Annotated in this window: 50 protein-coding genes (2 of these 50 cut by a window edge); 28 read left to right on the plus strand and 22 right to left on the minus strand. The window is 71.1% G+C overall.

Annotation, left to right across the window (positions count from 1 at the left end; translation table 11 throughout):
- Positions 1-192, minus strand: partial view of a phospholipase D family protein gene (locus tag G4D85_RS31515; RefSeq protein ID WP_164017761.1) — the 5' portion only. It extends 435 nt beyond the left edge of the window; 192 of the gene's 627 nt are visible here — the first part of the coding sequence; the start codon lies at positions 190-192; its stop codon lies beyond the left edge, outside the window.
- Between the two features lie 118 nt (positions 193-310).
- Between G4D85_RS31515 and G4D85_RS31520 the strand changes: the two genes are divergently transcribed.
- The 5 genes from G4D85_RS31520 (at position 311) to G4D85_RS31540 (ending at position 5,444) form a co-directional block, all read left to right on the plus strand.
- A complete protein-coding gene (locus tag G4D85_RS31520) occupies positions 311-991 on the plus strand; it encodes a TetR/AcrR family transcriptional regulator (RefSeq protein WP_164017762.1) in 681 nt (226 codons plus the stop codon).
- Between the two features lie 56 nt (positions 992-1,047).
- A complete protein-coding gene (locus tag G4D85_RS31525; protein ID WP_164017763.1) occupies positions 1,048-2,502 on the plus strand; it encodes an aldehyde dehydrogenase family protein in 1,455 nt (484 codons plus the stop codon).
- A gap of 59 nt (positions 2,503-2,561) precedes the next feature.
- Positions 2,562-4,001 (plus strand): aldehyde dehydrogenase family protein, encoded by a 1,440-nt coding sequence (locus G4D85_RS31530; protein ID WP_164017764.1) that lies wholly within the window; start codon positions 2,562-2,564, stop codon positions 3,999-4,001.
- A 107-nt stretch (positions 4,002-4,108) separates the two neighbouring features.
- Complete coding sequence (locus G4D85_RS31535) at positions 4,109-4,690, plus strand: PH domain-containing protein (protein ID WP_164017765.1); 582 nt, start codon at positions 4,109-4,111, stop codon at positions 4,688-4,690.
- Positions 4,683-5,444 (plus strand): PH domain-containing protein, encoded by a 762-nt coding sequence (locus tag G4D85_RS31540; RefSeq protein WP_164017766.1) that lies wholly within the window; start codon positions 4,683-4,685, stop codon positions 5,442-5,444. Before G4D85_RS31535 ends, G4D85_RS31540 begins: the two co-directional genes overlap by 8 nt.
- Before the next feature lie 123 nt (positions 5,445-5,567).
- On the opposite strand, the gene G4D85_RS31545 is transcribed toward G4D85_RS31540, so the two are convergent.
- Entirely contained in the window at positions 5,568-7,190 is a 1,623-nt protein-coding gene (locus G4D85_RS31545; RefSeq protein ID WP_164017767.1) for an ABC-F family ATP-binding cassette domain-containing protein, read from the minus strand.
- A 319-nt stretch (positions 7,191-7,509) separates the two neighbouring features.
- Between G4D85_RS31545 and G4D85_RS31550 the strand changes: the two genes are divergently transcribed.
- The 5 genes from G4D85_RS31550 to G4D85_RS31570 all read left to right on the plus strand — a co-directional run bounded on the left by G4D85_RS31550 (position 7,510) and on the right by G4D85_RS31570 (position 11,299).
- Positions 7,510-8,136, plus strand: a complete 627-nt coding sequence (locus G4D85_RS31550; RefSeq protein ID WP_164017768.1) for a phenylalanine--tRNA ligase beta subunit-related protein — start codon at positions 7,510-7,512, stop codon at positions 8,134-8,136.
- A 68-nt stretch (positions 8,137-8,204) separates the two neighbouring features.
- Positions 8,205-9,239, plus strand: coding sequence for a phosphotransferase (locus tag G4D85_RS31555; protein ID WP_164017769.1), 1,035 nt, complete (start codon positions 8,205-8,207; stop codon positions 9,237-9,239).
- Between the two features lie 4 nt (positions 9,240-9,243).
- Entirely contained in the window at positions 9,244-9,642 is a 399-nt protein-coding gene (locus G4D85_RS31560; RefSeq protein WP_164017770.1) for a hypothetical protein, read from the plus strand.
- Positions 9,643-9,659: 17 nt separating this feature from the next.
- Positions 9,660-10,184 carry a DinB family protein gene (locus G4D85_RS31565; protein ID WP_164017771.1) on the plus strand — a complete coding sequence of 175 codons (525 nt, stop codon included), beginning with the start codon at positions 9,660-9,662 and terminating at the stop codon, positions 10,182-10,184.
- Between the two features lie 341 nt (positions 10,185-10,525).
- Positions 10,526-11,299, plus strand: coding sequence for an SGNH/GDSL hydrolase family protein (locus tag G4D85_RS31570; RefSeq protein WP_164017772.1), 774 nt, complete (start codon positions 10,526-10,528; stop codon positions 11,297-11,299).
- Between the two features lie 47 nt (positions 11,300-11,346).
- On the opposite strand, the gene G4D85_RS31575 is transcribed toward G4D85_RS31570, so the two are convergent.
- Positions 11,347-14,319: an Ig-like domain-containing protein gene (locus G4D85_RS31575; protein WP_164017773.1), complete on the minus strand. Its 2,973-nt coding sequence runs from the start codon at positions 14,317-14,319 to the stop codon at positions 11,347-11,349.
- Positions 14,320-14,528: 209 nt separating this feature from the next.
- On the opposite strand from G4D85_RS31575, the gene G4D85_RS31580 reads away from it, so the two are divergent.
- Complete coding sequence (locus G4D85_RS31580; protein WP_164017774.1) at positions 14,529-15,152, plus strand: hypothetical protein; 624 nt, start codon at positions 14,529-14,531, stop codon at positions 15,150-15,152.
- 18 nt (positions 15,153-15,170) lie between these two features.
- On the opposite strand, the gene G4D85_RS31585 is transcribed toward G4D85_RS31580, so the two are convergent.
- Positions 15,171-15,650, minus strand: coding sequence for a hypothetical protein (locus G4D85_RS31585; RefSeq protein WP_205525798.1), 480 nt, complete (start codon positions 15,648-15,650; stop codon positions 15,171-15,173).
- Positions 15,651-15,948: 298 nt separating this feature from the next.
- Complete coding sequence (gene dhaK / locus G4D85_RS31590; RefSeq protein WP_164017776.1) at positions 15,949-17,646, minus strand: dihydroxyacetone kinase subunit DhaK; 1,698 nt, start codon at positions 17,644-17,646, stop codon at positions 15,949-15,951.
- A gap of 56 nt (positions 17,647-17,702) precedes the next feature.
- Between dhaK and G4D85_RS31595 the strand changes: the two genes are divergently transcribed.
- From G4D85_RS31595 to G4D85_RS31605, 3 genes are all read left to right on the plus strand, one after another.
- A complete protein-coding gene (locus tag G4D85_RS31595) occupies positions 17,703-17,963 on the plus strand; it encodes a hypothetical protein (protein WP_164017777.1) in 261 nt (86 codons plus the stop codon).
- Between the two features lie 95 nt (positions 17,964-18,058).
- Complete coding sequence (locus G4D85_RS31600; protein WP_164017778.1) at positions 18,059-18,949, plus strand: cyclic nucleotide-binding domain-containing protein; 891 nt, start codon at positions 18,059-18,061, stop codon at positions 18,947-18,949.
- Between the two features lie 111 nt (positions 18,950-19,060).
- On the plus strand, positions 19,061-19,348 hold the full coding sequence (locus tag G4D85_RS31605) for a CBS domain-containing protein (protein ID WP_240359605.1): 288 nt from the start codon (positions 19,061-19,063) through the stop codon (positions 19,346-19,348).
- A gap of 1 nt (position 19,349) precedes the next feature.
- On the opposite strand, the gene G4D85_RS31610 is transcribed toward G4D85_RS31605, so the two are convergent.
- On the minus strand, positions 19,350-19,694 hold the full coding sequence (locus G4D85_RS31610; RefSeq protein ID WP_164017780.1) for a winged helix-turn-helix transcriptional regulator: 345 nt from the start codon (positions 19,692-19,694) through the stop codon (positions 19,350-19,352).
- A 94-nt stretch (positions 19,695-19,788) separates the two neighbouring features.
- On the opposite strand from G4D85_RS31610, the gene G4D85_RS31615 reads away from it, so the two are divergent.
- The 6 genes from G4D85_RS31615 (at position 19,789) to G4D85_RS31640 (ending at position 27,786) form a co-directional block, all read left to right on the plus strand.
- Positions 19,789-20,889: an NAD(P)H-dependent flavin oxidoreductase gene (locus G4D85_RS31615; RefSeq protein WP_164017781.1), complete on the plus strand. Its 1,101-nt coding sequence runs from the start codon at positions 19,789-19,791 to the stop codon at positions 20,887-20,889.
- A 142-nt stretch (positions 20,890-21,031) separates the two neighbouring features.
- Entirely contained in the window at positions 21,032-23,782 is a 2,751-nt protein-coding gene (locus G4D85_RS31620; RefSeq protein WP_164017782.1) for a CARDB domain-containing protein, read from the plus strand.
- A gap of 131 nt (positions 23,783-23,913) precedes the next feature.
- The gene (locus G4D85_RS31625; protein ID WP_164017783.1) at positions 23,914-25,644 is read left to right on the plus strand and encodes a hypothetical protein; all 1,731 of its coding nucleotides are present in this window, start codon (positions 23,914-23,916) and stop codon (positions 25,642-25,644) included.
- Between the two features lie 290 nt (positions 25,645-25,934).
- Positions 25,935-26,606 carry a SitA6 family polymorphic toxin lipoprotein gene (gene sitA6 / locus G4D85_RS31630; protein ID WP_164017784.1) on the plus strand — a complete coding sequence of 224 codons (672 nt, stop codon included), beginning with the start codon at positions 25,935-25,937 and terminating at the stop codon, positions 26,604-26,606.
- A 13-nt stretch (positions 26,607-26,619) separates the two neighbouring features.
- On the plus strand, positions 26,620-27,330 hold the full coding sequence (sitI6, locus tag G4D85_RS31635; protein WP_164017785.1) for a SitI6 family double-CXXCG motif immunity protein: 711 nt from the start codon (positions 26,620-26,622) through the stop codon (positions 27,328-27,330).
- A gap of 243 nt (positions 27,331-27,573) precedes the next feature.
- Positions 27,574-27,786 (plus strand): protein kinase family protein, encoded by a 213-nt coding sequence (locus G4D85_RS31640; protein WP_164017715.1) that lies wholly within the window; start codon positions 27,574-27,576, stop codon positions 27,784-27,786.
- A gap of 41 nt (positions 27,787-27,827) precedes the next feature.
- Here the strand turns inward: G4D85_RS31640 and G4D85_RS31645 are convergent, their stop codons facing one another.
- Positions 27,828-28,313, minus strand: a complete 486-nt coding sequence (locus G4D85_RS31645) for a gluconokinase (protein ID WP_164017786.1) — start codon at positions 28,311-28,313, stop codon at positions 27,828-27,830.
- Between the two features lie 173 nt (positions 28,314-28,486).
- Here G4D85_RS31645 and G4D85_RS31650 point away from each other — a divergent pair, with 173 nt between their 5' ends.
- The 3 genes from G4D85_RS31650 (at position 28,487) to G4D85_RS31660 (ending at position 32,380) form a co-directional block, all read left to right on the plus strand.
- Positions 28,487-29,587 carry a DNA ligase gene (locus tag G4D85_RS31650; protein ID WP_164017787.1) on the plus strand — a complete coding sequence of 367 codons (1,101 nt, stop codon included), beginning with the start codon at positions 28,487-28,489 and terminating at the stop codon, positions 29,585-29,587.
- A gap of 361 nt (positions 29,588-29,948) precedes the next feature.
- The gene (locus G4D85_RS31655; protein ID WP_164017788.1) at positions 29,949-31,352 is read left to right on the plus strand and encodes a protein kinase domain-containing protein; all 1,404 of its coding nucleotides are present in this window, start codon (positions 29,949-29,951) and stop codon (positions 31,350-31,352) included.
- A gap of 197 nt (positions 31,353-31,549) precedes the next feature.
- On the plus strand, positions 31,550-32,380 hold the full coding sequence (locus G4D85_RS31660) for a hypothetical protein (protein ID WP_240359606.1): 831 nt from the start codon (positions 31,550-31,552) through the stop codon (positions 32,378-32,380).
- 28 nt (positions 32,381-32,408) lie between these two features.
- Here the strand turns inward: G4D85_RS31660 and G4D85_RS31665 are convergent, their stop codons facing one another.
- The 3 genes from G4D85_RS31665 to G4D85_RS31675 form a co-directional block, all read right to left on the minus strand.
- Positions 32,409-34,475: a neutral/alkaline ceramidase gene (locus tag G4D85_RS31665; RefSeq protein ID WP_164017789.1), complete on the minus strand. Its 2,067-nt coding sequence runs from the start codon at positions 34,473-34,475 to the stop codon at positions 32,409-32,411.
- A gap of 151 nt (positions 34,476-34,626) precedes the next feature.
- Positions 34,627-36,798, minus strand: a complete 2,172-nt coding sequence (locus G4D85_RS31670) for a PAS domain S-box protein (protein WP_240359607.1) — start codon at positions 36,796-36,798, stop codon at positions 34,627-34,629.
- A 156-nt stretch (positions 36,799-36,954) separates the two neighbouring features.
- Positions 36,955-37,614 carry an acyltransferase gene (locus G4D85_RS31675; protein WP_164017790.1) on the minus strand — a complete coding sequence of 220 codons (660 nt, stop codon included), beginning with the start codon at positions 37,612-37,614 and terminating at the stop codon, positions 36,955-36,957.
- A gap of 196 nt (positions 37,615-37,810) precedes the next feature.
- On the opposite strand from G4D85_RS31675, the gene G4D85_RS31680 reads away from it, so the two are divergent.
- Complete coding sequence (locus tag G4D85_RS31680; RefSeq protein ID WP_164017791.1) at positions 37,811-38,068, plus strand: hypothetical protein; 258 nt, start codon at positions 37,811-37,813, stop codon at positions 38,066-38,068.
- Between the two features lie 29 nt (positions 38,069-38,097).
- Here the strand turns inward: G4D85_RS31680 and G4D85_RS31685 are convergent, their stop codons facing one another.
- Positions 38,098-39,846 (minus strand): arginase family protein, encoded by a 1,749-nt coding sequence (locus G4D85_RS31685; protein ID WP_164017792.1) that lies wholly within the window; start codon positions 39,844-39,846, stop codon positions 38,098-38,100.
- Between the two features lie 207 nt (positions 39,847-40,053).
- On the opposite strand from G4D85_RS31685, the gene G4D85_RS31690 reads away from it, so the two are divergent.
- Complete coding sequence (locus G4D85_RS31690; protein WP_164017793.1) at positions 40,054-40,452, plus strand: hypothetical protein; 399 nt, start codon at positions 40,054-40,056, stop codon at positions 40,450-40,452.
- A gap of 857 nt (positions 40,453-41,309) precedes the next feature.
- On the opposite strand, the gene G4D85_RS31695 is transcribed toward G4D85_RS31690, so the two are convergent.
- From G4D85_RS31695 to G4D85_RS31710, 4 genes are all read right to left on the minus strand, one after another.
- Positions 41,310-42,014 (minus strand): phosphatase PAP2 family protein, encoded by a 705-nt coding sequence (locus G4D85_RS31695; RefSeq protein ID WP_164017794.1) that lies wholly within the window; start codon positions 42,012-42,014, stop codon positions 41,310-41,312.
- Between the two features lie 99 nt (positions 42,015-42,113).
- Positions 42,114-42,539, minus strand: a complete 426-nt coding sequence (locus G4D85_RS31700; protein ID WP_164017795.1) for an ExbD/TolR family protein — start codon at positions 42,537-42,539, stop codon at positions 42,114-42,116.
- An 11-nt stretch (positions 42,540-42,550) separates the two neighbouring features.
- Positions 42,551-42,970, minus strand: coding sequence for a biopolymer transporter ExbD (locus tag G4D85_RS31705; RefSeq protein WP_164017796.1), 420 nt, complete (start codon positions 42,968-42,970; stop codon positions 42,551-42,553).
- A gap of 150 nt (positions 42,971-43,120) precedes the next feature.
- On the minus strand, positions 43,121-43,357 hold the full coding sequence (locus G4D85_RS31710) for a hypothetical protein (RefSeq protein WP_164017797.1): 237 nt from the start codon (positions 43,355-43,357) through the stop codon (positions 43,121-43,123).
- A 139-nt stretch (positions 43,358-43,496) separates the two neighbouring features.
- Between G4D85_RS31710 and G4D85_RS31715 the strand changes: the two genes are divergently transcribed.
- Positions 43,497-44,912: an NAD-dependent succinate-semialdehyde dehydrogenase gene (locus G4D85_RS31715; protein ID WP_164017798.1), complete on the plus strand. Its 1,416-nt coding sequence runs from the start codon at positions 43,497-43,499 to the stop codon at positions 44,910-44,912.
- A gap of 48 nt (positions 44,913-44,960) precedes the next feature.
- Here the strand turns inward: G4D85_RS31715 and G4D85_RS31720 are convergent, their stop codons facing one another.
- Positions 44,961-46,046, minus strand: a complete 1,086-nt coding sequence (locus tag G4D85_RS31720; protein ID WP_240359608.1) for a hypothetical protein — start codon at positions 46,044-46,046, stop codon at positions 44,961-44,963.
- Positions 46,047-46,242: 196 nt separating this feature from the next.
- Between G4D85_RS31720 and G4D85_RS31725 the strand changes: the two genes are divergently transcribed.
- Together G4D85_RS31725 and G4D85_RS31730 are read left to right on the plus strand one after the other, a co-directional pair.
- Positions 46,243-49,158: a sigma-54-dependent transcriptional regulator gene (locus G4D85_RS31725; protein ID WP_240359627.1), complete on the plus strand. Its 2,916-nt coding sequence runs from the start codon at positions 46,243-46,245 to the stop codon at positions 49,156-49,158.
- Between the two features lie 506 nt (positions 49,159-49,664).
- Positions 49,665-50,636, plus strand: coding sequence for a COX15/CtaA family protein (locus G4D85_RS31730; RefSeq protein ID WP_164017800.1), 972 nt, complete (start codon positions 49,665-49,667; stop codon positions 50,634-50,636).
- 82 nt (positions 50,637-50,718) lie between these two features.
- Here the strand turns inward: G4D85_RS31730 and G4D85_RS31735 are convergent, their stop codons facing one another.
- From G4D85_RS31735 to G4D85_RS31760, 6 genes are all read right to left on the minus strand, one after another.
- Positions 50,719-52,245, minus strand: coding sequence for an ABC transporter permease/substrate-binding protein (locus G4D85_RS31735; RefSeq protein ID WP_420821733.1), 1,527 nt, complete (start codon positions 52,243-52,245; stop codon positions 50,719-50,721).
- Positions 52,242-52,994: an ATP-binding cassette domain-containing protein gene (locus G4D85_RS31740; protein ID WP_164017801.1), complete on the minus strand. Its 753-nt coding sequence runs from the start codon at positions 52,992-52,994 to the stop codon at positions 52,242-52,244. Before G4D85_RS31740 ends, G4D85_RS31735 begins: the two co-directional genes overlap by 4 nt.
- A gap of 22 nt (positions 52,995-53,016) precedes the next feature.
- Complete coding sequence (locus G4D85_RS31745; RefSeq protein ID WP_205525800.1) at positions 53,017-53,988, minus strand: hypothetical protein; 972 nt, start codon at positions 53,986-53,988, stop codon at positions 53,017-53,019.
- Between the two features lie 74 nt (positions 53,989-54,062).
- Positions 54,063-55,073 carry a methyltransferase gene (locus G4D85_RS31750; protein WP_164017802.1) on the minus strand — a complete coding sequence of 337 codons (1,011 nt, stop codon included), beginning with the start codon at positions 55,071-55,073 and terminating at the stop codon, positions 54,063-54,065.
- A gap of 118 nt (positions 55,074-55,191) precedes the next feature.
- Positions 55,192-55,761 (minus strand): LPS assembly lipoprotein LptE, encoded by a 570-nt coding sequence (locus G4D85_RS31755; protein ID WP_164017803.1) that lies wholly within the window; start codon positions 55,759-55,761, stop codon positions 55,192-55,194.
- A gap of 130 nt (positions 55,762-55,891) precedes the next feature.
- On the minus strand, positions 55,892-56,538 hold the 3' portion of the coding sequence (locus G4D85_RS31760; protein WP_164017804.1) for a DUF4142 domain-containing protein. The gene runs 25 nt beyond the window's last position; 647 of the gene's 672 nt are visible here — the last part of the coding sequence; its start codon lies beyond the right edge, outside the window; it ends in the stop codon at positions 55,892-55,894.

Raw genomic sequence — 56,538 nt, forward strand, 5'->3', positions numbered from 1 at the left:
CGCCACGCCTTTCGCGGCCAGCTTGTCGAGCACCTCCACCAGCGGGACGAAGCGGCCCCCGTGCTCCACGAACATCGCCTTCACGTTGGCCGTGGCAATGCACACCGACTCGCGCGCGTGGAGCAGCTTCTCCAGCACCACCTCCCGGTACAGCTCGCTGCCCGACAGGAGCTCCGCTTCGATGGGACGCATGCCTCACAGCCTCGCACACCCACCCACACCCAGCCAGTCGCCGGCCAGCCCTCCCCCATGGCGCGCAAATGACCGCAAGTCACTTGACGACTGACCAGGGGTCACCTACATATGACTCATGGTCAGCAACACGGCGGCGAAGGTGAAGCGGGCCCTGCCCCAGCGAGCGAGGAAGGACGAGGACAAGGAGGCGCGGCGCCGGCTCATCCTGGAAGAGGCGCTGACGCTGTACCAGGCCACCTCGTACGCGGACGTGAAGATGGCGGACGTGGCGGAGCGGGCGCAGCTCGCGAAGGGGACGGTGTTCCTCTACTTCCCCACGAAGGAGGCGCTGTTCCTGGCGCTGCTGGAGGACCTGCTCTTCGCGTGGTTCGCCCGGCTGGACGGGCTGCTGGAGCATGGCGAGGGCCGGTGGACGGGCCCCCGGCTGGCGCGCACGGTGGCCGAGTCGCTGGAGGGCGAGGAGTCGCTGACGCGGCTGCTGGCGATGCTGCAGACGGTGCTGGAGCAGAACGTGACGGCGGAGCAGCTGCGGCCGTTCAAGGAGCGGCTCCTGGGGGCGCTGCTGAGCACCGGAGCGCGGGTGGAGCAGCGGCTGTCCTTCCTGAAGGACGGAGACGGCCCGCGCTTCCTCGTCCACCTGCACGCGCTGGTGACGGGCCTGCGGCAGATGGCGGACCTGGCGCCCGTGACGCGCGAGGTGCTCGCGCTGCCCCACATGGCCCCGCTGAAGGTGGACTTCACCGCCGAGCTGACGACCGCCCTCGCCACCCTGCTGCGCGGGCTGGAGTCCCGCTGAGCCCCCTTCCCTTTCGTGGTTCCCACACGTCTTCTGTCCCGAATCCGGAGCAACCCATGCTTGAAGCCGTTGCCTCTCCCGTCGACACGAAGCCCTCCGCCGAAATCCAGCGCCTGCGCTCGGCCTTCGAGGCCCAGCGCGCGCACCGGTGGACGATGTCGCGCACCACCGCCGCCGAGCGGATTGCCCGCCTGAAGCGGCTGCGCGAGGCGATTCTGGCCCGGCGCGCGGAGCTGGCGGACGCCATCCACCGCGACTTCCGCAAGCCCGCCATGGAGGTGGAGCTGACGGAGGTGCACCCCACGCTGGAGGAGCTGAACCACACGGTGAAGCACCTCAAGTCGTGGATGAAGCCCACGCGCGTGGGCACGCCGCTCTTGCTGGCGGGCTCGTCCAGCCACGTGCGCTACGAGGCGCGCGGCGTGGTGCTCGTCCTGGCGCCGTGGAACTACCCCTTCCAGCTGATGCTGGCGCCGCTGATTGCCGCCATCGCCGCGGGCAACACCGTCATCTGCAAGCCGAGCGAGAAGACGCCGAACACCTCGCGCTTCCTGGCGCGGCTGGTGAAGGACGTCTTCCCCGAGAATGAAGTGGCCCTCTTCGAGGGCGGCGCGGAGGTCGCGGAGGCGATGCTGGAGCTACCCTTCGACCACATCTTCTTCACCGGCAACCCGCGCATCGGCCGGAAGGTGATGGAGGCCGCGGCGAAGCACCTGGCCAGCGTGACGCTGGAGCTGGGCGGCAAGTCGCCCGTCATCATCGACGAGACGGCGGACCTCACCGCGACGGCCGAGCGGATTGCCTGGGGCAAGTTCATCAACGGCGGCCAGACGTGCGTGGCGCCGGACTACATCTTCGTCCACGCGTCGCGCGAGCGCGCGTTCCTGGACGCGCTGAAGGCGGTCATCACCCGCTTCTACGGCGAGACGGAGACGGAGCGGCAGGCGAGCCCGGACTTCTCGCGCATGGTGGACCCCGTGGCGTGGCGGCGGGTGAAGGACCTGGTCGACCGCTCGGTGGCCGTGGGAGCGAAGGTGGAGGTGGGCGGGGCGGCGGACGGGCCCTCGCGCTACGTGTCCCCCACGGTGCTGTCGGGCGTGAGGGCGGACATGCCCATCATGGAGGGCGAAATCTTCGGCCCCGTGCTGCCGGTGATGACCTACGAGAAGCGCGAGGACGTCTACACCCACATCCAGGCAGGCGGGAAGCCGCTGGCGCTCTACGTGTTCAGCCAGGACAAGCGGAACGTGGAGGACGTGTTCCGGAACACCACGTCCGGCGGGGCGGTGGTGAACAACGTCCTCATCCACGTGGCCAACCCCAACCTGCCGTTTGGCGGGGTGGGAATGAGTGGCCTGGGGAACTACCACGGCGTCTACGGCTTCAAGACTTTCAGCCATGAGCGGGCCGTGACGGTTCAGTGGATGAAGTCGCTCGCTTCGGTGTTCTTCCCGCCGTATCGCGGAAAGGCGCAGGAAATGGCCTCCCGCGCGACCCGGCTGATGGAGTAGGCAAGAAGGCCGGTTCGGGCGGTGTTCTCACCAGGGACACCGCCAGGAGGAGCCGGTCCATGCACGTGGTGAAGCTGGCGGAAGAGCGGATGCCCGAAGGCGTGCGGGAGGCGTTCGACCGCCTCCAGGCGCGCCGCTGGGAGGTGGCGAGGCGCGGGGCGAAGGAACGGCTGGCCCGGCTGGAGAAGCTCAAGGAGCTCATCGTCGCGCGGCGGGAAGCGCTGGCGGACGCCCTCTACGCGGACTTCCGCAAGCCCCGCGCCGAGGTGGAGGCCACGGAAGTCATGCCGGTGCTCCAGGAACTGGTGCACGTGCAGAAGCACCTGAAGGGGTGGATGAAGCCCCGGAAGGTGACGACGCCGCTGATGCTCACCGGCACCTCCAGCCACGTGCAGTCCGAAGCGCGGGGCGTGGTGCTGGTGATGGCGCCGTGGAACTACCCCTTCAACCTGCTGGTGTCGCCGCTGGTGGCGGCGGTGGCGGCGGGCAACACCGTGCTGTGCAAGCCGAGTGAGAAGACGCCGAACACGGCGCGCTTCCTGGCGGAGCTGCTGCGCGACGCGTTCCCCTCCGACGAGGTGGCGGTGGTGGAGGGCGGCCCCGAGGTGGGCGAGGCGCTCTTGCGGCTGCCGTTCGACCACTTCTTCTTCACGGGCGGGCCGCGCGTGGGCCGGCGGGTGATGGAGGCGGCGGCGAAGCACCTGGCCGGGGTGACGCTGGAGCTGGGCGGCAAGTCGCCGGTGGTGGTGGACGCGACGGCGGACGTGGAGACGACGGCGGAGCGCGTGGTGTGGGGGAAGTTCCTCAACGCGGGGCAGACGTGCATCGCCCCGGACCACGTGTGGGTGCACGCGTCGAAGGAGGAGGCGCTGCTGGCGGCGATGAAGTCCGCGCTGGAGCGCTTCTACGGCAAGTCCGAGGAGGCCCGGCGGGCGTGCCAGGACTTCTGCCGGCTGGTGGATGACGGGGCCTTCAAGCGGGTGCGCGGGTTGATGGACCGCACGGTGACGGCGGGGGCTCGGGTGGTGATGGGCGGAGGGGTGGACGCGGAGACGCGCTACATCGCGCCCACGGTGCTCGCGGACGTGATGCCGGATGCGCCCATCATGGAGGAGGAGATTTTCGGGCCGGTGCTGCCGGTGCTCCGGTACGAGTCGCTGGACGACGTGGTGGCCCACGTGCGCGCGGGTGGCAAGCCGCTGGCGCTCTACGTGTTCAGCCAGGACGAGGCGACGGTGGAGCGGCTCCTGCGCGAGACGAGCGCGGGCGGCACGTGCATCAACACCGTGGTGCTGCACAACGCGAACCCGAACCTGCCCTTCGGCGGAGTCGGGCAGAGCGGCGTGGGCGCGTACCACGGGGAGACGGGCTTCCGGACGTTCAGCCACGAGCGCGCGGTGCTGCGACAGGGCCGCACGTCCCTGGCGCACCTGTTCTTCCCGCCGTACACGGGCAAGGCGCAGAAGCTGGCGCGGCTGGCGAGCCGGCTGTTCGAGTAGCGGGGCACGCGAAGCGAGGCGGCCGGGGCGGAGTATGAAATGGTCTCCCCCCGGGCCCGTACAGCCTGGGCGGACCCTTTCGCGGGAGTCTTGCTGGTGAGCAGCACATGACCGACACGCCCTCGCCCTCGCCCTCCGCCGACGCGGCGCTGCTGTCGCGGCTGCCCGCGGTGCTGCACCCGCACCGGAACCTGCTCACCTACTACGCGCTCACGTCGCTCCTCGCGGGCCCGGGCTTCCCCATCCTCCTGCTGTACCAATTCTTCCGGTTCAAGACCCTGCGCTACGAGCTGGACGCGGAGGGCATCACCGTCCGGTGGGGCATCCTCTTCCGCCGCGAGGTCTCCCTCACCTACGCCCGCATCCAGGACATCCACTTGTCCAGCAACGTCGTGGAGCGCTGGCTCGGACTCGCCAAGATTCAGGTGCAGACGGCCAGCGGCAACTCGCAGGCGGAAATCACCATCGAAGGGTTCCAGGCCTTCGAGGCCATGCGGGACTTCCTCTATTCGAAGATGCAGGGGGCTCGCGACCGCACGCTGCCCGCCACTCGCGACGCCGCGCAGGCGCTTGCCCCGGGCTCGGAGGACGCGCTCACCTCCACGCTCCGCGAGGTCGCCGCCGAGGTGCGTGCGCTCCGGCTCGGCCTGGGCGGCACGTCGACGCCTCCGGAGAAGACGGATGGCTGACCAGCCGCATGCGTGGCTCCTCCGACTGCTGAAGGTCCCTCCCCCGCCGGAGATTCCGCAGGGCGAGGTGCGCGTCTTCCGCTCCGCTCCCGCGCATCGGCACTATCAGCTGATCCGCTGGGGACTGCGGCAGGTGGGGCTGGTGGCGGGTCTGATTTTCGGTGCGCTGTTCATCGCCTCCGTCGTCCCGCGCATCGGACATCCACTCTCGGAGAAGATTGGCTGGGGCCTGGAGGCGCTCGCGTGGCTGGGCTTCATCGCCCAGTTCCCCATCGGCTTCCTCGTCGCTCGGATTGATTACGAGTTCCGCTGGTACATCCTCTCCGACCGCAGCCTGCGCATGCGCGAGGGCCTCGTCTCCTTCCAGGAGAAGACGATGACCTTCGCCAACATCCAGCAGGTCTCCATCCACCAGGACCCCCTCCAGCGCCTGCTCGGCATCTCCGACGTGAAGGTGGAGACCGCTGGCGGCGGTGGCTCACGAGGCTCCGGCAGCTCGGACTCCGGGCACGGTGAGCACCTGCACGAGGCGCGCTTCCGCGGCGTCAGCAACCCCGGGGAGATTCGCGACGTCATCCTTGCCCGCGTGCGCATGCACCGTGACACCGGACTGGGAGAGGCTCACACGGTGGAGCCCGTGACAACTGTCACCGCGTCCACGGCCGCGCTCGACGCCGCGCGAGAGCTGCTCACGGAGATGCGCGCCCTGCGGCAGGCGCTCCCGCCACGCCAGGGCCCGGCACCTACCGAGTAGCTCCCGCTGCGGCAGGCGCTTCCATCTCGGCAGGACTCGGCACCTGCCGAGTAACGCCCCGATGCGATACGTGCGCCCAGGGCGCGGCGTGGCTCGGGGCCTCGCCGCGCCGGTGGCGCTTGCTCAGCTGCGCAGGCCGGGGGCTTCGTGGCCCGTGCGCGCCACGTACTCGGTGTAGCCGCCGCCGTACTGGTGGATGCCCTCGGGCGTCAGCTCCAGCACGCGGTTGGACAGCGCGCCCAGGAAGTGCCGGTCGTGCGAGACGAACAGCATGGTGCCCTCGTACCGCGACAGCGCGGTGATGAGCATCTCCTTGGTCGCCATGTCCAGGTGGTTGGTCGGCTCGTCGAGCACCAGGAAGTTCGGCGGGTCGAAGAGCATCTTCGCCATGACCAGTCGCGCCTTCTCACCGCCCGACAGCACGCGGCACTTCTTCTCCACCTCGTCGCCGGAGAAGCCGAAGCAGCCGGCCAGCGCCCGCAGCGAGCCCTGCCCCGCGCGGGGGAACGCATCCTCCAGCGACTGGAACACCGTGCGCTCGCCGTCCAGCAGGTCCATGGCGTGCTGGGCGAAGTAGCCCATCTTCACGCTGCCACCCAGGGCCACCGTGCCCTCGTCCGGCTGCGTGGAGCCCGTCACCAGCTTCAGCAGCGTGGACTTGCCCGCGCCGTTGACGCCCATGACACACCAGCGCTCCGTGCGCCGCACGAGGAAGTCCAGGCCCTCGTAGATGCTCCGGTTGCCGTAGCCCTTATGAACGCTCTTCAGGCTCACCACGTCCTCACCGGAGCGCGGCGCCGGCAGGAACTCGAACAGCACCGTGGTGCGGCGCTTGGGCGGCTCCACGCGCTCAATCTTCTCCAGCTTCTTCACGCGGCTCTGCACCTGCGCGGCGTGCGAGGCGCGTGCCTTGAAGCGCTCGATGAACTTGATTTCCTTCGCGAGCATCGCCTGCTGGCGATCGAACTGCGCCTGCTGCTGCTTCTCGTTCTGCGCCCGCTGCTGCTCGTAGAACTCGTAGTTGCCCGTGTACGTCGTCAGCGAGCCACCGTCGATTTCGATGACCTTGTTGACGATGCGGTTCATGAACTCGCGGTCGTGCGAGGTCATCAGCAGCGCGCCCTCGTAGCCCTTGAGGAACTCCTCCAGCCAGATGAGGCTCTCCAGGTCCAGGTGGTTGCTGGGCTCGTCGAGGAGCATGGCGTCCGGACGCATCAGGAGGATGCGGGCCAGGGCCACGCGCATCTTCCAACCGCCCGACAGCGCGCCCACGTCGCCGTCCATCATCTCCTGGCTGAAGCCCAGGCCCGCGAGGATTTCCCGCGCCCGGCCCTCCAGGGCGTAGCCACCCAGCTCCTCGAAGCGCCCCTGGACCACGCCGTAGCGCTCGACGAGCTTGTCCATGTTGTCCGCCTGGTCCGGGTCCCCCATGGCGGCTTCCAGCGCCTTCATCTCGGCGGCCACGGAGCTGACCGGGCCGGCGCCGTCCATGACCTCGGAGGCCGCGCTGCGGCCCTGCATCTCACCGACGTCCTGGCTGAAGTAGCCGATGGTGACACCCCGGTCGACGGCCACCTGGCCCTCGTCGGGGTGCTCCTGGTTCGTAATCATGCGGAACAGGGTCGTCTTGCCGGCGCCGTTCGGACCGACCAGGCCCACCTTCTCGCCTTTGTGGAGCGCCGCGGAGGCCTCGATGAAGAGGATCTGCTGGCCATTCTGCTTGCCGATGTTGTCGAGACGGATCATGTGCGTGCGAGGGGGCCCGGAAAGCGGGTGCGGGCGCCCTTATGCCATGTAGGGCGCCACGGGAAGAATGTTCCGAACCTCCCGAAGGCGGGTTCTCTTTCCGGAGGCAGGCGGGCGGGCGGGCTCCCGGTGGAATGGCAGGGAGACCCACACCCCGCTCGGCCCCATCCCGGCCGGGCACGGGCACGGCCCCCGGGCGTCCTCGAAGGCCGGGCTCACGCGGAAATCCCCGCTCGGGGGCGGGCGCTTCCGCAGGACTGTCCACACTCGGGGCCGAGGCGCGCGCCCTGGCCTCGGCGCGTGGCGTAGAGTCCTCGCCGTGCTGACCGTCGACCCGCATCCCTCCCTGGACACGCTGGCCTTCACCACCGCATTCCCCGCGCCGCTGGGCTCGCTGCCCTCGCCGGAGTGGCTGGTGGCCCTGCTCAAGCCCGGCGCCTCCGCCCCCTTCTCCAGCGACGACGCCGTGCGAGGCACCGTCCGCGACATGCTCCGCCACGGCGGCTACAAGCCCACCGGGCGCGGCAAGCCCGCCTCCGAGTACCTCGTGCGCGCCTCGGGTGACGGCTCGCTCGGCTCCATCAACACCGCCGTCGACGCCTGCAACGCCGTGTCCCTGCACAGCGGCCTGCCCATCAGCGTCGTGGACCTGGACCGCGCCCGCGCACCCTTCCGCGTCGGTATTGCCCCCGCCGGCTCGCAGTACGTGTTCAACGCCTCCGGGCAGAGCATCGACCTGGAGGGGCTGCTGTGCCTCTTCGACGCGGAGGGGCCCTGCGCCAACGCGGTGAAGGACGCCCAGCGCACCAAGACGAACGCCGACACCCGCCGCACCCTCACCGTGCTGTGGGGCGCGAAGGAGCTGGGAGACCGCACCGCCCGCGCCTTCGCCTGGTACCGCGAGCTGCTGGAGCGCGCGGGCGCCACCGTGGAGCAACTGCCCTGAGCGCCCCGGACCTGGAGCTGCTCCTCGCGGATGGAGCGCGTGCCCTCTCCGCCGCGTGGGGACGGCCCGTGCTCCTCGGCGCGCCCCAGGTCCTGCGCACCCAGTCCCGCTGTGACGTCGTCCGCGCCTCCGTGCGCGGCGGTGACGTGCCCACCGTCATCCTCAAGCACTTCCGCGACGACCCGGTGCTCGGCCTGGACGAGTGGACCGGCCTGGAGCTGCTCGGCCGCCTCAACCTCACCACCGCCCCGGGACTCATCGCCGGGGACGTGGCCACGCGCCTGTTCGTCCTCGAGGACCTGGGCACCGGTCCCAGCCTGGAGGAGCTCCTCACCGGCAATGACCCGCGCGCCGCCTCGGGCGGGCTGCTCGCCGTGGCGCGCCTCACCGGACAGATGCACGCGCGCACCCTGAGCGTGCAGGCGGACTTCGACCTCATCCGCCACACGCTGAGCCCCCGCCCCTCGCGTGTGCGCATCGACAACGCGCGCTACCTGCTGGACCACGAGGAGCGGCTGCACCGCTGGGTGACGGCCACCGGCGCCAGGGAGGACCCGGGCACCCACGAGGACCTGGAGGTGCTCGCCCGCGAGCTGGCCGACCCCGGCCCCTTCCTCTCGCTGACCCACGGGGACATGGCGCCGGGCAATGCCATCTTCACGCCCGGCGGCCCGCGCCTGCTCGACTTCGAGTACTGCGGCATGCGCCACGCCCTGTACGACACGCTGATGTGGCTGCTGGTGGTGCCGCTGCCCGACGAGCTCATCTCCCGCGCGGAGCTGACGTACCGCATCGCCTGCTCGCAGGGCTGCGACGCGGCGCAGGTGGACTCCACGTGGATGCGCGCCCGCGCGTCCGTGGTCGCCGCGCGCACGGTGAACATGTTCCAGTGGATTCCCCCCAGGGCCCTGGAGAAAGACCGCGAGTGGGCCCCGGGCTTCTCCGAGCGCGCCGCGCTGCTGCGACACCTCGCGCGCTGCCGGGCCGTGCTGGAGCCCGCGAATCCCGTGCCCGCGCTGGCGCGCACGCTGGCGTCGCTGGAGTCACGGCTCATCGAGCGGTGGCCGGAGACTCCCGCGTTCACCTGGCCCGCGTTCCGGTAGCGCCATGTCCCTGGACCTGGACGCTCGCTGCGCGACCCACCCGCAGGTCTCCGCCACCGCCGTGTGCCATCGGTGTGGCCGCTTCGTGTGCGACTCGTGCGCGCGGCCCGTCGAGAACGACGTGCTGTGTGGCGATTGCGTCTGGCGTCAGGCACTGGCGCCTGAGGTGTCCTCGCGGGCCTGGGTGGCCTTCGGGCTCGGCCTCGCGGGGTTGCTGTGCGGGCTGGTGCCCGGAATGGTCGGCTGGGTGGTGGCGGAGTCGGAGCTGCGGCGCATCAAACGGGGCGAGGCCCCCGTGGGCGGGCGCACGTTCGCCGAAGCGGCGCGGCTCATCGGGAAGGTCTGCACCGCCGCGCTGGTCTTGATGGTACTGGGGTGGTTGCAGTGGCTCTCCAGCCGCTGAGGTAGGGAGACTCCTCCATGTCCGACGAAGCCCGTGGCTACTTGAGCCGGCAGTTCGAGATTGCGTGGATGCTCACGAGCTATCACCTCGACGGCCTGTCCACCGAGGAGTGTCTGTGGCGGCCCGCGCCGCAGGGGTTGCACGTGCACCCGGCACCCGATGGCACTTGGCGCGCCGACTGGCCCGAGCGCGAGGGCTATGACATCGGCCCGGCGAGCATCGCCTGGGTGACGTGGCATATCGGCTTCTGGTGGTCCATGGCGCTCGACCACTCCTTTGGTGACGCGACGCTCGCACGCGAGGACGTGCCGTGGCCGGGGGATGCGGACGGCGTACGCCGGTGGCTCGGCGAGCTGCGGGAACGGTGGCTCCGGGCAATCGAGCAGCTCACGGAGGACGACCTGCGCTCGACTGCGCGAACCCGCTGGCCGTTCCAGGACCGCCCGTTCGGTGACGTCGTCGCGTGGGCCAACCTCGAGCTGATGAAGAACGCCGCCGAGCTCGGCTACGCGCGCTTCCTCTACGCCGTCCGGGCCCGCTGAGACGGCAGCCGGGCGCACCGGTCCTCGCGGGCCTGGGCTGGGGACATGCCGCCTTCTCCAACAACCTTGTTGCCCAACAACCTTGTTGCCCATGAGCTGGGCGCGCGGAATCCGGTCCATCGTGGGTCGGGGTCGAGTCCTCCAGGTCGAGGGCTTCGGGCTGTTCGCACTCGTCGGTGCCGCCTGCTGTCAGGCCGGGCGGGAGACCGGGGCCCCGGCCGCTCCTCCGTGGAAGGAACGTTCGTTCCACGGTCCCCCGTGCATCGGGGCCTCGGGGGCTTTATCGCCAGGGACACTCAATTTCCCTGACGCGACCCACGGGTTGCTCCGCCCCTACACTCATGCCGCTCCTCATCCTGCTGACCCTGGCCATGGCGCTGGGCCTGGGCTCGGCCGCGCTGGCTTCCTCCCGCGCCCAGCTCTCGCCACGGGAGCCCACCGCCACCGAGGCTTCACGCGCCTCCGTCATCCTGAGCACGCCCATCCGCTACGCAGCCCTGGGCGCGTCCGACACCGTGGGCGTGGGCAGCCGTGCTCCATCGCGCGAAAACTGGACCGCGCGCCTCCGCGCCGCGCTGCCCGCGGACACCGTGTATGGCCGCTTCGCCCGCAGCGGCATCACGCTGGGGGATGCGGCCGACGTCGAGGTGCCTCGCGCCATCGCCTTCCAGCCCACGCTCGTGACGATGTGGCTGTCGGTGAACGACGCATTGCGCCCCGTGCCGCTGCCCACCTACCAGAAGTCACTCCACGCCACGCTCGAACGGCTGACGCGCGAGACGAACGCCCAGGTGGTGCTGCTCAACGTCCCGGACCTCGCCACGCTCGCCGGCTCCCATGCCACGGGCGAGATGCGCGCGAAGCTTCGCGAGCAGATGCGTGCATGGAATGAGGCCATCAACGCCACGGCCCGCTCCTTCGGCTCGCGCGTCCTCGTCGTGGACCTGCTCCCGGCCTCGCGCGAGCTGACCGAGCACGCCGAGTGGATTTCCTCCGACGGCTTCCACCCGAGCCCCGAGGGCTACCAGAAGCTCGCCGACCTCACGCTCCAGGCCATGCAGCGCGCCGGGTGGCTGCCGCCCCTGAGCGCTCGCGCACAGCCCTGGCATGGGTGAAGCATGAGGGGGCGCACGGCGGTTCCCGTGCGCCACCCTTCACTTCTCTACTGAGCGCTGAAGACGAGGTCGTCCTTGTCGTCGAACTGCCCGGTGGGGCACGGGCTGCTCGTGCCACCGTAACGGAACACCGCGCGCACCACCTGAGTGGAGCCGGCCGGCAGCGTGTAGGTCACCGACAGGCTCTGGAGACCACTGGCCGGCGCGCTGGCCGTCCCGACGAGCGTCCACACAGGCGACGCGGCACTGGGCGCGGAGTACACGTCCAGCACGTCCGACGTGCTGAACGCCCAAACGGTGGCGGTGAGCCGCGCCGCCGTGCCCGCGCGGAGCGCCCCACCATCCACGGTGGCGAGGACGAGCCGGTCGAGGGACTCGTCCCCGTGGAAGGTGCCCGTGGCTCCGTCCGCGCAGCTGCTCCCCACCGTGTTGGGCGCGTTCAGCTCGGGGCCCAGGTTGGCCCGGCCGGTGAGCAGGGTGCCCGAGTCACAGCTCGGCCCCACCACCCCCGCGCAGGACGGCGCCCGCCACGTGGCGCTGTAGGTCGCCTGGATGGGGCCACCCGTCCCCGGAGCGGTGATGCTGGCCGTCTGGGAGGACGCGGAGTTGCCCGGCACGTCCCAGGCCACCGCGTGCACGGTATGCGTTCCCGCCGACACCGACCCCGCGTTCCACGCCACCGAATACGGCGCGCTCGTGTCCGTACCGGCGGCCTGGCCGTCGACGTAGAACGTGACGCTCTGGATGCCCGAGTAGTCCTGCGCCGTGGCCGCCAGCGTCACCGTGCCACTCACCGTGGCGCCGTTGAGCGGGCTGTCCAGCGTCACGGACGGCGCCGTGTTGTCCACCACATTCACCTGGAGTGCCGACACCGTCACATTGCCTGCGGCGTCGTAGGCGCGTGCCGTCAGCAGGTGGGAGCTGGCCGGCGTCGCCAGCAGCGTGTTCCACGTCACCGAGTACGGCACAGTGGTGTCGGAGCCCACGAGCGCCGGCAGCGCTCCCGGGGTGTTGGTCTGCACGTAGAACTCGACGCGCGTGACACCGACGTCGTCGTTCGCAGTGGCCTGGAGCACCACCTGGCCACGGACCGTCGCTCCCGGGGCGGGAGACGTGAGGGAGACGGTGGGCGACTGCGTGTCGACAGGATTCACGACCGGGAAGACCAGGTCGTCACGGTCATTGTAGGACCCTGCCACGCACGGCCCCACCGAGCTGCCATAGCGGAAGACTCCGCGCACGGCCTGCCGGGCGCCGTTCGGCAGCACGAAGCTCGTCGAGAGCACCTGCGAGCCCGCCATGGTCGGAGAGACCGTCGCGACGAAGACCCAGCTCGGGTTGGACGCATCCGCGGCGGAGTAGATGTCGAGGTAGTCCGTCGAGAAGCCGGAGAAGGCCCACACCGTCGCGTCGACGATGACCGTCCTGCCCGCGGTGAACGGACCGCCATCAAGGCTCCGCACCTTGAGCCGGTCCAGCGACTCGTCCACGTGGAAGCTGCCGCCCGTGCCGTCGGCGCAGGTGCCTCCGAGGGTGTTGGGCGCGTTCGGCTCGGCGCCCACGGAGCCACGGCCCACGAGCAGCGTGCCCGAGTCACAGGTGGAGAGCTCCCCCGTGCAGGCGGGGACCTTCAGCGTCGCGTCGTACTGCGCATTCCCCGGCTGCCCGGGCACACAGACTCCCGGACCCGTGTCACAGGTGGAGCCGGCGCCGCAGGTGCCACAGTCCAGCGTGCCACCGCAGCCATCCGACATGGCGCCGCACGTGCGGTTCTGCGCCGCACACGTGGTGGGCACGCACACGCAGACATTGGACGCCGAGCACGCCTGGCCCGCGCCGCAGGTACCACAGCTCAGCGTGCCGCCGCAGCCGTCGGGAATGGTGCCGCAGTTCTTGCCCTGCGCCGCACACGTGGTGGGCGCGCACGTCGAGAGGGAGATGAGCTCCGCGACCTGGGGATTGTTGATGACCATGCTGCTGCCCGGGGCGGTGCTGTACGAGCCGCCCACCACCAGCGCGTCGCCCGTGGCCAGTTGGACCATCCGCGCGTATTCACGCTTCTGGGCGAGGACCGGCCCCTGCATCCACGTGCCCGTGGCGGGGTGGTAGCGCTCGACCGAGCCGAGCGTCACACCCGGGCCGCCGTAGCCGCCCGCGACCAGCACCGTGCCATCCGCCAGCACCGTTCCGGCCATGTGCATGCGGTAACTGTTCGCCATCGAGCCGGTGGTCGTGAACTGGAGCAGCGCGGGGTCGAACAGCTCCGTTGTCTGCTGGCTGCCGCCGGTGAAGAGCACCCGGCCATCCTGCAGCAGCGCCGCCAGGTGGTTGATGCGCCCGTTGGCGGACGTCCCCACCTTGGTGAAGGTGTTCGACGCCGGGTCGAACAGCTGCGCTCCGGGCGAGCACATCAGCAGCACGCGCCCATCCAGCAGCAGCGTGGCGGTGCCCTGCGCACAGCTGTAGTGCGAGTTACCCGCGGACGACCAGGTGCCCGTGGCTGGGTCATAGATTTCCGCGGAGCTGACGGCGACACCGCCCGTGCTCTGCCCCCCCATCATCAGCACGCGTCCGTCCGCCAGCCGCGCGCTCTGCGCTCGCTGGCGGCCCGTGGTGAGAGAGCCCGTGGGGGTCCACGTGTTCGTCTGCGGCTCAAACAGCTCCGCCGAGGGGAGGTAGCCGTACGGGTTTCCTCCCATCCCACCCGCGGCCAGCACCCTTCCATCCGCCAGGGTGATGAGGCTGTGGAAGGTACGGGGCGTGTTCAGGGGCGGCGTGGCCGTCCAGGTGTTCGTGGAGGGGTTGTAGAACTCAGACTTGCTGCTGTCCGCGACGAGCGCGCGCCCGTCGTTCAGCAGCACGAGCTCGGGATACTGATGCGAGGTACTCGTCGGGCCGGTGAACCCGCTGAGTTCCTGCGACAGCGTCGCGGTGGAGGTTTCGGACGACTCGGGCTCGACCACTCCACAGGCAACGAGCAGGCAGCTCGCCAGGATGGCGAGTGTGTGACGACTGAACATGCATTTTCCTCGATGCCGCGTTCCTTCGCGGCGGTTGTTCGCACTGCATGGGACTCGGAGCGCACTTGCTCAGTGATGTCCCCGAAACGAGCGAGCAGGCTGAGGAACCTTGCACGTAGGGCTGACATCGAGATGACGGGGTGCCAGTACCCACCTCGTTCCAACCCATGCCGTTGTGGGCGCCGCGGGCCGTCTCCTAGGCTCAGCGCATGCTCTCCCTCGCCCTCGTGCTCGTCCTGTCGCAGCTCCCGCCTCCTCTTTCACCCGAGGCCGTCGCCCGCTTCGAGGCGGAGAAGGTGGTGCTGCTTCCCGGACTGGTCGCGAAGTACACGTGCGAGAAACCGGGCAGGAAGACGCCGCATCCGCTGTGTGACGCGGCACAGGGAGAGCAGAAGGGCACCGCCGCGGAGATTCGCGGGAAGAACGCCTTGATGGGACTCACCTGGGCCGTGAAGCGTGGCAAGTCCGGCAAGGTGGAGGTGAGCGCACCGTGGCTCTCCGGGCTCGCGCTCAACAAGGACAGCGTCGGAGTCTGGGGCGCCATCACCGACATCACCCCGGAAAATGCGGAAGAGAAGCGGATGCTCGGCAGGCTCGCGAAGGACTTCGCCGCGATGCTCGAAGGCCGCAAGGCGAGCGTGAAGCGTCCCGCCTATATCGACGAGCTGCTGGCCGTCTGGTCGAAGACCGCGAACCACCTCGTCGAGCAGCAGGACACCGCCTGGGTCTTCAAGGGCACCCCCATCACCCTGCGCAAGGTTGGCGAGCGGTGGGTGATGCTCGGTGCGCCGAAGAACGGAGAAGGCATCCTCCTGTCCGTCTTCACGCCTTGAAGCCGAAGTCCTGGCGCCTCACCGCATCCAGCGCGCGCGAAGCCGGCCGTTGACCACCTCGACGGCCATCCAGTCATCCGCGAAGGCGGCCGAGCAATCACACTGGACCTCCTTCAGGTGCTCCCGGACCAGGCGCAGCTTGTACCCGCGCGGCGTCGCGAGAATCGCCACGGTGCTGTCCTTCGACTGCCCCAGACTCTGCCGCACGTCGAGGAGCTTCCCCGTCGCCGCATCAATGAGGGCCACGCCCACGGAGTCGTAGCCGGGGCGGCCGTCCCTCCCGAAGAACACGAGCACTCGCCCACCTTCCACCGCGAAGGCAGAGACTCCGGAGGCAGTGGCACCGGCGACCTGGCAGGTGGACTTCCCGTTGGCGATGTTCGGGATGGGGGAGTACCAGCCCCTCTCCAGCGGAAGCTCCGTCTTGCCACCCGGACCTTCCACGAACGCGCGCATGTCGTCCTCGGTGCACTCTCCCGAGAGGGAATCGAAGCTCACCGAGAACGTGTGACTCCCGAGCTGGCACGTCAGCCGGAAGTCACAGTCGGGAGGCGCAGCCGGCCTCACGGGCTCGGAGGCTTCCGCCGCGAGCGTCCCAACCCTCAGGCTTCCCGCCAGAAGCACCATCCTCCAGCCGCGCGTCATTGCTTCCTCCACTCCGAGTGGAGGCCCGGTGGGGCGCACTCAGTGAACAGCGTCGTGGACCGCGTCACGGAGCGCAACGGGGAAGGCGCTCCACAGGCCCGCGTGGTGTCCCTCTTCCGCGAGGGCAGCGAGCGGTAGCCTCCGCCGCGGCTCAGCCGATGAACGGCGTGAGCGCCTTCAGCCAGACGACGACGGCCGCCGCGCCGGCATCGGGCACTCCGAGGGCGCGCTCACCGAGGTAGCTCGCGCGGCCCAGGCGCGGCTGCATGCGCGTGGTGGCCTCCGCGCCCTGCTCGGCCTCACGGACACAGGCGGCCCAGGCGTCGGCGGTGGACTTCCCCGCCTTCAGCTCGCGCGCAAACGTGTCCGCCGCCGGCCGCAGCGCGTCCAGCATGGTGCGGTCTCCGGGACGGGCGCCTCCCAGCTCGGACACCGCGTCCACCGCGAGCCCGAAGGCCCCGGCCCACGCGGCGGCGTCCGGCGTCTGGTCCGACAGGTGGCGGGCGGCTCGCAGCAGCGCGGTGGCGTAGAACGGTCCGGAGCTGCCGCCGATGGCCCGGCGCAACGCATTGCCAATCGCGTTCAGCGCGCGCGTGGCGCTCGTCCAGGACGACTCCGGCAGGGCACGGATGGCCGCGGCTCCTCGCGCGAGGCTCAGGCCCAGGTCACCGTCCCCCGCCGCGCTGTCCAGCGCCGTCAGCCGCGACTCGGCCGCGTCGAGCGCATCGGCGACGGCGAGGGCTGCTTTCTGGAAGCGGTCCATTCCGGGCCGCCGCTCGGCGGGGACGGCCGGGGCCTCCTGCGTGACGGACACGCTCCGGGGCTCGCGCTCCGGAGCCACCCTTCCCTCGCCCGACCAGGCGGGCGCGGTGGTCGCCGCATCCAGCCTGCGCAGGCGCGCATCGTCCACCTTCAGCAGCGACAGCGAGCAGCCCGGCATCTCCAGCGCGGAGAGGAACGTCCCGCTCCACGCCCGCTCCACCCGCACACCCGCCTCGCGCAGCACGGCCAGGGCCCGGCGCGCCACAATCGCCAGCTCCATGGGCGGCGTGCCCCCGAGCCCGTTGACCAGCAGCGCCACCCGCTCTCCGGAGGAGATGCGCCGGTCCTCCAGGATGGTGGTCAGCAGCGTGTCCACCAGCTCATCCGCGGACCGCAGCGGCACGCGCCGCACGCCCTGCTCGCCGTGGATGCCCAGCCCCAGCTCGATTTCATCCTCGCCCAGCGTGAAGCCGGGACGCCCCGCCGCCGGCACCGTGCAGGGGCCCAGCGCGACACCCATGGTGCCCAGCTCCGCCGCCGCGGCCCCGGCCTCGCGCGCCACCTCCGCCAGGGACGCACCCGATGCGGCGGCGGCTCCGGCGATTTTGTGCACCAGCACCGTCCCGGCGATGCCACGCCGCCGCGCGGGCTCCACCGTGTCGTGCAGGGCCACGTCGTCGGCCACCACGACTGTCTCCACGGGGATTCCCTCCGCGCGCGCCAGCTCCGCCGCGAGGCCGAAGTTCAGCCGGTCCCCCGTGTAGTTCTTCACCACCAGGAGCGCGCCCGCCGGGCCCGACACCGCGCGGATGGCGGCCAGCACCGCGTCCGCGCTCGGCGAGGTGAACACGTCCCCCGCCACCGCCGCGTCCAGCATGCCCTCGCCCACGTAGCCCGCATGCGCCGGCTCGTGCCCGCTGCCACCTCCGGAGAGGACGGCCACCTTCCGCTGGTGGACCTCCACCGGCGTGTCGGCGCGCACCACCACCGTCTCGTCCTCCAGCAGCACCTGACCCGGCGCGAGCGCGACGAGTCCTTCGAGCATCTCCCGCACCACGGCGCGGGGCGCGTTGACGAGCTTCTTCACAGTGCGGTTCTCCTCGCTGAAGGTGGACGCGGCCCAGGATGATAGGGTTCGCGCCCATGGCCAAGTCCCCCTGCCCCGTCACCCTGTCGCAGTTCCTCGAGAAGGCCGAGCCGCTCAAGGTCGTCATCAACGGCCAGGAGATGCTCGCCGAGGTGAAGTCGTTCTCCACCGGCTCGTTCGGCTGGTACATCAACGGGAAGACGCTCGTCACCGTCGATGGCAAGCCCGTGTCGGTGCAGATTGGAATGAACCTCACCGTCGTCGGCTCGAAGGAAGCCGACCGCGGCACGCCCAGCACCCCTCCATCCGGGACGTAACACCCGTCCGGGCCCCGGCTTTCCCTCGCTCCACCGGACCCTGGCGTCGCTTGTAGGATGGCGCCGCCTCGCCTCTACCCCTGGATGTCATCGTCATGTCCCTGCTGGAGCGCCTCCGGTCCCTGTTCTCCGCCACCCCCGCCCCCTCGCCCGCCGAGGGTGGCGACGCGTCCGCGCAGCCCGCCGCTCCGGGTGCGGGAGAGCCCCCACCGCCCGTGCTGACGCGCTTCCTCCAGGCGGGCGAGGTGGTGGTGAAGGAGGGAGACCCCGGCACCTCCATGTTCGTCGTGCTGGAGGGCCGCGTCGGCGTGGCCCGTGAGAGCGAGGGCCGCGAGCCCGTCGTCATGGAGCAGCTCGGCGCCGGAGAGTTCTTCGGCGAGCTGGCCCTGCTCACCGGCTCCCCGCGCACCGCCAGCATCGTCGCCCTGGAGGACGCCGTCATCCTGGAGCTGTCCCAGACGGGCGACCGCGCCGCCTGGGCGGACTATGGCGTGGCGGGTGACAAGGTGGAGCAGGCCGCCCGAGCGCGTCTCATGGCGGACGCCATGCGCAGCAACCCGCTGCTCGCCTCGCTGTCGCCGGAGCTCCAGGCCGAGCTCGGCCGCTCCTTCGTCCCCGTCACCGTGCCGGCCGGTGAGACGCTCCTCACCCGGGGCAAACCCGGTGACGCGTTGTATTTGTTACTGCGTGGCCAATGTGAAGTGTTCCACACCCACGACGACGGCACCCAGACGGCCTATCCCCGCCTGGAGGAGGGCGCCCTCTTCGGGGAGATTTCCCTGCTGCGCAGCCGGCTGGCCACCGCCACCGTGCGGACGCTCACCTCGTGCACACTGCTCAAGCTGGAGCGCGAGGTCTTCGAGAAGACCATCATGACCCAGCCCAACCTGCGCGGCGCCCTGGTGCGACTGGGGCTTCAGCGCCTGAAGCAGACGGTGCAGGTGATGGCCGAGCCTTCCAGCCCCCCGGGCCGCAAGGGCGCCTGAGCCGCGCGGGCGTTGGCTCCGGCTTTGCTATGTGCCGGGCCAGCAACACGGGTGGCGAGGTGGGCGATGGCGGCGCAGTCTGAAGTGCGTAAGGCGTTCGTGGCGAAGGCAGTGACTCTGTTTCCGAATGACACGGTGGTGCGGGCGCTGGCCCTGATGAAGCGCTACGGGCTGTCCCGGCTGCCGGTGGTGGACGAGACGCACGGGGAGCTCATCGGCAACGTGACGTCCGAGGACCTCCAGCAGGTGTGGGAGCACTCTCCGCTGGCCTGTATGTCGGAAATTCTTTCCCTGAAATCCTTGCAGGAGGGGGAGGACGGCAACTCCTGGCGCCCCCGGGTGACGCTCATCTCCCCGCTGGTGGACGTGTACCAGACCAGCAAGCGCTGGAAGCAGTAGCTCAGCGCAGCTGCTTGAGCTTCGTGCCGACCGCGACGATGGCCTGGATGGCGGGGAGCAGCTCCCCGCCCAGCTCCGTCAGCGCGTACTCCACCGAGGGCGGAGAGGTCGGCAGCGCCCGGCGGCGCACCACGCCCTTCTTCTCCAAATCCCTGAGGCGCGAGGTGAGCACCTTCGCGGAGATGCGCGGCAGGTCCGCCCGCAGCTCGCTGAAGCGGCGCGGCCCCGCGCTCAGGTACCAGAGAACATTGGGCGTCCACGCTCCGCCGATGAGCGACATGCACTCCGTCAGCGGGCAGGCGGGCGGCGGAGGGGGCGCTTTGCTCTTTCGCCTGGGCAACGACATGGACGGCCTCCAGTAACCCGGCGGTTACCACAAAGTGCGGTAACGCCCGCTTACTCGCGGCGCGAAGAAAACCAGCGCCGCTTATCCTTGCCCCATGAGCGAGACATGGAGCGGGAAGCAGGGCAGCCCGACGGAGGCCGTCCGCCGGCTGGGCGTGCGGTACCCCATCGTCCAGGGACCGTTCGGTGGTGGACTCTCCTCGACGCGGCTCGCGGCGACGGTGTCCGACCTGGGTGGGCTGGGCTCCTACGGCGCCTACAGCCTGACACCGGACCAGATTGTCAGCCTGACGAAGGAGCTGCGGACGCTGACGTCCAAGCCCTTCGCCGTGAATCTGTGGGTGTCGGACCATGACCCCGGCGGGCGGGACATGAGCCCGGAGGACTTCGAGCGCGCCTGGGCGCTGTTCGAGCCCTTCTACCGCGAGCTGGGCGTGCCGAAGCCCGAGCGGCCCCAGCGCTACAGCCAGCGCTTCGACGAGCAGGTGGAGGCGCTGCTGGAGGCGCGACCGCCGGTGTTCAGCTTCGTGTTCGGCGTGCCCTCGGCGACCCTCCTCGCGGAGTGCCGCAAGCGCGGCATCGTCACCGTCGGCGCCGCGACGTCCATCGCGGAGGCACAGGCGCTGGACGGAGCGGGCGTGGACCTCATCGTCGCCACGGGCTTCGAGGCGGGCGGACACCGGCCGTCGTTCCTCGCGCGGGCGGAGGACTCGCTGATGGGGACCTTTGCGCTCACCCAGCTCGTCGCGGACCGGGTGAAGGCACCGGTCATCTCCGCCGGAGGCATCGCCGACGCGCGCGGCATCCGCGCGGCGCTCACGCTGGGCGCGCAGGCCGGGCAGCTCGGCACCGCCTTCCTCGCGTGCGAAGAGTCCGGCGCCACGCCCGAGCACCGCGCCGCCCTGTTCAGCGACAAGTCCCACCACACGGCGCTGACGCGGGCCTTCTCCGGAAGGCTGGCCCGCGGCCTGCGCAACCGCTGGAGCGAAGAGATGGGCCCGCGCGTCCCCGAGCTGCCGCCCTTCCCCATCCAGAGCTGGTTCCTGGGGCAACTGCGGCCCGCCGCCATCAAGGCGGGGCGCACGGACCTCATCTCCCTGTGGAGCGGGCAGATTGCGCCCAACCTCAAGCACCGCACTGCGAAGGAGCTGATGGAGTCGCTGGTGCGAGGGCTGACACAGGACGCGGTGCGCTGAGTACGTCGCGCACTCTCAGACTTCGCGAAGACACGACAGCAACCGTGTTTCTTTTGCAGTCCACGTTGAATACCGGAAGCACTCCTCCGTCCCTTCCTTTCCTTCGCAGCGCCAGGCCGGCGGCGCTTAGCGAGGACAACACATGAGGAAGCAACACAGCGCAGCATGGAGATGTGTCACGGGGCTCACGGCGTGGATGACGCTCGTTGGTTGTGGCGAGGCTCCCCAGGCTCCCCAGGCTTCGGAGACCGCACCGCTCGAAGCCGCGGCGCAGTCCCTGGCGGACGGACCTGACTTCGTCGTGACGTCGGTGACGGGGCCCACGAGCGTGCTGCCCGGCCAGCCCATCCCTCTCACCGTGAGGGTGTGCAACCAGGGCACGCAGCCGGGCAGCCCCCTGGTGGAGCTGTATCTGTCGTCCGACAAGGTCATCACTCCCCATGACCCACCGGGCCCCGTCGTCGACGCCCCCGTGGGAGGCCTCTTCGTGAACCTGGGCCCCGGGGAGTGCCAGACGCATCAGCTCCAGGGCTGGCCCGGCGCGGTCCCCGAGGGGGCCTGGTACCTGGGCGCCGCCGTGGACCCGGGCAAGGAAATCACCGAGTCCAACGAGGCCAACAACCTCCGGCTGGGGAGCCGCATCGGCGTGGGAAACAAGCCGGACCTGGTGGTGTCGTCCGTCACGGGCCCCTCCACCCTCCCGCTGAACCAGCCCTTCACCGCCACCGTGTCGGTGTGCAACCAGGGCACGCAAGTGGGCGGCTCCGTCGTGGAGCTGTACCTGTCGCAGGACACCGTCATCACCCCGCCCGTGCCGCCCAATCCTCCCACCGACCTGCCCGTGGGATTGCTGCCCTTCCCGCCGCTCGAGCCGGGCCAGTGCCAGACGCAGCAGGTGCAGACCTGGGGGGCGGCGCCCACCGAGGGCACCTGGTACCTGGGGGCCGCGGTGGACCCCCTCAATGGAACGCCCGAGCTCATCGAGGACAACAACACCCGCGCGAGCAGCCGCATCGGCGTGGGCAACCGCCCGGAGCTCGTGGTGACGGTCGTCACCGGCCCCACCACCTCGCTGCCGGGCCGGGACATCACCGTCACGGCGACGGTGTGCAACCAGGGCACGCAGCCGGGCGGCGCACCGGTGGAGTGGTACCTGTCGCAGGACGCGGTCATCACCCCCAACGGGCCGACCGCTCCGTCCCCGGACCTCTTCGTGGGCGGCACCGGCGTCCCGATGCTCAACCCGGGCCAGTGCCAAAGCGTGACGTTCAACACCTACGTGGGCTCGCTGGAGGGCCAGTACTACGTGGGCGCCGTGGTGGACCCGGCCAACGGCGTCCAGGAGTTCTTCGAGGACAACAACACCCGCGCGGGCAATCGCATCGCCTTCGGCTCGCGGCCTGACTTCGTGGTGACGTCCGTCTCCGGCACCTCGGGCGTGCAGCCCAACGGGCCCCTCAGCGCGGCGGTGCGGGTGTGCAACCAGGGCACGGCGCCGGGTGCCACGCAGGTGGAGGTGTTCCTGTCGCAGGACGCCACCATCGCCCTGCCGGTGCCTCCCGGTGGCCCCGGCCAGGACGTTCTGGTGGGCATGGCGCCTGTCGACCCGCTCGAACCCGGCCAGTGCCGCACGGTGACAATCTCCGGTTCCACGGGTCCCGCCTCCGAGGGCACCTGGTACCTGGGCGCCATCGTGGACGCGCGCCAGTGGGAGACCGAGCTCTTCGAGGACAACAACACCCGCGCGGGCAACCGCGTCGCCATCGGCTACCGGGCGGACTTCACGGTGACGGCCGTTACCGGGCCCGTGAGCGTGGTTCCGGGCCAGCCCTTCAACGTCACGGCGACGGTGTGCAACCAGGGCACCCAGGCGGAGCACGGCGACGTGGAGGTGTACCTGTCGCAGGACAACGTCATCACCCCGCGCTCGCCGTCTGGCCCTGGCCCCGACGTCGCCATCGGCTTCGCGCCCATAGGCATGATGGCCCCGGGTCAGTGCCAGACGGTGACCATTCCCGCCTTTGCGTTCGCACCGGGGGGGGATGGCGCGTACTTCCTGGGCGCCTACGCGGACCCGATGGGACGGACCACCGAGCTGTTCGAGGACAACAACGCCCGCGCAGGCGCCCGCGTGGGCGTGGGCTACCGGCCGGACTTCACCGTGACGTCCGTCACCGGCCCCACGAGCACCCGGCCCTTCCAGGCGTTCAACGCCACGGTGACGGTGTGCAACCAGGGCACCCAGCCGGACTACGCCGGAGGCGTGGAGCTGTACCTGTCGCAGGACACCGTCATCACCCCGACCGGGCCGTCGACCCCGAGCCCGGACATCAACGTGGGCTACGCCTCCCTCGGGACGCTCGCCCCGGGGATGTGCCAGACGCTGACGATTCCCGTGACGTCCGGCATCTCGGAAGGCGTCTGGTACCTCGCTGCCGTGGTGGACCCGCGGAACCTGGTCACCGAGTTCCTCGATGACAACAACACCCGCGTGGGCAACCGCATCGGCATCGGTGACCGGCCGGACTTCGTGGTGACGTCCGTCACCGGGCCCGCGAGCACGCAGTCGGGTCAGCCCTTCAATGCCTCGGCACGGGTGTGCAACCAGGGGACGATGAGCGGCAGCACCGACGTGGCGCTGTACCTGTCCGAGGACTCCGTCATCACCCCGTCCTCGCCCTCCGGTCCGGGCCCGGACTTCCTCGCGGGCTCCATGCCCACCGGCAACCTCGAACCGGGCCAGTGCCTGACGCTGACCGTCAACGCCTCCTCGGGAGGGAACCTGCGTGGCTCGCTCTACCTGGGCGCCATCGCGGACCCGTACGGCTGGATTGGGAATGAGTTGATTGAGGACAACAACACCCGCGTAGGCAGCCGCATCACCGTCAACTGAGTCGCAGGCAGCACCGCTGAGCAGTGACGGCCCTCCTCTTTTCTCCGTGGGAAGAGGGGGGCCGGGCGCCGCGTACGGAAGCCGGAGGAAATTGGATGTAACCGGCTTTTCGACGTGTGCGTAGCACTGACATGAACCTCAAGCTCCAGCGCAAGCTCACTGTCACGACTCCTCCGTCGTTCCCCAGGGCAGAGCCGAAGCCGGCGAAGCCTCCTCCGGCCGCCGCTGCGCGTCAGACGGAGCGCAGCTCGTTCGAGAGGTCAGCGCCTCGGCCCGCGGGGATGCCCGTCATCACCGATGAGCGCCGTCCCATGGGCATCGTCCCGGACATGGCGACTTCGCGCATGCCGAGCGGTGCCGAGCTCACGGTCAGCGGCAGGCCTGGCATGGCCGCCTTCCGGGTCAACGGTGCGCTGGGACGCGGCATGGAGATGCCGGCCCCGCAGATGGACCCGCTCCACAAGGAGATGCAGCGCTCCGAGGTGAAGCCGGCGGCGACGTCCCTCGGCAACAGCTCGATGGAGGCGGAGGCAGCTCCGGCGGAGAAGTCCCTCGGCAGCAGCCCGATGGAGGCGGAGGCAGCTCCGGCGGAGAAGCAGGTGAAGGAGGGGACGGGCGCAACGGCGGGCGACGTCCGCACCGCCGCCAGTGACTCGGTGGAGGACGAGGTCGACGAGGCGCTGGACGACATCCGCAACCCGGCCGAGCTGGCGGACGCGCTCGCCTCGGGCGAGCTGTCTCCCGAGGCGCAGGCCGAGCTCATCCATCAAGTCGTGGAGGGCGGCGTCGACTCCATGGGGAGCCTCCTGGGCGTGCGCACCCTGGAGAATGTCGACCTCACCTTCGACCCTGGCTCCTATGACACCCTCGTGCTCAGCCCGGCCCAGCGGCAGGCAGTGGCGGACGCGCTCATCACCGCCCACAACGAGCAGCCCTTCAGCGAGGAGGAATTGCTCTCGCTCGCGCCGTACCTGCCCGACCTCGCGCGGTCCACCACCGGCAGCGTGGACGGCGGCCTCGTGGAGTCCATCGGCGAGGCCCTGGAGGAGCGCGGTGATGAGGGCGATGCGGCGCTCGCGGCGTTCGCCTTCACCTCGTCCGCCGCCCTCATCGCCGAGCACTACCCCACCAACGCGGACCGCGTCGAAGCCTTCGAGTTGCTGAACGACGCCCTCCCGGACGCGTACGGCGGCCTCATCGGCGACTACGCGACGGACGGACAGGAGCGCGTGGCCGCCAACCTGACGCGGCTCTTCGCCTTCGACACCGAGGGGCTGCTGGAGCACTACCTGGCGACGGGACACGACGAGGAGTCCACGCTCGCGACCTTCTTCTCCAACACGCTGCTCAACCCCGCGTTCGCCAACGTGCCCATCGAGGAGGGGCTCGACGGGAAGGGCACGGAGAGCATCTCCGAGCTGCTGAACCGCCGCATCGACGAGTACTCCGGCGCCATCTTCGACCGGCTCGGAGAGACCACCGACGCCAACGAGGCCGAGCGCGCCAACCTCTCCGACAAGCTCGGACGTCTCGCAGCCTCCGTGCTGGGGGGAGCCACCATCCTCCTGGAGGAAGGGGAGGCCGAGCGCGAGACGCTGGCGAACCTGGTCACCTCCACGCTGGGCGCCCTGATTCCCAGCTTCACGGGCAGCGACGTGCTCATCTCCGCCCTGGGCGACACCATTCGCAACAGCGAGATTGACGGAGCAGACGCCGCCGAGCAGTTCGCCGAGCAGCTCTCCAACTCCTTCCAGACGGTGCTCGAGGAGCTCGAGAGCACGCTCAACACGGGCGTGCTGACCAGCGCCTTCGTCAGCGCCTTCGACCACGAGAAGGGCTGGCTGACGGAGGAGCGGAACTAGCACTCCTGCGTCAGGGGCCCGCGGGGTGCACGGGGAGACGGGCTGGCTGCGTGAGGCGCGTCGGTGGTTGGAGCGGTGGCAAGTGGGGCAGCGAGGCAGCCAGGTGGCAATCACACGCGCCATGGCGAGCCGTATGACGCTGTGACGGCTGAGCTGCTTCTTCGTTCTGAACCCCGGCAGGGAAACGAGGAAGTCATTGGCGGGCTCGGCCTCATCGTCCCGCTACTCGATGAGCAGCCACAGCGGCTCCCCTCTCGTCACGGCAGGTTGGAATGATATTTTTGCTGGATATGCGAACCTTTCATGCTTTCGGGCTTTCGTTGGTTGCGGTGCTCTGGCTGGGCTGCTCCACCACGCCACCCACTCCCATGGCGCAGGCATGGGACGAGGCGGAGGTGGAGTGCCACACCGCCGAGGCAGACCAGTGCGTTTCGCTCCTATGCTTGGGGGACGCCTGTGGCTTCTACCGGTGCGGGGACCTGCCCGGTGAAATCGAGCTGGCGCGCTTCCCGCCTGCACGTCCTCCAGCGCCTTCTGCGGCGCCTGGGAGTGGTCCCCGGAGGAACTGGGGGGGCGCGGGGAAGCTCCCAGGTGGGGCCGTCATGGTGTTCCCCAACTGGAACGGCGCCCCCGAGCAAATCACCCCCCCTTCACGCCAGCTCACGCCGGGCCGCTGGGAGAAGCACCACATCTTTCCCCAGTCTCAGGACCTGGCGGAGTGGTTCGAGGCCCGGGGCGTCAAAATCCACGACTACACGATGCCCATTCCGCTTCACGTCCACAGACGCATTCACGACGGCAGCGGACGTGGTGGCGCATGGAATGATGCGTGGCGCGAGTTCAAGACGAGAAACCAGAACGCCCCACCAACGGAGATTTTCAAGTTCGCGGGGGAGATGATTCACCGCTTCGAGCTCATCGGAGGCCCCATTCAGTCTTACTATTCCCGCCCCGGAGCGTGAGGTCTTCCAACAGATGAGCCGGTTCTTTTGGCTGCGCGAGGATAAGGCGGTAGCGGCTGGCTTCGACGCCACCCACAAGTGGCGTCTGCCCGGCGTGCGGTGCCACACGTGCGGCGCCACGTGGGCGAGTGCAGGGCACCAGTATCCCGCTGTGGACCTGTCGCAGATGCCGGAGCGCCGCGAGTTCGAGGTGGCCCGACCCGAGCCATTTCGTGAGTTCGCGCGCCTGCGGGAGCTGGTGCGCCCCCTGGCGCCGCCCAATGCTCCGTTGCCGCCCGGCACACACTTGGGTCCCCTGGTGGGCCTTGCCTCCGGGGAGTTCGGCCCGTTCACGTCCCTGGGTGACGTGCTTTGGGTGATTCGTCGGCATGCGCTGGAGCGCCTCCAGGCGGAAGGCGTGAGGGGGCTGTTGGGTTGCCGGACGGAGCTGCGGTTCCGGCAGAAGAACCCGCCTGAGCTGCTGGAGCTTCAGATAGAGCCGCACGGTCGCCTTCACCCGGACTGCATTCCCCCGGACGTGCCTCCGCCGTGCCCGACCTGCGGCTGGGTGTATTTCCGGCTGCCGGATGAACCCATTCTGGACGCGGCGTCCCTGCCCCCGGAACTGGACCTGTTCCGGGTGGGTGACTACTCGACGGTAATCGTGGGTACCGAGCGGTTCATGGAGGCCGTGCGCCGCCTGGAGCCAGGCGGCATCACGTTCCACGAGCTGCCAACGCGCTAGCGGCGCCAAGCGCTCCGACTGGAGAACCTGGGGGCGCCGCGCGTGCTCGGCTCCGTCCAGGACCGGTTGACGGCGCTGGTGGGGAGGGCGGCCCCGTCCGGTGGTGCTTGCCAGGAGCGCACCCACCGGGCTGGAGCGAGGGAGGCAACCTGACCTCAGTGGGGCGCATCGGAATGCGCGGCAGTGCACGGTCCCCGAACCGCCCGCCCTTCTCATTCTCCGTCAGGGCTGCGTCCACTCACCATGAATCCAGCGCTCACCGATGCCACCCGGTTGGCGCGTAAGCGGCTGGTCGAGGAAGTGCGGTTGGCCACCTACCTGAATCATCCGAACATCGCCCGCGTCCACGGGCTACACGAAACCGAAGCGGCCTTGCACGTCATCATGGAGTCCGTCAGCGGGCGCCCGCACATCGTCCACGGGCGGTTGACCCCAGCCGCATCCGCGCGAAGCTGAGCGGCAAGGCGAAGCTGACGGACAGCGCAGGCCCGGCAACCTCAGCGCCCCAACCCCTCGCGAATGCGCTTCACCACCACGTCCGGCGGAGGCGACACGTCCACCCGGAGCGCATCCTCGGGCACCTCCAGCGTGGCGAGCTGGCTGTCCAGCAGCGACGGCGGCATGAAGTGGCCGTGACGTTGTGACAGCCGGCGCGCCAGCACCTCGCGCGGCGCATCCAGGTACACCCACCGCATCCGCGACGGGTCCACCTCCAGCAGCGCCCGGTAGGAGCTCTTGAGCGCGGAGCAGACCAGCACCAGGTCCTCTCCACGCTCCAGCGCCTCCGCCACCACCTCACGCAGTACCTGGAGCCAGGGCCACCGGTCTTCGTCCGTCAGCGGCACACCCGCCGCCATCTTCACGACGTTGGCCTTCGGGTGCAGGTCATCCGCGTCCACGAAGCGCCACCCCAGCGACTTCCCCAGCGCGCGGCCCACCGTGGTCTTCCCGGCTCCGGACACCCCCATGACGATGACAATCATCCCGTGCGGCCTCCCGGTGCCGTGAAATTCGCCGCCCATCATTCGGCCCCGCGCCCTCGCGCGCCACCCCATTGGACGCCGAATGCCCACCTCACCACGTCCTGGGCATGTCAGACCCCCCAGGTACTCTTCCTTTCATCGCCGCAACTGACGCGGCACGGAGGGGGAAGTACATGGCGGACATCGCGGACGGCGAACAGCTCGCGCTCCAGGGCTCTGGCTCCAAGCCCTACATCCTCAAGAACACCGGCGGCGTGTACTCGTGCTCGTGCCCCGCCTGGCGCAACCAGTCGATTGCCATCGAGCGGCGCACCTGCAAGCACCTGCGCAAGGTGCGCGGGGACGCCGCCGAGGACGCACGTACCGGCGCCGCCAGCGCGTCCGGCGCCGCCCCCGCCAGCGCCGCGAAGAGCGCGGGCAAGGCGAAGAAGGCCGGGGCCTCCGAGGAAGCCGCCGCCAAGGCGCCGCCGCTGCTGCTGGCGCACTCATGGGAGACCGACGTCGACCTCACCGACTGGTGGATGAGCGAGAAGCTCGACGGCGTGCGCGCGTACTGGGACGGGCAGCGCTTCTGGTCCCGCCTGGGCAACGAGTTCTTCGCGCCCGCGTGGTTCACCGCGGGGCTGCCAGACTTCCCGCTCGACGGTGAGCTGTTCGGCGGGCGCAAGCGCTTCCAGCGCACGGTGAGCATCGTCCGCCGGCAGGACCGGAGCAACGACTGGAAGGAGCTCTTCTTCGTCGCCTTCGACGCGCCGTCCGTGGACGCGCCCTTCGAGAAGCGGCTGGAGCACTGCCGCAAATGGATGGAGGACGCGAAGCCCGCGTACGCGAAGTGGCACGAGCATGAGCGCTGCCAGGGCACGCCGCACCTGCGCGCGGAGCTGGAGCGGGTAGAGGGCCTGGGCGGCGAGGGGCTCATGCTGCGCAAGCCCGGCTCGCGCTATGAGGCGGGCCGCTCGCACACGCTGCTGAAGGTGAAGAGCTTCAAGGACGACGAGGCGCGCGTCGTCGGGCACGTGGCGGGCGCCGGCCGTCACAAGGGCCGCCTGGGCGCGCTCGAGGTGGAGCTGCGCAACGGCACGCGCTTCAGCGTGGGCACCGGCCTGTCCGACGCCGAGCGCGAGGCCCCGCCGGCCATCGGCACCGTCATCACCTTCCGCTACCAGGAGCTGTCCGACGACGGCGTGCCGCGCTTCCCCACGTACGTGGGCGTGCGCATCGACGCGGCCCCCTTCGAGGCCAAGGCCAAGGCGAAGTCGAAGGCCCGGGCGTAGTCGGGCCGTGGAAGCGGGGGGCCGGGGCGCCGGAGCCCGCCGGCCCCCGAGGGCCGCTCCCGGTCCGTTGCTCGACGGAGCCGCCGCGCAGTGCCCGCTGGCGGAAGGCAGGCAGGTTCAGCGAGCGGAGGCGTGCACGAAAGCGCTGGACGAAACGCGTCCGCACCGCCTGCTCAAAATGATGCGCCCACAGAAGACGACCTTGTGAGGGGTGTGCGCTAGCGGTCATCGCAATGGCGCGAACCGGCGTCTCGTACCTGGGGCCACCGCCCCGGCGAGGCGCGCGCGGTCTAGAGACGAACGGTGCATCAACCTCGCACAGTCCAGGAAATCCCCATCCTGGTGTCTGCTCTGGCCAACCATGCACTGCGAGCTCTGTCTGTCTGAACATCCCGAGGACGTGCTGTGCGAGAACGTGCACTGGACGCAGGTGGGCATGTCCACCCAAGAGGTGGAGCCCCCGTCCGTGGACCTGACCGGCCAGACGCTGGGCCACTACCTGCTGGTGCGCAGGCTGGGCGCTGGCGGCATGGGCACGGTGTACCTGGGCGAGCAGACGCGCATCGGCGCCCGGGTGGCGGTGAAGGTGCTGCATCCGCACCTGGCGCAGGACGAGAGCCTGCGCGCGCGCTTCTATGCGGAGGCGCGCACCGTCAACGTCGTGGGCCATCCGAACATCGTCCACATCTTCGACATCAGCGAGGCGCCGGGCGACATCCACTACTTCGTCATGGAGTACCTGGAGGGCGTGCCGCTGTCACAGCTGCCCCGGCCCGTGGACCCCACGCAATTGGTGCTGCTGCTGGCGCAGGCGTGTGAGGCGCTGGACGCCGCGCACCGCTGCGGCGTGGTGCACCGGGACTTGAAGCCAGACAACCTCTTCGTGGTGCGGCACGCGACGGAGCCGCCGTCGCTGCGCGTGCTGGACTTCGGCGTGGCCAAGGCGCACCGCCCGCAGAACGAGGACCAGACGGCGGCGGGCATCGTCCTGGGCACGCCCGCGTACATGGCGCCGGAGCAGTGGGCGGGACAGCCGGTGGACGGGCGCGCGGACATCTACGCGCTGGCGGTGACGGCGTACTACCTGACGACGGGGCAGCTGCCCTTCGAGCGCGGGCAGATGGCGGAGCTCGCGCTGTCGCTGGGGCCCGTGGGCCCGGTGCCGCCGCACGTGCTGTCGCCCGTGGTGCCTCCGGCGCTGTCGGACGTGCTGCTGCGCGCGCTGTCGCGCCGGTGCGAGGACCGCTACGCCACCGCGCTGGACTTCAAGGAGGCGCTGCTCGCCGCGGCCGTGCCCCCCGCCATCCGGCACGCGCCGATGCGACACCCGATTGGGGACACGCCGGTGCCCTCGCCGTCGCTGGCGGTGCTGGAGGCGGAGGGGGCGGAGGCAACGCCCACGAACCTCACGCCGCCGCTCACGTGGTTGGCGAAGGTGCGCCGCCGCACGGGCTCCGGCGAGGTGGAGGTGCGCTGCACGGAGCTGAGCAAGGGCGGCCTCTTCATGTGCTGCGCGGAGCCCTTCCCCCGCCTCTTCACCCGCCTGGAGTTCACCCTGCTGCTGGCCGGCGAGGTGGTGCCGTGCTCGGGCGAGGTGGTGCGGCACGTGGACTCCGCCCAGGCCCGCGCATGGGGCATGTCGCCGGGCGTGGGCGTGCAGTTCCTCAACCCCTCCGCCCGGCTGCGCGAGCTCATCCACCGCGTGCAGCCCCACCGCCCCGGGACACCCGCGCCGCCCGGCCCACCGCCCGAGGCGCAGCTGTGAGCAGTGCGGTATCCAACCCTCTTCACCCGGGTCCGCGTTCCCTTCCTGACGCGCCCGGGCTTCCGTCGCCACGCGAGGCTTCCAGGGAAGACGCAATTCGCTAGCCTTTGCCCACCATGATGCATGCGGATGGTCGAAAGGGCCGAAGGTCAGTCGGGTCATCGGGGGTTGCCATCATCCTGGCTTCGCTGCTGCTGGTGGCCACGAGCGCCTGCCAGGACGCGGCGACGGCGGCGGGGACGGCGCTGTACGTCACCACGGAGTTCGACCCGCTGCTGCAGCTCACGCAGCTCCAGGTGTCGGGCCAGGTGGAGGGCGGAGGCGAGCTTCCCGGCGCGCTGCTGCCGGAGAACCCGGGGCGCATCCTGCAGAGCGGTGAGACGTTCCGGGTGCTGCTGCCGGAGGCGCCGGACGGCGCGCGGGTGACGCTGCGGCTGCAGGGCCGGAGCGGCGCCGCGCTCGCGGCGGAGGGCACGGCGGAGACCCAGGTCCGCGCGGGGTACGAGGTGGACGTGCGGGTGGCGCTGGTGCCCTGGTCGGAGGTCCCCGACAGCGGCACGCCGGATGGCGGGGACGCGGGGACTCCGGATGGGGGCGACTCCGGGACCCCGGATGCGGGCAGCTTCTGCATGAACTGTCCGGACGGCTGCTGCCGTGACGGCTTCTGTGTGCCTCGCACCTTCCAGTCCTGCGGCGTGGGCGGCGTGGGCTGCACGGTGTGCGACGGGGTCCGGGCCAATGCGTGCTCCGCGCTGGGCACCTGCACCTGTGGGGGGAACCCGGCGTGCGGCGGCATCAACGTGGACCGGTGCGACAAGGGCCAGTGCAAGTGCGGAGGCAGCAGCCCCTGCGGCCCGGGCCAGGCGTGCGTCGACGGCAGGTGCCGCTGCACACCCGGCTCGTGCCCCAACGGCTGCTGCTCGGGGGACACCTGCGAGCCCGGCAACGAGGAGTCCAAGTGCGGCACGGGCGGCGAGGCCTGTGAGAAGTGCCGCAGGGAGTGCACCGCGGAGCGCACCTGCCGGTAGGCCCGCGGGGCCCTTCGCACCGCCGCCGTCACCGCACGGTGAAGGAGCGCGAGGCGCCCGAGTACGGGCGCACGCGCCCGTCCCAGCCGGACTTCCAGCTGCCCTCGTGGACCAGCCGGTACGTGCCCGGTGCGGCGTCCGCGGGGACGTCCCACTCCACGGTGACGTGCGAGCAGGCCAGCGTGGGCACGCAGTTCTCCCGCCGCCACCGGTAGCGCGTCTCCCAGGCGCTGTCGTCCGCCACGTCCACCCAGGCGCCGCCCGGACCCTGCCGCTGCACGCGCAGGTAGGTGCCCTCCAGGCGCAAATCGTTCTTCGGGTGCCCGCCCCAGAAGGTGGCGCTCACCGTGTCTCCCCGCGCGTAGGCGGCGCGCGCGTCGGTGACGACCTCGCCGAAGTCCACCCACAGCAGCTTGTCGTCGAACACCACGCCCGGCTGGAGGCTGGTCTGCACGTGGCGCAAATCCCGGGGCGCGGGGCCCGGGGGCACGGGCTGGCCGTCGCGCAGCGCCGTGGCCAGCGTGTCGAAGGTCTGCTGGAGCGCGGCCAGCGTCCACGGGCCGAAGTGCGTGGAGGCGCCCTCGTAGGCCTGGCGCGCGTACTCCTCGCGGGTGGAGACATAGCCCGCGTAGTCGTTGGCCAGCCCGGCGATGACCACCTCCGTCACGCCCAGGGGCGCCAGCCGCTCCAGCACCGTGCGCCGCAGCCGGCGGCCGGCCATCGTCGTCAGCTCGAAGGGCACCGCCACCAGCGCGAGGTTGCCCACGGTGACGAGCTGCAGGGGCAGCACCTCCGGCGTCCACGGGTAGGGCGACATGCTGCCTGGCTCCAGGACAATGGGCTTCTCCGCCTGACAGGGCGTGGTGGTGACGGCGCAGGTGAACTGGCTCCACACGTCGTGGATGGCGGCGCACGAAGCGCCCTCCGCGCCAAAGCCCGGCCCGTCCTCCGCGCCGGCGAGCATGGACACGCCGATGGCGGCGGTGCACGTGCGGCGCGGCTTGCCGTCCGTCCAGGCGGGTGCCACGTCCACCGCGTCCAGCTTCACGTACGTCTGGCGGTACTCCACGCCGCCGGTGAGGGGCGCATTCGCGGTGGCCCACAGCCGCGCGGCGAAGTCGTACTGCCTGCGGGCGGCGAGCTCCGTGTCCTCGAAGTCGTCCGCGCCGCCGCCGTCCGTGCCGCCGAGCACGTTGGGCGTGACGTCGCCCTCGTTGGAGTTGGCGAAGGCGGCCACGAAAGTGTCCCTCCCGCCGGTGGGCCGCGCGCCGCGCGACGACTCGAAGAGGGACGCGGCGAGGCCCTTGTTGTCGCCGCTGATGAGCGTGTTGTCGTTGCCCATGGAGGTGGCGTGCACGGCGAACCAGTTGATGAGGCCCACCTCCGTGCCGTCCGTCCGGGTGAGGCGCAGCAGCGTCATCCGCGTGTCCACGTCGGAGGTGTAGAGGGCGCGCTCCCCGGGTGGGTTGAAGCGGTAGGCCTCCGGCGAGCGGTTGCGGCTGGCACCAAGCAGCTCGCCCGCCGCCAGCCGCACGGTGCCCTCGGCGAGGCGGGCGTCGGCTCGGATGATGGAGGCGACGATGCCGGAGACGATGGCGTCGAAGTTCTGGGGCACGAAGCCGAACGACGTCAGGTTGTAGAAGGCGTAGTGCGAGAAGCCACCCGGCCCCGAGTGCGTGTGGGTGGCGCTCAGCAGGACGTTGTCGTCCGTGTAGCGGTCGCCGAAGCGCGCGCGCAGCTTCTCCACCACCTGCCGCTTCACCCCCTGGAACACCATGGCCAGGTCCGCGCTGACGAAGGCCACCCGCCGGCCATTGCAGGGCGAGGCGATGACGAAGGCGCGCGAGCGCAGCCGCTGGTGGATGCCGGACGTCTGCTGCGCCAATTGCGCGTAGCCCATCATCCCCACCTCCGCGGCGGGGCCGGTGATGTCGCCCACGCCCGCGCCGACGAGGAAGCGCTGCTGGCCCGCGCACGCGTCGTCCGAGCCGTCGGGGCCGTCCGGACGCGCCGGGGGGACGGGGCTGGCGGCCCCTGCCGCCGTGGCGAGCACGAGGGAGAGCGCCAGGAAGGGCCGGACGAGCTGTCGGTGCATACCTGCCTCCGGGGCGCCCGGGGATGCGCCTCCTGGGGACAAGTTGGTGACGGAACGGGCCCGCGTGCAGGGCCGCGACGGGCGCGCCGTCAGGCGGGCCACAGTCCGCGGGGCCTCTCGCCTCGCCCCAGGGGGCGAAGGGAGGCGCCGCTCACACGCCCGGTCGGCTCGACGGCTCCTTCGGAGGGGCGACGTTCAGGTACACGCGGAAGGTGGTGCCTGCTCCCATCGACGACTCCACGGAGATATGGCCGCCCATCTGGTTGACGATGGTGTCGCAGATGGACAGTCCCAGGCCCGTGCCCACGCCCGCGGCCTTGGTGGTGAAGAAGGGGTCGAAGATGCGGCGCAGGTGCTCGGGGGGAATGCCCTGGCCGGTGTCCCGCACCACCACCATGACGCGGCCGCCATCATCCAGGAACGTGGTGAGGCGAATCTCGTTCGTCTCGGACTGGCCTTCCTCAATCGCGTGCGCGGCGTTGATGACGAGGTTGAGGAACACCTGGAACAGCTTGCCCTCGTTGCCGCGCACCGGGGGCACGTCGCCGTACTCCTTCACCAGCTTCGCGCGGGCGCGCACCGTGCTGGCCGCCATCTGCGTCACCGAGTCCAGCACCCGGTGCACGTCCACCGGCTCCTCCTTGCCGTCCTCCACGCGGGAGAAGACGCGCAGCTGGCGGACGATTTGCCGCATGCGCTCGGCACCCTCGCGGGCGTCGTCCAGCACCTGCCGGCACTCCACCAGCTCGTCGTGCGTGAGGGGGCGCGAGCGCGGGCCCACCGTGCCGTGGAGGTAGTCCAGGTTGGACAGCACGTAGGCGAGCGGGTTGTTCAGCTCGTGGGCGATGCCGGCGGCCAGCAGGCCCATGGAGGCCATGCGGTCGGTGAGCATGAGCTGCGCCTGGGTGCGCTTGCGCTCGGTGAAGTCGCGCGCCACCGTCACCCGCGCGGGCGTCCCGTCGAAGACGACGGCCAGCGTCACCAGGTCCGCCACCACCACCTCGCCGTCCTTGCGCACCAGCGGCATCTCCACCGCGCGCGCGGAGTGGTGGCCCTCCATCGCCTGGCCCAGGTGGAGCTGCGCCGCCGCCCGGTCCTCCGGCCGCACCACCTCCAGCACGTGGCGGCCCACCAGCTCCGAGGCCTCGCGGTAGCCCAGGTACTGAATCAGGGCCGGGTTCACCGACAGGAGCACCCCGTCGCCCACGTGCACCATGACGGGGTCCGGGAAGGCCTCAATCAAGAGGTGCACACCGGCTTCGGTGCGCCGCAGCGTGGTCTCCGTGTGCACGCGCAGCGCGTTGTCCGTGCGCTGCTCCAGCGCCAGCGACAGGGCGCCGGCCGCGCCGGACAGGAGGTTGACCTCGATGGGGCCCCAGGGGCGCGCCTCGCGACAGTTGTCGAAGCCGATGACGCCGAAGAGCAGCCCGTGCACGCGCAGCGGCAGCAGCAGCACGGAGCGCACGCCCTGCGACTCCATCACCGGCGCCATCATCTCGGTGAAGTCCCGGGGCAGCCCCTGGACGGGCTCCCCGCGCAGCAGCCGCTTCGCCTGGTAGGGGTGCAGCGCCTCCAGCAACGGCAGGCCGTGCATCTCCGGGTCCTCCAGGTTGGGAGCGACGCCGGGCGCGCACCACTCCGCGCGCTGCGAGGCGAGCTGGTTGCCTTCGGGGCCCCGGTGCATCTCGAAGACGTAGACGCGACTGGCGGCGGACACGCGGCCCAGCGGCTCGACGATGGCGCCGTACAAGTCTTGCGGCAGCTCGTGCGGCATCATCCGCTGCTGCACGTCCACCATCGTCTCGAGGTAGCGCTCGCGGGTGGTGACGGCCTCCTCCGCCAGCCGCCGGGCGGTGACGTCCACCAGCGTGCCCACCACCTCGCCGGGCGCGGCGGGCAGGGCGCGGGCGGACAGGGCCACCCAGCGGATGCCCCGGCCGCCTTCCGCCTCGATGCGCAGCTCTTCGCGCGGCGCCAGGCTGCGCTGCTGGGCCGTGGACTCCAGCAGCTCCCGGGCGCGCTCCCGGTCCTCGGGGTGGAAGGCGTCCACCAGCGAGCGCCCGAGCCACCGCTCCACCAGCATGCCCGTGAGGCGCTCCCAGGGCCGCCCCAGCAGGACGAGGTTGCCGCGCGCGTCGAGCTGGAACACCACCTCGCGCATCAGCTCGTCGAGGAGCCGCGCGCGCTGCGCATCCACCGGTGTGCTGGGCGGACGCATCAGGAGGTGCGAGGGCGCGTGCGGCTCGCGCCCGTTGGGAGACGGCTCCTCGGGAACCGTGTCCTGGGCATCAGCGTGCCCCGCTGCCCGCTGCTCGTCCGCCAAGTCCGGCCTCCTGCGCCCACGGAGAAGGGCCGGAGTCCTGACAGCGCACGCGGCTGCCGGGAGCAGTTCCAGACCCTGATTCCCCTCCCAGTGGCGACGTCATCCCGAAGCATACGGCCACCGAATGTCTGGAAGTCAATGGAAGGGCCAACGAGTTCACGCTCCGTCGTCGGGCTCCCACCCACCCGGAGCGCCCGAGCGAGGGCGCAGTCGGCGGTCCCCGATGACGCGGGCAGGCACGCCGGCGACAATCGACCAGGCAGGCACGTCCCGCGTGACGACAGAGCCCATGGCCACCACGGCATGGTCCCCCACGGTAACACCATCCGTGATTCCGGCGTTGGCCCCCACCCAGACGTCCGCGCCGATGACGAGCCCCCGCGAGGTGACGGGCTGCTCCCTCACGGGGCGGTCCGGCGCCAGCCCATGGTCGAAGGCGTAGAGGGTGGCGCCGGTGGCGATACGGGTGCCCTCGCCGATGCGGATGCCCGCCGACCCACCGTCCAGGCTGACCCGGGCGTTGAGGCTGACCCGGGGTCCCAGCACCACCGGTCCATGGACGAAGACTTCCGCGGCGATACTGCACCCGGGTCCAATGGACACCGTGCGTCCGGGCTCCGCGAAGATTCGCGCCTCCGGGGCGATGAAGCACCCCTCCGCGATTTCCACCGTCTCCAGCTCGCGCAACCACTGCTGCACCTCGCGCTGCCAGGCCTCCGCCCACTCGCGGTGGCGGGGCTTGAGCACGAAGTAGAGCCACGGCATCCAGGAGAGCCGGAGCTTGTGCTGCTCGCGGCGGCGCGCGTCCAGGTCCACGCTCCCTGACTACCACGCGCAAGCCAGGAGCCCACGCCGGAACGGCCTCCGGGCGCGCGCGGCTCCGGCGCTTCAAGGCCAGAGAGACAACCCCTGGACAGAACAGCGGGCCGGACACGCGGCGCTCATGCAAGTCACCTGCATGAGCAACTGGTGACATACTGTGAGCGCCTCACCATCCAACTGGAGTGCACAAATGCTGACTCGAATCCGGAGTGCGGGAATCGCCCTGATGTTGCTGTCCGGCCTCGCGGGCTGTGGCGGTGTCGAGCAGCCGGAGACGGAGGACAACCTCTCGCAGACGGAGCAGGCCTACATCATCTCCTGCAGCGCGGAGGACCCGTCGCCCTGTGTCAGGTCCTCCCCGTTCGTCTGTGACTACGACCTGGGCATGTGCGTCCCCGTCTGCGCCGACGGCAGGGTGTGTCCGTCACACCGGTACTGCTGTAACTGAGAGTCGACTGGGAGTCTTGACGACCTGACTCAGCGGTCCGCTGCCCCTTCCACGGTGAAGTGGCAGCGCTCCCGCTCGGCGGCGATGACCTCCACGTCCGCGGCGGCGGGCTCCAGGCGCGACACCATGTCGTCCGGCTCCCAGGAGTACGGCTCCCCGTTGAGGAGGACGCGGCCGTCCACCACCGCGCGCGTCATCTCCAGCATCGGGTGGGAGGACAAGTCCCGCACCATCGCCTCGAAGCGCCCCTGCCGCACCGGGTCCGCGAAGCGGAAGCGCGAGCGGGCCAGCGCCGCCAGGTGGAACCACATGGGACGGAAGGCCACGCCCGCGAGGTTCAGCCGCTTCGCCATCAGTTGCAGCATCTCCGTGGCCTCGCGCGACAGCCCCAGCCCCGGCACGTCCTGCCCCGGCAGCTGTGGCCGCCGCTCGCTGAAGCGCGCGCGCGGGTGGCGCAGGCTCAGCCAGTTGACGAAGAGGAAGGGCTCGCCCGCCACGGGCCGCCGCTCCAGCACGACGTCCACCAGCAGGTGCTCCTGTCCGCCCGTGCGGCCCAGCACCTTGAGGCGGTCCCCCGCCCCGGTGGAGCCCACCTCCACCCGCAGCCGGCTGTAGCCCAGCCGCTCCACGTGCGAGAGCAGGCCGTAGCGGAACAGCGTGTACTCCAGCGACTGCGCCGTGTAGTAGCCCAGCAGCCGCGGCTGCAGCGTGCCGCCCAGCCCCAGCGAGCCCTCCAGGTCCTCCAGCGTCAGCGGCTCCTCCACCTGCGTGCCCTCCTGCGACAGCAGCCGGGAGATGCGCTGGTAGCGCGCGCTCAGCGGATCATACCGCGCGGTGATGCGGCGCGAGCCCTTCCCCGCCAGCACCAGCACCGTGCCCGCGAACACCTTCCACGACTCGGCGTGGTAGCCGCCGCCCGGCAGCCACACGCTGGGCACGCCGCGCAGCGCGCTCGCCAGCGCCCTGTCCCTGCGCCGCGCGCCGTCCAGCGTCAGCCCCACCCGGCCGAAGCGGTCTCCCGCCAGCACGTCCCCGCCGGCAATCACGAAGGCCATGTCCGGGCGGGGCATGCGCGACAGCAGCCCCTCCAGCAGCGACAGGTAGTCGTTGTCGGTGCAGCGCTCCGGCACCCGTGTCTCGTCCACCTCCAGCGGGAGCGCGCCCCAGTCGCTGCCGGACAGCGAGCCAATCCACGCCCGCTCCTGTCCCGCCAGACACTCCGCCGTGCCGTCCGGAGGGTGCGCGTCCAAATCCAGCACCACCGTCTGCCCGTCGAAGCCCTCCGCGTGCAGGGCCGCCAGCGCCACCGCCAGGTCATTCACGGCGCAGAAGCCGCCGCCCCGCCCCGGCGCCGCGTGGTGGAAGCCGCCCGCCATGTTCACCACCGGGCCCCGGCGCGCCCGCGCCAGCCGCGCCGCCCCCAGCGTGCCGCCGCACACCAGCCGCACGTTGGACAGCAGCGTGTCCACGGGCACCTCGGACGGGTCCGTGGCGAAGATGCGCGCCAGCGTCTCCGGCTGGCCGAGCGACTCCAGGTACGCCCCGTCGTGCACGCGGGCCAGCTCCGCGTAGCTCACCGGCAGCGGGCGGTGCACGTCCTGCGGGCGCACCACGCCCTTCTCCAGGAGGTACCAGGTGGTGAAGTCCACCCCGCGCGGTTCGATGCCCACCGTGGACTCGATGCCGCTGAGCGGCAGCCGGTAGGACTCGTCGTAGAAGATGGGCACGCCCGTACTGCTTCCCGGCCCCCAGCGCCCCAGCCAGTCCCAGACGCTCATGCGCGGCACCTCGGGCGGAGACGGATGGTGGCGGAGGGGGACGGTGGCGGGCAGGGGGCGGGCACGGAGGCGGCAAGCTTCGCGCAGGCCACGGCGTCACGGGGCCTTTTTCGCGCACGCCCGGAGGACGGGCCGGCGACTCACCCGGCGTGAAGAGTCCGCCTCCGCCCGGCGGGACTGCCGTGCCCGGCGTCCTGCACACCCGGGATGAACCTCAGCAGCCACAACCACGGCGGCCTGGACGTGCGCGATGCGCCGGCTGTGCGGCCGGACCTGGTGGTGTCGGTGACGACGGTGGGCTCGCCGGACGAGGGGGCGGACCTGGCGGACTACCTGCGCCGCAACGTGGCGCCAGGCGGCTTCACGGAGGGCGTGCTGGCCGACTTCGCCAACAGCCTGGGCACGGTGCCAGGCCTGCTGTCCGGTGACAGCCACCCGCAGGACGCGCTGAAGGGGCTGGACGCGCTCACCCGCAACGGCGTGCAGCCAGGGCGTGGCCACCGGGACGACGTGAACCAGATGCTCGGCAGCACCAACCTCTTCGAGAGCAACCCGAGGCCCGTGTTCCGCTCGCACGCCAACCGGATGAAGAACGCGGGACTTTGAGGCGACGACAGACCGAGCGTCCGCCGCCGGGGCGGACCTGGGCGCTCCCGGACCGCCCTCTGGGAGGTGGCCCGGACGCGTCTGGGAGCGTGCTGTTCGGAAATGTCGGGGGTTTTGTGGGGCGCAAATGTCCCGACATTTCCGAACAGCACGCCCTCGCCCCGCCACCCGACGGGCTCCGCGGTGACGGCGTGGTCGGCCCGGCCATCGCGGGGCTGCCAGACTTCGGGCCTGGCTGCCGGTATCCGCGAGCGCCTGATGAAATGAATCACATCGCCGTGCCGGGTCACCCCGCGGCCCCTGGAGGCACCGCCGTGAAGCCCCGTCCTTTCGCCGGCGCGCTCGCGCTGGGAGCCGCCATTGGGGCCGGTGTGCGCGGGTGGCTTGTTTCCCAGGCGAGGGGCCGGAAGAGACTGGCACCCCCGCTGGCACCACGAGCGCGGGGCGAGAGGTGGCGGCGAGCTCCGCGTCCGGCGTGAGGACAGCGCTGGCCGCGGCGGGCGGCGCGGGGCAGCACGCGCCGGGGAGACCCTGCCGCCCACGTCCCTTCAGGACACGGAGGAGGACGGCGCACTACGGGTGGACGCGGCGGGGCACCTCGTGCCGTCCGCCGAAGTGCGCCTGCTTTTCGACGACCGCCTTGCCGACACCGGAGAGCCGCCGCCCGAGGACATCCGGGCCGCATCATCGCAGCGCTCCGCGCGAAACTGCCTCCGGGCGCGGCGGGAGCGGCGGTGCGGCTGCTCGATGACTCCCTGGGCCATGAGGCGACGCGCACGTTGCAGGTGCCTCCGGACAGCGCGCCGGAGGACCTGGTCGGCAAGATGAAGGCCCTGCGCCGCCCGCGACGCTCACGCTCACTCCACGGGCTTGCGGGCCTCCGCGCGCAGCTCCGGGCTGCGGCGATGGAGCGCGCGCGCCACGAGCGCGGTGAGCAGCGCCCAGGCCAGCCCCGCCACCCAGCCCGCCAGCACGTCCGTGGGGTAGTGCACGCCCAGGTACACGCGCGTCAGCCCCACCATGAAGGGCAGCAGCAGCGACACGACCAGGATGTACGCCTTGAGCCGCCGACGCTCCGCGAGCTGCGCCATGAGCCCGCCGAGCGTGAGGTACACGGTGGCCGACAGCATGGCGTGTCCGCTGGGGAAGCTGTGGGTCATCACCTCCGTCAGGTGCGGCACCACGGAGGGACGCGGCCGGGAGAAGAGCTGCTTGAGCAGCGAGTTCAGCAGGATGCCGCCCCCCGTCGCGGCCAGCACCAGCAGCAGCGTCCGATAGCGTCGCGCCAGCAGGAGGAAGCCGCACACCGTCAGCGTGACGAGGAACAGCACCGTCACGCCGCCCAGCGCCGTCACCTCCTCCGCCGACACCGCCAGCCACCAGGGCCCCCGCGCCACCGAGGGGTCCTTCGGGTCTCTCAGCATGCGCAGCACGCGCTCGTCGAAGTCCTGCGTCTCGCCCTCGGACACCTCGTCCGACAGGGCGACGAAGCCCAGGAAGCACGCCCCCAGCAACAACAGCATCCCCAGGAGCCGCGTCACCGCGACGTCCAGCCTCGACATCCGCTCCCAGAGCCTCCGCCACATGTTCGTGACACTAAGCACCCGGGGCCGGAGCGGAGCCCCGGAGTGCTCGGAGTGTCGGCTGTTGTCCACGGCTGCTCAGTCGGTGAGCACCCCCAGCTCCTCCGCGCCGGCCGACTTCGCCCCATCCAGGGCCGTCACCAGTCGGCTGTAGCCCGCGCGCGCATCCATCTTGAAGAACACGTGCCGCTGGCCCCGGGGGCGCGCGTCCAGCACCGCCTTGAGGCGCGCCACGTAGTCGGCGTCGTCCACGGGCTCATCGTTCAGCGTGAGCCCTCCCTCGGGCGTGAGACCCACCACCCAGGTCTTCTCCCCGGGCGAGGGCGGCGGCGCCGGGGCATCGGACACCTCCGGGAGCTGCACGGCGAGGTCCGCGTTCATCAGCGGCGTGACGACCATGAAGATGATGAGCAGCACCAGCACCACGTCCACCAGCGGGGTGACGTTGATGTCCGACTGCACGGCGGACTGGGGCTTCACGAAGCTCTTTTTCGGGGTACGCATGGCGGGCCTCCTCACGACTTGTCGGGCGTCTCCACGCCGAAGGACACCCGCTCCGCCCCAGCGGAGCGCGCGAGCTTGAGGACCCGCTGCACGTCGCCGCACGAGAGGGAATGGTCCGCCTTGAGCAGGATGCGCCGCCCCGGCGTCTGCCGCAGCTCGGCCTGGAGCCGGGTCTGGAAGGTCGCGTCGTCCGGGTACGCCTGGGCCTCCACGAACAGCTTGCGGTCCGGCATCACGGAGAGGACCAGCGGGTCATCCTTGCCGTCCTTCTCCACCTGGACGGCCCGGGGCAGCTCAACGGACTGCCCCCGCTGCATCATCGGCGTGACGACCATGAAGATGATGAGGAGGACCAGCACCACATCGACGAGCGGGGTGACGTTGATGTCGCTCTTGATTCCACCCCGACCACCACCGGCGGACATTCCCATTTACGCGGCTGCTCCTTGCAGGAAGGGACAGCCTCAGGGGAACACGGACGCGACGGCGCGTTGGCGGACGTCCCGCCAGCATTCAGTCACGGTTGCGTCATGGGGTCGGCGCCGGCTCCGGAAGCGGTTCCGGAGCCGGACGGGACGCACTCAGGCGACGCGGATGCGGTCGCTGCCCGCCCCGCCGAAGGCCGCGCCCGCCACGCACAGGACGTGGAGGATGATGCCCGGCACGACGAGGAGGAAGTAGCCGACCCCCACCATGCAGAACCACAGCACGGCCCGGATGAGCTGCCCCTTGTAGAGCTGGCCCAGGCCCGGAATCAGCACGGACAGCACCCCGGCGATGAGGGGGTTGAAGCGGCGTTCACGAATCAGGTCGGGCATGCGGTCTCCAGTCCTTGTCCTCCATATAAAGGAGGGAGGCGGGGGGACGAAAATCGAGTCTGCGGCAGGACGCTCGCCCCACGAGCGGCGTTGTGTCCCCGCCCTCCCCTGCTATCACACGGTTACAGGAGGGACTCACATGGCCATCGCCACCATTGACCCGACGACGGGCAAGACGCTGCGCACCTTCGCCACGCACACCGCCGAGGAGCTGGAGGCGAAGCTCCAGCTCGCGGCGGACACGTTCCGCACCTACCGCCACACCTCCTTCGCCGAGCGCGCCACCTGGATGCGGCGCGCCGCGGAGTTGCTGGAGGCGGAGGCCCCCCGCTACGGCCGCATCATGACGGAGGAGATGGGCAAGCCGCTGGAGGCCGCCAAGGCCGAGGCCCGCAAGTGCGCCACCGCCTGCCGCTACTACGTCTCCAAGGCGGAGGGGCTCCTGAGGGACCAGCCGATTGAAGTCGGCGGGGACAGGGCCTTCGTGCGCTACCAGCCGCTGGGCCCCGTGCTGGCCATCATGCCGTGGAACTTCCCTTTCTGGCAGGTGGTGCGCTTCGCCGCCCCGGCGCTGATGGCGGGCAACGTAGGGCTGCTCAAGCACGCGCACAACGTGCCCCAGTGCGCGCTGGCGCTGGAGGAGCTGTTCGTCCAGGCGGGCTTCCCGCGCGGCGCGTTCCAGGCGCTGATGATTGAGACCTCGGACGTGAATCGCGTCATCGAGGACCCGAGGGTGAAGGCGGTGACGCTGACCGGCAGCGAGGGCGCGGGCCGGGCGGTGGGCGCCGCGGCGGGCAAGGCCATCAAGAAGGTGGTGCTGGAGCTGGGCGGGAGCGACCCGTTCATCGTCATGCCGAGCGCGGACCTGGACAAGGCGGTGGAGACGGCGGTGACGGCGCGGCTCATCAACAACGGCCAGTCCTGCATCGCCGCCAAGCGCTTCATCGTCGCGGACAGCATCGCCGCGGACTTCGAGCGCCGCTTCGTGGAACGCATGAAGCGCGTCACCGTGGGCGACCCCATGGACCCGAAGACGGACCTGGGGCCGCTGGCCACCGAGGGCATCCTCAAGGGCCTGGCCGCGCAGGTGGACGAGAGCGTCAAGGCCGGCACGCGCCTGCTGCTGGGCGGCAAGCCGCTGGAGCGCCCGGGGAACTTCTACCCCGCCACCGTGCTGGCGGACCCGCCGCCCCAGGCGCCCGCCTTCCATGACGAGCTGTTCGGCCCGGTGGCCACGCTGCTGCGCGCGCGCGACGTGGACCATGCGGTGGAGCTGGCCAACGCGACGCCCTTCGGCCTGGGCGCCAGCGTGTGGACGAAGGACGAGGCGGAGCAGCGGAAGTTCATCGACGGCATCGACTCCGGCATGGTGTTCGTCAACGAGATGGTGGCGTCGGACCCGAGGCTGCCCTTCGGCGGCGTGAAGCACTCGGGCCACGGGCGCGAGCTGGCCGACGTGGGCATCCGCGAGTTCGTGAACATGAAGACGGTGCGCATCGCGACCGGCACGGGCCCGCAGCAGCCGCCTCCGCCCCGGAACTCCGTCAGCGAGTAGCTCGGGGACGGGGGCTCTCAGCTCGGAGCCCGCGGGCTCCGGGCCGTCCTACCGCGTCCGCACCCTGCCGTCGGGCGGGCGGTGGACCTCTTCCAGCGCCTGCGTCACCGCGTCCACCTCCGCGCCGAGCTGCTCCATGCTGTGCCGCAGGCCCGCGCCGGCCACGTCCTCGTCGGAGGTGTCCGCCGAGCGCACCCGCAGCACCTGCGCATAGAGGCCCTCCAGCGTGTAGTAGAGGCGCGTGTGCTCGGCCTCCAGCCGGTTGGCCGCGGTGGCCAGCTCCGCGCGCTGGCGCCGCTGCTCGTCCAGCGCGGCCAGGGCGCCGGCGAGCCGCTCGCGCACGACGGCGTCCTCCTCGGTCGACACGCGGGTGAAGAGCGCCTCGCGCTCGGACTCCAGCCGGCGGGCCTCCTCCGGCGTCGACAGCGCTCGAAGCTCGCGCTCCCTGTGCGCCAGCTCGTGACACCCCTTGCGCAGCGCCTCCACCGTGCGCTCCGGCGCGTGCACCACCTCGCGCAACACGGCCGGGCCTCCGCGCAGCTCGGCGAGCAGCTTGCCGCACAGTGCGTCCACCTTCGCCACCCGGGGGTCCACCGTCGCTTCCGTGGAGGGCTCCGCGACGTCAGGCCCGGGCGCCTGCGTCCGCCGGGCCTCCGCCTCGCGCGAGGACGTCCGTGAGTCCCCTGCCTCTCGCGCATGGCCCCCCGTCCCCAGCGCCTCCGCGTCTCGCAGCGCGTCACGCCGGGGCCGCTCCAGGTGCCTCGCAGCCAGGAGGAAGAAGACCAGCGCCACGAAGACGAGCCACCACAGCCGCCGGGGCTGCGCCATGGCCATCAGCACGCACGTGACGGCCAGCGTCGCGTACATGCCGCCCCGCGCGGGGCTGCGAGCCCGGTCCCGCTGCGCCTCCCGCTCGGCCCGCCGCGCCGCGCGCTGGGCCTCCTTGCGCCACTTCTTCTCCCACTTGCGGCGCACCTTCCGGGGCGGCAGGCGCCCGGTGCGGCGCACCCACTCTTCCACCCAGGCGTCCTCCCGCGCACGGCCCTCGGCCAGCGCTGCCTCCAGCCGGCCCAGGCGCTCGTCCTGGGCACGCGAGGAAGGGACGGAAGGTGGCTGGCGCGGTCCACGGGTCACGCACTGACGATAACGACTTCCCGGGGTGTTGAGGGGGGCGGAGGGCTCTCTCCATCGCCTGGCCCACGGACGGGCCCCTCCCTTAGCCGGCTCGGACTTAAAAATCGGAAATGCTCAATCGTTTGCATTCCCCCCTGAAAAGCCCGAAGAGAATGGGGCGGGCCGGGGGGACGTAAGGGGATTGCGTGTGGTGAGCATGGAGGAGAAGGGGGATACCCGCGGGTTGGGCCCCGACGTCATCCGCGTGCTGCGCGGAGAGCAGAGCCGGGCCGCCTTTGCCCGCCTGCTGGGCGTCACCCCTCTCACCGTCTACCGCTGGGAGCTGCCGGAAGAGGCCCCGCAGGCACGCCGCCCGCGCGGCCGGGTGGCCCAGGCGCTCCGCCGGCTCCTCGAGGGTGGTGCCTCCCCCACGTCTCCCCCCTCCCTCCAGCGCCAGGAGCTCCGGCCCGAGGAGTCCGCCCAGTTGGCGCCCATCCTCGCCCGCCTGAAGCGCGCGGAGTGGCGGGCGGCGGAGGAGGAGCTGCTGGCCCTGCTCGCCTCGGGCGTGCTGCGGACACCGGCCGCCCGCGCCCAGGCCGCGGTCGGCATGGCCCACGTCCACCGCTGGGGACGCGGAGACTCCCGGAGCGCCTTCGCCTCTTTGCTGCCCCACCTGGACGAGGCCGCCTCGGGCGTGCTGCCGGAGACGCTGGAGCTCCAGATTCACGCCCTGGCGGCCAACCTCTACGCGTCACCGGACGGCAAGCTGTTCGACATGGGCAAGGCCGACGCGCATGTGGCGCGCGCGGAGGCGCTGCTGGCCTCGCACGACAACCCCGAGATGCGCTGCTACCTGCGCATCGCGGAGCTGGCCGGCGCCTTCTACCTGGGCGAGGCGGAGCGGGTGGCGCGCTGTGCCGGCCGGCTGGCGGCGGTGCTGCCGGAGGTGACGGACCCGGTGCTGCGCCTGGTGGCGGAAGAGGCGTGCGCGCACGAGGCCACCATCCGCGGCGAGTCCGCGCAGGCCACGCGCCGCTTCCGCGAGGTGGTCGAGGGCTCGGCCCGGCTGGGCTATGCCTTCCTGGAGGCCCGCGGCCTCGCCTTCCTCGCGCAGCGCCGCCTGGAGGAAGCCTGTGAGCCGGAGGAGGCGCTCCGGCTCGTGCGCCGCGCGCGCGAGGCCGCGTATAGCGGGCGCATGGCGCGCAGCTTCGCCTTCATCTTCGCCGCGCGCGCGGAGGCCGAGGCCCTGCTGCGCCTGACGCGCTTCGCGGAAGCCGAGGCCGTGCTGGACGAGGCGGACGCGGTGGTGGTGGAGCTGAGCTGGACGCCCATCCACCTGGTGGTGCCGCGCGTGCTGCTGGGGCTCGTCACCCGGCGCCACGCGGAGCTGCGCCGGTACGCCGGGCGGCTGGCCGCCTATGACGGCCCCATCCAGCGCGAGCTCACCGGCGCCTACGCCCTCTTCGCGGAAGCCATGGCGGACTTCGCCGAGGGCCACGTCGCGCGCGCCGCCGAGCACTTCGCCGCCGCGAGCGCGCGGGTGATGGAGCTGGGCGGCTGGCCCTTCCTGCGCCGCGAGTGCCTCGTCTACGAGACGGGCGCGCGCGCCTTCGCGGGCCAGCTCACCGAGGGACGGGTGATGCTGCGGCGCTCGCGCGTCTTCCTGGAGCGCATGCCGTCCGCCGTGCACTCCGCGGTGCTGAACCGCTTCGAGGGCATGCTCCTGGCGATGGAGGGCCGCCCGCGCGAGGCCCGCGAGCAGATGGAGGCGTCGCTGGGCACCTTCCGCCTCGCGGGCGACGTGTGCATGGCCCTCTTCACGCGCCACCTGCTGGCCCTGGTGGCGGGACTGGAGGGAGACCCCGCCGCCGAGGAGCTGCTCGCCGCCAGCGAGGCGGAGATGCGCCGCGCGGGCATGGCCATTCCCCAGGACTTCACCCGTGCCCTGCCGCGCCCGCTCCCGGCGCCCACCGTGCCCGCTCGCCCGTCAAAGCTGGGCGCGGAGGCGCTGGTGGTGCCCTTCGAGCGACTGTCCGTGCGCGGCATGGGCGCGCCCCTCATCCAGCGCGAGCTGCTGGGCGTACTGGAAGGCCTCTTCCCCGGCTGCGCGCCCCGGCTGGAGGAGCTGGACTCCCAGGGCCGGGCCACGCTGCTCGCCGGCCCCGCCTCGGTGCCCGCCACGGACGAGGTGGAGTTCGGAGACGGGTGTGGACGGCGGCTGCGCCTGGGCGTGACGGGCCCGCTGCCGGCGGACGGCCGCGCGCTGCTCACCGCGCTGTCCCGCCTGGGAGGCTTCGCGCTGGAGGTCGCCATGCTGCGCGGCTTCGCGGAGGTGGAGCCCCCCACCGCCCTGGGCGACACGGAGTCCGTGCGAGACATGGAGCTGCCGGGCTTCATCGCCGCGTCGCCCTCCATGAAGCGGCTGCGCGCGGAGCTGGCGCGCCTGTCCGCCAGCCGCGCCACCGTCATCGTCACCGGTGAGTCCGGCTCCGGCAAGGAGCTGGTGGCCCGGGCCATCCACACGCTGTCCACGCGCGCGCAGCGCCCCTACGTGGCCTTCAACTGCGCCGCCGTACCGAGGGAGCTCTTCGAGGGCCAGCTCTTCGGCCACCGGCGCGGCGCCTACACCGGCGCGACGACGGACCACCCCGGCGTCATCCGCGCGGCGCACGGCGGCACCCTCTTCCTCGACGAGATTGGCGAGCTTCCCCTGGAGGTGCAGCCCAAGTTGCTGCGCTTCCTGGAGAATGGCGAGGTGTTCCCGCTGGGGGAAATCCGCCCGGTGGAGGTGGACGTGCGGGTGGTGGCGGCCACGCACAGAGACCTCGGCCAGCTGGTGCGCGAGGGCCGCTTCCGCGAGGACCTCTACTACCGGCTTCAAGTCGTACCGGTGCGGGTGCCCCCGCTGCGCGAGCGGCGCGAGGACGTGGTGGCGCTGGCGCGGCACTTCGTACGGCAGCTCACGCCGGAGGGAGAGGAGCCGCCACAGCTCGGCCCGGACGCGCTGGCGGCGCTCGTGGCACACCCGTGGCCCGGCAACGTGCGCGAGCTGCGCAACGTGATTGAGCGCTCCATGGCGTACGGTCAGCTGCCCGCCGTGCTGGGAGCCGAGCAGATGCGCATCGCGGGCTGAGGCGAGGAGAAGCAGTCCCCAACCCGCGATGCGCTCCGCCCTGTTTCCCCACACCCCTGTGGGAACTCGGTAGAGGTCGCACTCCGGGCCGAGGAGGGGGGAAACCCCGACCCGGAGCGCCTTGCTGCCAGTGCCTCTGAAAGAACACACCCGCGGGACGGAGAGGGGGGAACTCCGGCCCGGGGTGCCGGGGCCGCCGAAGCGGCCTCCATGGGATGTCGTGTGCGGGCGGCCTTTCGTGAAGCACCGTCGTGCACTGACCTGAGGCAAAGCACTCCGCGTGCCAGCCCTGGAGGGCCCTGGCGCGCAAACGGAAATCATCCTTCGAGGTAGGTGCAGGGAGCAGGCATATCCAACCGGCCGGGTGGGATATCCGAGAGACGCTTTCTGGATATGTCGGACGGTGGAGAAAGCCAGGAGCCGAGCAGCCTCGCTGATGGCCGGGGTGAAACTGGATGAGGGGGCCCGGGCAGCAGTCGGGGGCGAAGTGGGTTATGGGGAGCGCGATGACCCACGCTGCCTCGTCCCGTCGGTTCCAGGTCTTCAGCCTGGGCGTGCTCGCCTACACGTTGGGCGTGATTCTGTGGGGTGCCTTCGTCCGGGCCACCGGCTCGGGCGCGGGGTGTGGAGACCACTGGCCGGTGTGCAACGGCGAGGTGGTGCCGCGCGCGCCCACGGTGGCGACACTCATCGAGTACACGCACCGGCTGACGAGCGGGCTGGCGATGGTGCTCGCGCTGGCGCTGTGCGTGTGGGCGGTGCGTACACACGTGAAGGGGCACCCGGCGCGGCGCGCGGCGGTGTGGGCGCTGGTCTTCATGGTGACGGAGGCGCTGGTGGGCGCGGGCATCGTCCTCCTGAAGTACGTGGCGGACAACGCGTCGGTGGGCCGGGCGGTGTGGATGGGCGTGCACCTGGTGAACACGTTCCTCCTGGTGGGCGCGCAGTCGCTGGTGGTGTGGTTCTCGCGCGGGCGCGCGTCGCTGACGCTGCGGGGGCAGGGGCTGGTGGGCGTGCTGCTGGGCACGAGCGTGGCGGGGCTGCTGCTGCTGGGCGTGAGCGGCGCGGTGGCGGCGCTGGGTGACACGCTGTTCCCGTCGCAGAGCCTGGCGCACGGGCTGGAGCAGGACCTGTCCGAGACGGCGCACGCGTTCATCCGGCTGCGGGTGCTGCACCCGGTGCTGGCGGTGGGGATTGGCGCGCTGGTGGTGCTGGTGTCGCGGTGGGTGGCGCGGCTGCGGCCCTCGGCGGAGGCGCGGCGGGCGTCGACGGCCCTTATCATTATATATGCGGCACAGCTGTGCGCCGGCCTCGTCAACCTGGTGCTGCTGGCGCCGGTGTGGATGCAGCTGGTGCACCTGCTGCTGGCGGACTTCGTGTGGATGGCGCTGGTGCAGCTGTGCGCGGCGGGGCTCTCCTCGGATGCGCCGAAGGCCGTGGCCGAGGCTCAGGTTGCTCCGGGCGTCGAGCCGGCGTGACGCGCGGCCCGCCGGTGGAGAGCAGCTCCCCGGACCCGTCCGCGTCCCAGGCGCGCGTCACCTGAAGCCCCGCCGATGAGGCTCAGCGCGACTCCGACTCCGCGCGCAGGCGGAGCCCCTTGGGCACCACGGCGCGCTCCACCGCTTCGAAGAGACCGCTGGCGAGCAGCGCCAGCGCGGCGGCGGGTACGGCGCCCTCCAGGATGAGCCCCACGTCGTCCAACCGGATGCCGGTGAGGATGGGCTGGCCGTAGCCGCCTGCTCCCACCAGCGCGCCCAGCGTGGCGGTGCCCACGTTGATGACGGCGGCCGTCTGGATGCCGGCGAGGATGGACGGCGCGGCCATGGGCAGGTCGATGCGCCACAGCCTCGCGCGGGACGGCAGGCCGAGCGCCTCGGCGGACTCGCGAAGCTCCAGGGGAATGCCCGCGAGCCCCGCCGCCGTGTTCCGGACGATGGGCAGCAGGCTGTAGAGGAACAGCGCGGCGATGGCCGGCCGCGAGCCGATGCCCAGCAGCGGAATCATCACCACCAGCAGCGCCAGCGAGGGCACCGTCTGGATGATGCCGGCCAGCCCCAGCACGCCCTGCCCCAGTCGCGGCCGGCGCGCGGCCAGCACGCCCAGCGGCACGGCGAGGGCGATGGCCGCCAGCAGCGACACCACGACGAGGAACAGGTGCTCACGCGTGCGGCGCCAGACGCGCGCGGACAGGCTCTCGCCGCGCACCTCGGCGGTGATGCCGAGCGCGCTCGCGAGGAAGTCGGCGGCCACGCGCGCCTCGGGCACCCGCTCCAGGCGCGCACGGGCGTTGAGCTTCACCATCTCCGCCTCCGACAGGCGCCCCTCCAGCCGGAGCGCCGCCGCCAGTGCATCCGGCGCGCGCGACTCCAGGTCCGCGCGGTAGAGCAGCACGGCGTCGTACGCGGGGAAGTGGCGCAGGTCGTCCTCCAGCACGCGCAGCCCGTACGCGGCAATCTCCGCGTCGGTGGAGTACAGGTCCGTCACCTGGAGCGCGCCGCTCTCGAGTCCACGGTAGGCCAGGTCGTGGTCCAGCCCGCGTAGGTCTTTCTGGGGCAACCGGTAGCGGTCTCTCAGGGCGGGCCAGCCGTCGGCGCGGTCCATGAACTCATTGCTGAAGCCGAAGCGCAGCTCGGGGTGCGCGAGCAGGTCGGAGATGCGGCGGATTCCCAGGCGCTCGGCCTCGGCCTCCTTCATGCCCAGCGCATAGGTGTTGTTGAAACCCAGCGGCGCGCTCATGCGCAGGCCCTCGGCCGCGAGCGCCTCTCGCAGGGACGCGTCGTCCGGCAGGTTGCGCCCGGACAGCAGCTCCTGCCGCAGCGTTCCGGTGTACTCGGGATACAGGTCCAGCTCGCCCCGGCGGAGTGCCTCCCAGAGCACGGTGGTGCCGCCCAGCTCGCGCCGGTGCTCCGCGCGCGCGCCCGTGCTCCGCGCGAGCTGCGTCACCAGGTCCCCGAGGATGACGGACTCGGTGAACTTCTTGGAGCCCACGCGCACGGTGGGCACGCCGTCACCGGAGGAAGGAGCGCCACCGCCACACGCGGCGAGCAGCAACGAGAGCAGCAGGCTCGAAACGCACGAAGCCCTCACGCCGCCGCGCCTCCGCCGGGGAGGGGCCGCTGGGCCTGGATGAAGCGGGTGACGAACGGGTCCGCGGGGCGCGCTTCGAGGTCCGCGAGGCCGCCCTGCTGCACCACGCGCCCGTCGCGCATGAGGAGGATGTCGTCTCCGAGGAACCCCGCCTCCGCCAGGTCATGCGTCACCAGCACCACCGTCTTTCGCAGGCGCGCGAAGATGGCGCGCAGGTCGGCTTGCAGCTCATGGCGCACCAGTGGGTCCAGCGCGCCCAGCGGCTCGTCCAGCAACAGCACGTCCGGGTCGAGCATGAGCGCGCGCATCAGCGCCACCCGCTGCCGCTGGCCTCCCGAGAGCTGCGCGGGATAGCGCGCCAGGGCCTCCGCCGGGAAGCGCGTCAGCTCCACCAGCGCGTCCAGCCGCTCGCGGGTGCGCGTCCCCGCCCAGCGCAGGTGTCGGGCCATGAGGGTGACGTTCTCCTCGCCGGTGAGGTGCGGGAACAGGCCACCGCCCTGGAGCGCGTAGCCCACGCGGTGGCGCACGGCGAGCAGCGCGTCTCCGCCACCGGGCAGCGGCTGGCCGTCGAACAGCACGCGGCCGGTGTCCGGATGCAGCAGCCCGTTGAGCAGCCGCACCAGCGTGGACTTGCCACAGCCACTGGGGCCGAGCAGCACCGTGGTGCGCCCCGTGGGCAGGCGCAGGCTCAGCGGGTGCAGTGCCTGTGTGGAGCCGTAGCGCTTGGAGACATCTTGCAGCTCGTACACGAGGCACCGTCCTCCAGCGAAGTCAGGGCAGCGAGAAGGCGCCGTTACAGGCGGCGGGGAAGGGAGTCTCGGAAGCCAGGAAGCTGCACGAGGCGAAGAGGGCGCGGTCCTTCCACTCCGTCGCGGCGGCCCATACCACCAGCGGGCCCCGTGCGGTGGGCGCGGTGAAGCGGGAGCAGCGTGCGGGCCGCGTCTCCAGGAGGCAGGGCACCTCCTCCACCGGGCCGGCCCCTGGCAGCGCGTCCGCCAATTCCGCTACACCCTGGTCGCTCCAGCGCATCGTCACGTCCGTCCGCGAGGGCTGGTAGACGCTCCACGCGAAGGTGGCGTCACCGCAGCGGATGCGCCCCAGGCGGGTGGTGGACGCGGAGAGCTGGCAGTCCCCGGGCACGGCCAGCGCACGCCACGGCAGGCGAGGAGGGAGCACCAGCGCGTCCGGGCCCAGCGCGTCACCCTCGGGGTTGCCGCGAGCCGCGAGGTACTCGAGCAACTCCAGACAGCGCGCCAGCAGGGGCCGCGCATTGCCTCGCGCGATGCAGCCGACACCTCTCAGCCGGCCGGGCCCCGCGTTGACGGCGGAGTAGTAGCCCCCGGCGCGACAGTCACCCTCGGCGCCACCGTCCGCGCGCGCACACGCGGCGAAGCGACTGGAGCGCCACGAGCTTCCCGCGAGCGGCAGCTCTCCCTCCACCTCCACCAGCTCCATTCCCAGGCGCGCGGCGACACGCTCCTGCGAGCGGATGAGCACCTGGGCGAAGCTCTCGGTCTTCTCCTCGGCAATCCACACCGTCAGGTCGCCGCAGCGCCAGGTGCGCGAGTCCGCGCTGTCGGGCACGGCCATGCAGCCCTCGAAGAGGGCCCGGGCCTCGGGGACGAAGGGGCCCACGGGAGTGGTGCCCTCGGGGGAGAGGGGAGGCACGCGTGGCGTGGGCGCCGTGCACGCGCACAGGACGCCCACCCAGTACACCGACACCCACCACGCAGCGGTCCGCATGGAGCCGGGATAGGCGCCACCGCGAGCCACGTCAACCCATGTGGTGGCTTGGCGACCAGCGTCGTACACAACCCTCAGGCCGCCACGGCCTCGGTGATGCTGAGCGCCGCCGGAGTGTGGACCACGCGCGTGAGGCGCAGCCCGGCCTGGGCGAACAGCTTGCCGAACTCCTCCTCCGTGCGCTCACGCCCGGGCAGCGACGCCATCATCATCACATCCAGCACCTTGCCGCCGTGAGGCGCGTTGCCCCGGGGAATCACGGTGTCCACCACCAGGACGCGCCCTTCCTTCGCCATGGCCTCGCGGCAGTTGCGGAGGATGCGGACGCAGACCTCGTCGCTCCAGTCGTGGAGGATGCGCTTGAGGACGTACGCATCCGCGCCAGCGGGCACCGACTCGAAGAAGTCTCCCTCCGCCAGCTCGCAGCGGTCCGAGAAGCCGGCCTGTGCAATGCGAGCCTCGGCGAGGACGTGGCGGTGGTCGAACAACACGCCGTGCACCTGGGGCGCGGCCTTGAGCACCTCCAGGAGGAAGCCGCCGTGCCCGCCGCCCACGTCCACCACGCGCTTCAGCGGCGTGAAGTCATAGCTCCCGGCGATGGGCCCGTTCTCCATGTCCGAGAGGCTGGACATGCCGCGGTGGAAGACGGCGCCCTGCGTGGCGTCGCTCGCGAGGAAGTCGAAGAAGGGCTTGCCGAAGATGCGGTCGAACGGGTTCTTCCCCGTGCGCACCGTCTCCACGAGCTCCCCGGTGGGCGCCCAGAAGATGCGCTGCGTGAGCATCAGCACCGCGCTGCGCAGCGAGCCGGGCACGTCCTTGCGGAGGTACTCGGCGGCCGGAGTCAGCGCGAAGCGGCCGGAGTCATCCTCCGAGAACACACCCACGCTCGCGAGCAGCCGGAGCACGCGGTACAGCGACTGGGCATCGGCGCCGACCGCCTCCGCGAGCGAGGCCGCGCTTCGAGGGCCCTGCACCAGGTGGTCGGCCACCCCCAATTCCGTCGCGGCCGACAGCGCACCGGAGAGGATGAAGCCGAAGCCCAGGTCGACAATCTGCTGCGCGGGATGGACGGTGGGGGTGGTCATGCCTCGCATTGTGGGCCGAGGCCCCCGAGCGGGGTCAATGTGAGCGCGCACCCACCGTGAACACCCTTCCCCGACGCGCCACATCCAACGTCAGATGTGGCGCGGCCGTGGAAGATGCCTACGGCACGGAGTCTGACGCCGTGCCCCTGTTGTTGAAGAGGTCCTCGGCAATCTTCTCGTACATGCTCTCCACGGCGCTCTCGGCGATGAGGGTAATCTCCCCCGGCTGCGAGGTGGAGCGCTTGGAGGCCACCGTCCCGGTGGAGCGCCGGAGCACGTTGCCCTGCGCGTCCACCAGTCGGGCCTTGTAGCGGACCTGCGCCTCGGCGGCGGCCGCGCCACCGACTTCATTCACCGCCGTGGGAGCCAGCTCCAGCTCTGCCTCGACAATCTGCAGCACGAGCTCCTTCCCGCCGTCGGTCCGGAACGCCGAGCGGAAGCCGTTCTTGAAGCCCCGGTCCAGCGTGGTCCGCCATGCCTCCACGTTGGTCGGGACGACGCCACTGCGGGCGGGGACCTGGAACACGTCGCGGACGCTCGGGTCCAGCTCCAGCGCCAGCGAGGCCTGGCTCTCGGGCAGGTCGATGTTCGGGCGCGGGTCGCCCGCGGCGACGGAGAGGGTGCAGCCGGTGGCGAACAGCACGGCCGTGAGCGACACAGCGGCAAGGGACCACGAAGAGCGGGGCATGGGTTCTCCAGGGGCGTTGGAACGGCACTCGTAACAGCCCGCTCAAGCGCCCTGCAAGAAGCCTTCCCAGGTCAATCCAATAGCAACCCCTCGACAATTCGGAGTGGGCAGTGCCGGAACGGTGCTCCGCTCAGTCGAGGGCCTCCTTCACGCTCCTGCCACGCTCCTCGTTGCGGTAGATGAGGTTGCCCGTGCGGTTGAGCAACAGCCCGAAGTCGGAATCGGCCCGGTAGTCATCCAGCCCATCCCCCACCAGCTCCTGCCCCTCCCTCTGGTCATCGATGACACGCGAGAGGAAGGCCTGGTCGAACTCCTTGCCCTGCTTCTCCCGCACCTCTCTCAGGTCCCTCTGCGCATCGCCGATGTCCTCGTCCAGGTCGTCGTCCACATCCACCATCCGCTCTTCGTAGCCCTCCTGGACGCCCGCGCTTCCGGAGCCGCCAACGCCCTGCTCCCCTGGCGAGCCGGACAGGTCCACCGCGGCAATCTCCAGGGCCTCCTTGTCCGCCCACGCGCGCAGGTCGCCCAGGTTCTTGCGGTGGTCCGTCACCAACTGCTTCGCGAACTTCTGCACCTGCGGGTCCTGGGAGCGCTCCAGCGCCAGCTCTCCAAGGGCAATCTGCTTGACGTTGAAGAGGACGAGCTCGCTGACGAACTCCTCCCGCTCCGCCGCCGCCTCGCCGATTTGACGCTCCCGCTTCTCCGACTCATCCGCGTGCGCGACACACCCCACCAGCAGGCCCACCACCAGCGTGGCCGTGAGGCCCATCGCGCCAA

This window comes from Pyxidicoccus trucidator, from assembly GCF_010894435.1.
GTDB lineage: Bacteria > Myxococcota > Myxococcia > Myxococcales > Myxococcaceae > Myxococcus > Myxococcus trucidator.

Bases quoted from the DNA above. Each gene is read 5' to 3' on its own strand.
- G4D85_RS31560 (WP_164017770.1), top strand. From the start codon at position 9,244: ATGTCCCTGGACCTGGACGCTCGCTGCGCGACCCACCCGCAGGTCTCC.
- G4D85_RS31575 (WP_164017773.1), bottom strand. From the start codon at position 14,319: ATGTTCAGTCGTCACACACTCGCCATCCTGGCGAGCTGCCTGCTCGTT.
- G4D85_RS31620 (WP_164017782.1), top strand. From the start codon at position 21,032: ATGAGGAAGCAACACAGCGCAGCATGGAGATGTGTCACGGGGCTCACG.
- G4D85_RS31625 (WP_164017783.1), top strand. From the start codon at position 23,914: ATGAACCTCAAGCTCCAGCGCAAGCTCACTGTCACGACTCCTCCGTCG.
- G4D85_RS31540 (WP_164017766.1), top strand. From the start codon at position 4,683: ATGGCTGACCAGCCGCATGCGTGGCTCCTCCGACTGCTGAAGGTCCCT.
- G4D85_RS31570 (WP_164017772.1), top strand. From the start codon at position 10,526: ATGCCGCTCCTCATCCTGCTGACCCTGGCCATGGCGCTGGGCCTGGGC.
- G4D85_RS31715 (WP_164017798.1), top strand. From the start codon at position 43,497: ATGGCCATCGCCACCATTGACCCGACGACGGGCAAGACGCTGCGCACC.
- G4D85_RS31700 (WP_164017795.1), bottom strand. From the start codon at position 42,539: ATGCGTACCCCGAAAAAGAGCTTCGTGAAGCCCCAGTCCGCCGTGCAG.
- G4D85_RS31615 (WP_164017781.1), top strand. From the start codon at position 19,789: ATGAGCGAGACATGGAGCGGGAAGCAGGGCAGCCCGACGGAGGCCGTC.
- G4D85_RS31530 (WP_164017764.1), top strand. From the start codon at position 2,562: ATGCACGTGGTGAAGCTGGCGGAAGAGCGGATGCCCGAAGGCGTGCGG.
- G4D85_RS31755 (WP_164017803.1), bottom strand. From the start codon at position 55,761: ATGCCCCGCTCTTCGTGGTCCCTTGCCGCTGTGTCGCTCACGGCCGTG.
- G4D85_RS31750 (WP_164017802.1), bottom strand. From the start codon at position 55,073: ATGACCACCCCCACCGTCCATCCCGCGCAGCAGATTGTCGACCTGGGC.
- G4D85_RS31680 (WP_164017791.1), top strand. From the start codon at position 37,811: ATGCTGACTCGAATCCGGAGTGCGGGAATCGCCCTGATGTTGCTGTCC.
- G4D85_RS31610 (WP_164017780.1), bottom strand. From the start codon at position 19,694: ATGTCGTTGCCCAGGCGAAAGAGCAAAGCGCCCCCTCCGCCGCCCGCC.
- G4D85_RS31690 (WP_164017793.1), top strand. From the start codon at position 40,054: ATGAACCTCAGCAGCCACAACCACGGCGGCCTGGACGTGCGCGATGCG.
- G4D85_RS31695 (WP_164017794.1), bottom strand. From the start codon at position 42,014: ATGTCGAGGCTGGACGTCGCGGTGACGCGGCTCCTGGGGATGCTGTTG.
- G4D85_RS31725 (WP_240359627.1), top strand. From the start codon at position 46,243: ATGGAGGAGAAGGGGGATACCCGCGGGTTGGGCCCCGACGTCATCCGC.
- G4D85_RS31685 (WP_164017792.1), bottom strand. From the start codon at position 39,846: ATGAGCGTCTGGGACTGGCTGGGGCGCTGGGGGCCGGGAAGCAGTACG.
- G4D85_RS31645 (WP_164017786.1), bottom strand. From the start codon at position 28,313: ATGATTGTCATCGTCATGGGGGTGTCCGGAGCCGGGAAGACCACGGTG.
- G4D85_RS31705 (WP_164017796.1), bottom strand. From the start codon at position 42,970: ATGGGAATGTCCGCCGGTGGTGGTCGGGGTGGAATCAAGAGCGACATC.
- G4D85_RS31565 (WP_164017771.1), top strand. From the start codon at position 9,660: ATGTCCGACGAAGCCCGTGGCTACTTGAGCCGGCAGTTCGAGATTGCG.
- G4D85_RS31520 (WP_164017762.1), top strand. From the start codon at position 311: ATGGTCAGCAACACGGCGGCGAAGGTGAAGCGGGCCCTGCCCCAGCGA.
- G4D85_RS31580 (WP_164017774.1), top strand. From the start codon at position 14,529: ATGCTCTCCCTCGCCCTCGTGCTCGTCCTGTCGCAGCTCCCGCCTCCT.
- G4D85_RS31640 (WP_164017715.1), top strand. From the start codon at position 27,574: ATGAATCCAGCGCTCACCGATGCCACCCGGTTGGCGCGTAAGCGGCTG.
- G4D85_RS31745 (WP_205525800.1), bottom strand. From the start codon at position 53,988: ATGCGGACCGCTGCGTGGTGGGTGTCGGTGTACTGGGTGGGCGTCCTG.
- G4D85_RS31710 (WP_164017797.1), bottom strand. From the start codon at position 43,357: ATGCCCGACCTGATTCGTGAACGCCGCTTCAACCCCCTCATCGCCGGG.
- G4D85_RS31655 (WP_164017788.1), top strand. From the start codon at position 29,949: ATGCACTGCGAGCTCTGTCTGTCTGAACATCCCGAGGACGTGCTGTGC.
- sitI6 (WP_164017785.1), top strand. From the start codon at position 26,620: ATGAGCCGGTTCTTTTGGCTGCGCGAGGATAAGGCGGTAGCGGCTGGC.
- G4D85_RS31535 (WP_164017765.1), top strand. From the start codon at position 4,109: ATGACCGACACGCCCTCGCCCTCGCCCTCCGCCGACGCGGCGCTGCTG.
- G4D85_RS31545 (WP_164017767.1), bottom strand. From the start codon at position 7,190: ATGATCCGTCTCGACAACATCGGCAAGCAGAATGGCCAGCAGATCCTC.
- G4D85_RS31650 (WP_164017787.1), top strand. From the start codon at position 28,487: ATGGCGGACATCGCGGACGGCGAACAGCTCGCGCTCCAGGGCTCTGGC.
- sitA6 (WP_164017784.1), top strand. From the start codon at position 25,935: ATGCGAACCTTTCATGCTTTCGGGCTTTCGTTGGTTGCGGTGCTCTGG.
- G4D85_RS31525 (WP_164017763.1), top strand. From the start codon at position 1,048: ATGCTTGAAGCCGTTGCCTCTCCCGTCGACACGAAGCCCTCCGCCGAA.
- G4D85_RS31665 (WP_164017789.1), bottom strand. From the start codon at position 34,475: ATGCACCGACAGCTCGTCCGGCCCTTCCTGGCGCTCTCCCTCGTGCTC.
- G4D85_RS31600 (WP_164017778.1), top strand. From the start codon at position 18,059: ATGTCCCTGCTGGAGCGCCTCCGGTCCCTGTTCTCCGCCACCCCCGCC.
- G4D85_RS31595 (WP_164017777.1), top strand. From the start codon at position 17,703: ATGGCCAAGTCCCCCTGCCCCGTCACCCTGTCGCAGTTCCTCGAGAAG.
- G4D85_RS31730 (WP_164017800.1), top strand. From the start codon at position 49,665: ATGACCCACGCTGCCTCGTCCCGTCGGTTCCAGGTCTTCAGCCTGGGC.